Annotated in this window: 53 protein-coding genes and 2 pseudogenes (1 of these 55 running past the window's edge); 29 read left to right on the forward strand and 26 right to left on the reverse strand. The window is 62.4% G+C overall.

Going from position 1 to position 57671, the window contains the following annotated elements:
- The first annotated feature begins 186 nt into the window (after positions 1-186).
- Both HWY30_RS12610 and HWY30_RS12615 read left to right on the forward strand, forming a co-directional pair.
- Positions 187-1179: an IS5 family transposase gene (locus tag HWY30_RS12610; RefSeq protein ID WP_090807749.1), complete on the forward strand. Its 993-nt coding sequence runs from the start codon at positions 187-189 to the stop codon at positions 1177-1179.
- A gap of 162 nt (positions 1180-1341) precedes the next feature.
- On the forward strand, positions 1342-2982 hold the full coding sequence (locus tag HWY30_RS12615) for an MFS transporter (protein WP_090807747.1): 1641 nt from the start codon (positions 1342-1344) through the stop codon (positions 2980-2982).
- A gap of 10 nt (positions 2983-2992) precedes the next feature.
- Here the strand turns inward: HWY30_RS12615 and HWY30_RS12620 are convergent, their stop codons facing one another.
- Complete coding sequence (locus HWY30_RS12620; protein WP_090810281.1) at positions 2993-3385, reverse strand: hypothetical protein; 393 nt, start codon at positions 3383-3385, stop codon at positions 2993-2995.
- A gap of 93 nt (positions 3386-3478) precedes the next feature.
- Complete coding sequence (locus HWY30_RS12625) at positions 3479-4474, reverse strand: aldo/keto reductase (protein ID WP_176078891.1); 996 nt, start codon at positions 4472-4474, stop codon at positions 3479-3481.
- Positions 4475-4707: 233 nt separating this feature from the next.
- On the opposite strand from HWY30_RS12625, the gene HWY30_RS12630 reads away from it, so the two are divergent.
- The 9 genes from HWY30_RS12630 to HWY30_RS12670 all read left to right on the forward strand — a co-directional run bounded on the left by HWY30_RS12630 (position 4708) and on the right by HWY30_RS12670 (position 13002).
- Positions 4708-5340, forward strand: a complete 633-nt coding sequence (locus HWY30_RS12630; RefSeq protein WP_090807743.1) for a cysteine hydrolase family protein — start codon at positions 4708-4710, stop codon at positions 5338-5340.
- Between the two features lie 213 nt (positions 5341-5553).
- Entirely contained in the window at positions 5554-6066 is a 513-nt protein-coding gene (locus HWY30_RS12635; RefSeq protein ID WP_425199374.1) for a hypothetical protein, read from the forward strand.
- 181 nt (positions 6067-6247) lie between these two features.
- On the forward strand, positions 6248-7093 hold the full coding sequence (locus tag HWY30_RS12640; protein ID WP_090807739.1) for an AraC family transcriptional regulator: 846 nt from the start codon (positions 6248-6250) through the stop codon (positions 7091-7093).
- Positions 7094-7137: 44 nt separating this feature from the next.
- Positions 7138-7545, forward strand: a complete 408-nt coding sequence (locus tag HWY30_RS12645; protein WP_090807737.1) for a DUF2000 domain-containing protein — start codon at positions 7138-7140, stop codon at positions 7543-7545.
- A gap of 203 nt (positions 7546-7748) precedes the next feature.
- Entirely contained in the window at positions 7749-7991 is a 243-nt protein-coding gene (locus HWY30_RS12650; protein ID WP_143037222.1) for a hypothetical protein, read from the forward strand.
- A gap of 101 nt (positions 7992-8092) precedes the next feature.
- Positions 8093-9484, forward strand: a complete 1392-nt coding sequence (locus HWY30_RS12655; protein ID WP_090807735.1) for a class I SAM-dependent methyltransferase — start codon at positions 8093-8095, stop codon at positions 9482-9484.
- A 22-nt stretch (positions 9485-9506) separates the two neighbouring features.
- The gene (locus HWY30_RS12660; RefSeq protein ID WP_090807732.1) at positions 9507-10862 is read left to right on the forward strand and encodes a sensor histidine kinase; all 1356 of its coding nucleotides are present in this window, start codon (positions 9507-9509) and stop codon (positions 10860-10862) included.
- A gap of 8 nt (positions 10863-10870) precedes the next feature.
- Entirely contained in the window at positions 10871-11995 is a 1125-nt protein-coding gene (locus HWY30_RS12665; protein ID WP_090807730.1) for a hybrid sensor histidine kinase/response regulator, read from the forward strand.
- On the forward strand, positions 11995-13002 hold the full coding sequence (locus HWY30_RS12670) for a response regulator (protein ID WP_090807728.1): 1008 nt from the start codon (positions 11995-11997) through the stop codon (positions 13000-13002). Before HWY30_RS12665 ends, HWY30_RS12670 begins: the two co-directional genes overlap by 1 nt.
- Positions 13003-13190: 188 nt before the next feature.
- Here the strand turns inward: HWY30_RS12670 and HWY30_RS12675 are convergent, their stop codons facing one another.
- Positions 13191-14081, reverse strand: coding sequence for a 2OG-Fe(II) oxygenase (locus tag HWY30_RS12675; protein WP_090807726.1), 891 nt, complete (start codon positions 14079-14081; stop codon positions 13191-13193).
- A 441-nt stretch (positions 14082-14522) separates the two neighbouring features.
- On the opposite strand from HWY30_RS12675, the gene HWY30_RS12680 reads away from it, so the two are divergent.
- Genes HWY30_RS12680 through HWY30_RS12705 form a run of 6 tightly spaced genes read left to right on the forward strand, consistent with a single transcriptional unit; the run spans position 14523 to position 25100 of the window.
- Complete coding sequence (locus HWY30_RS12680; RefSeq protein ID WP_090807724.1) at positions 14523-15770, forward strand: efflux RND transporter periplasmic adaptor subunit; 1248 nt, start codon at positions 14523-14525, stop codon at positions 15768-15770.
- A gap of 15 nt (positions 15771-15785) precedes the next feature.
- A complete protein-coding gene (locus tag HWY30_RS12685; RefSeq protein ID WP_090807722.1) occupies positions 15786-18941 on the forward strand; it encodes an efflux RND transporter permease subunit in 3156 nt (1051 codons plus the stop codon).
- Positions 18938-22252, forward strand: coding sequence for an efflux RND transporter permease subunit (locus HWY30_RS12690; protein WP_090807720.1), 3315 nt, complete (start codon positions 18938-18940; stop codon positions 22250-22252). The genes HWY30_RS12685 and HWY30_RS12690 overlap by 4 nt, the downstream gene beginning before the upstream one ends.
- Complete coding sequence (locus HWY30_RS12695; RefSeq protein WP_090807718.1) at positions 22249-23883, forward strand: efflux transporter outer membrane subunit; 1635 nt, start codon at positions 22249-22251, stop codon at positions 23881-23883. The genes HWY30_RS12690 and HWY30_RS12695 overlap by 4 nt, the downstream gene beginning before the upstream one ends.
- Positions 23884-23892: 9 nt before the next feature.
- Complete coding sequence (locus tag HWY30_RS12700) at positions 23893-24519, forward strand: chromate transporter (protein WP_090807716.1); 627 nt, start codon at positions 23893-23895, stop codon at positions 24517-24519.
- Between the two features lie 44 nt (positions 24520-24563).
- Complete coding sequence (locus tag HWY30_RS12705) at positions 24564-25100, forward strand: chromate transporter (protein ID WP_090807714.1); 537 nt, start codon at positions 24564-24566, stop codon at positions 25098-25100.
- 89 nt (positions 25101-25189) lie between these two features.
- On the opposite strand, the gene HWY30_RS12710 is transcribed toward HWY30_RS12705, so the two are convergent.
- The 7 genes from HWY30_RS12710 to HWY30_RS12740 form a co-directional block, all read right to left on the reverse strand.
- Positions 25190-25669: a cyclic nucleotide-binding domain-containing protein gene (locus HWY30_RS12710; protein WP_244144892.1), complete on the reverse strand. Its 480-nt coding sequence runs from the start codon at positions 25667-25669 to the stop codon at positions 25190-25192.
- 222 nt (positions 25670-25891) lie between these two features.
- Positions 25892-26701, reverse strand: a complete 810-nt coding sequence (locus tag HWY30_RS12715) for a class I SAM-dependent methyltransferase (RefSeq protein ID WP_244144893.1) — start codon at positions 26699-26701, stop codon at positions 25892-25894.
- An 8-nt stretch (positions 26702-26709) separates the two neighbouring features.
- A complete protein-coding gene (locus tag HWY30_RS12720; protein WP_090807710.1) occupies positions 26710-27588 on the reverse strand; it encodes a DUF707 domain-containing protein in 879 nt (292 codons plus the stop codon).
- 147 nt (positions 27589-27735) lie between these two features.
- Positions 27736-28848 carry a UDP-galactopyranose mutase gene (glf, locus tag HWY30_RS12725; RefSeq protein WP_090807707.1) on the reverse strand — a complete coding sequence of 371 codons (1113 nt, stop codon included), beginning with the start codon at positions 28846-28848 and terminating at the stop codon, positions 27736-27738.
- On the reverse strand, positions 28838-30103 hold the full coding sequence (locus tag HWY30_RS12730; RefSeq protein WP_090807706.1) for a flippase: 1266 nt from the start codon (positions 30101-30103) through the stop codon (positions 28838-28840). Before HWY30_RS12730 ends, glf begins: the two co-directional genes overlap by 11 nt.
- Positions 30104-30673: 570 nt before the next feature.
- Positions 30674-31654 carry a glycosyltransferase family 2 protein gene (locus HWY30_RS12735; RefSeq protein WP_090807704.1) on the reverse strand — a complete coding sequence of 327 codons (981 nt, stop codon included), beginning with the start codon at positions 31652-31654 and terminating at the stop codon, positions 30674-30676.
- Positions 31655-31827: 173 nt separating this feature from the next.
- Positions 31828-32031, reverse strand: a complete 204-nt coding sequence (locus tag HWY30_RS12740) for a hypothetical protein (RefSeq protein ID WP_244144894.1) — start codon at positions 32029-32031, stop codon at positions 31828-31830.
- A gap of 1086 nt (positions 32032-33117) precedes the next feature.
- On the opposite strand from HWY30_RS12740, the gene ehuR reads away from it, so the two are divergent.
- From ehuR to HWY30_RS12775, 7 genes are all read left to right on the forward strand, one after another.
- On the forward strand, positions 33118-34515 hold the full coding sequence (ehuR, locus tag HWY30_RS12745) for a MocR-like ectoine utilization transcription factor EhuR (protein WP_090810280.1): 1398 nt from the start codon (positions 33118-33120) through the stop codon (positions 34513-34515).
- Between the two features lie 183 nt (positions 34516-34698).
- Complete coding sequence (gene eutB, locus HWY30_RS12750) at positions 34699-35730, forward strand: hydroxyectoine utilization dehydratase EutB (protein ID WP_090807702.1); 1032 nt, start codon at positions 34699-34701, stop codon at positions 35728-35730.
- The gene (locus HWY30_RS12755) at positions 35727-36731 is read left to right on the forward strand and encodes a cyclodeaminase (RefSeq protein ID WP_090807700.1); all 1005 of its coding nucleotides are present in this window, start codon (positions 35727-35729) and stop codon (positions 36729-36731) included. Before eutB ends, HWY30_RS12755 begins: the two co-directional genes overlap by 4 nt.
- 53 nt (positions 36732-36784) lie before the next feature.
- Complete coding sequence (gene doeB / locus HWY30_RS12760) at positions 36785-37834, forward strand: N(2)-acetyl-L-2,4-diaminobutanoate deacetylase DoeB (protein ID WP_090810278.1); 1050 nt, start codon at positions 36785-36787, stop codon at positions 37832-37834.
- Positions 37835-37841: 7 nt separating this feature from the next.
- Positions 37842-38333, forward strand: a complete 492-nt coding sequence (locus HWY30_RS12765) for an Lrp/AsnC family transcriptional regulator (protein ID WP_090807698.1) — start codon at positions 37842-37844, stop codon at positions 38331-38333.
- Positions 38334-38500: 167 nt separating this feature from the next.
- Positions 38501-40024, forward strand: a complete 1524-nt coding sequence (locus HWY30_RS12770) for an NAD-dependent succinate-semialdehyde dehydrogenase (RefSeq protein WP_090807696.1) — start codon at positions 38501-38503, stop codon at positions 40022-40024.
- Positions 40025-40068: 44 nt separating this feature from the next.
- On the forward strand, positions 40069-41466 hold the full coding sequence (locus HWY30_RS12775) for an aspartate aminotransferase family protein (RefSeq protein ID WP_090807694.1): 1398 nt from the start codon (positions 40069-40071) through the stop codon (positions 41464-41466).
- A 60-nt stretch (positions 41467-41526) separates the two neighbouring features.
- Here the strand turns inward: HWY30_RS12775 and HWY30_RS41595 are convergent.
- The 6 genes and pseudogenes from HWY30_RS41595 to doeA all read right to left on the reverse strand — a co-directional run bounded on the left by HWY30_RS41595 (position 41527) and on the right by doeA (position 45412).
- Positions 41527-41781 (reverse strand): annotated as a pseudogene (locus HWY30_RS41595) (hypothetical protein).
- Between the two features lie 21 nt (positions 41782-41802).
- Positions 41803-42084 carry a hypothetical protein gene (locus HWY30_RS12780; RefSeq protein WP_090807691.1) on the reverse strand — a complete coding sequence of 94 codons (282 nt, stop codon included), beginning with the start codon at positions 42082-42084 and terminating at the stop codon, positions 41803-41805.
- A complete protein-coding gene (locus HWY30_RS12785; RefSeq protein ID WP_090807689.1) occupies positions 42065-42583 on the reverse strand; it encodes a DUF2778 domain-containing protein in 519 nt (172 codons plus the stop codon). Before HWY30_RS12785 ends, HWY30_RS12780 begins: the two co-directional genes overlap by 20 nt.
- A 12-nt stretch (positions 42584-42595) precedes the next feature.
- Positions 42596-42838, reverse strand: a complete 243-nt coding sequence (tssD, locus tag HWY30_RS12790; protein ID WP_090807688.1) for a type VI secretion system tube protein TssD — start codon at positions 42836-42838, stop codon at positions 42596-42598.
- A gap of 196 nt (positions 42839-43034) precedes the next feature.
- The gene (locus HWY30_RS12795) at positions 43035-44126 is read right to left on the reverse strand and encodes an alcohol dehydrogenase family protein (protein ID WP_090810276.1); all 1092 of its coding nucleotides are present in this window, start codon (positions 44124-44126) and stop codon (positions 43035-43037) included.
- A 65-nt stretch (positions 44127-44191) separates the two neighbouring features.
- On the reverse strand, positions 44192-45412 hold the full coding sequence (gene doeA / locus HWY30_RS12800; protein ID WP_090807686.1) for an ectoine hydrolase DoeA: 1221 nt from the start codon (positions 45410-45412) through the stop codon (positions 44192-44194).
- A 262-nt stretch (positions 45413-45674) separates the two neighbouring features.
- Here doeA and HWY30_RS42470 point away from each other — a divergent pair, with 262 nt between their 5' ends.
- The 3 genes and pseudogenes from HWY30_RS42470 to HWY30_RS12810 all read left to right on the forward strand — a co-directional run bounded on the left by HWY30_RS42470 (position 45675) and on the right by HWY30_RS12810 (position 48015).
- A complete protein-coding gene (locus HWY30_RS42470; RefSeq protein WP_425199375.1) occupies positions 45675-46193 on the forward strand; it encodes an ATP-binding cassette domain-containing protein in 519 nt (172 codons plus the stop codon).
- Positions 46102-46287 (forward strand): annotated as a pseudogene (locus HWY30_RS42940) (ATP-binding cassette domain-containing protein); the annotation flags it as partial. The gene HWY30_RS42470 and the pseudogene HWY30_RS42940, both read left to right, overlap by 92 nt.
- Positions 46288-46665: 378 nt before the next feature.
- Positions 46666-48015: an MFS transporter gene (locus tag HWY30_RS12810; protein WP_090810274.1), complete on the forward strand. Its 1350-nt coding sequence runs from the start codon at positions 46666-46668 to the stop codon at positions 48013-48015.
- Between the two features lie 62 nt (positions 48016-48077).
- Here HWY30_RS12810 and HWY30_RS12815 read toward each other — a convergent pair whose 3' ends face one another.
- The 8 genes from HWY30_RS12815 to coxB form a co-directional block, all read right to left on the reverse strand.
- The gene (locus tag HWY30_RS12815) at positions 48078-48467 is read right to left on the reverse strand and encodes a YunG family protein (RefSeq protein ID WP_090807683.1); all 390 of its coding nucleotides are present in this window, start codon (positions 48465-48467) and stop codon (positions 48078-48080) included.
- 265 nt (positions 48468-48732) lie between these two features.
- Positions 48733-48888 (reverse strand): hypothetical protein, encoded by a 156-nt coding sequence (locus tag HWY30_RS12820; RefSeq protein ID WP_167368682.1) that lies wholly within the window; start codon positions 48886-48888, stop codon positions 48733-48735.
- Positions 48889-48974: 86 nt separating this feature from the next.
- Positions 48975-49673 carry a hypothetical protein gene (locus tag HWY30_RS12825; RefSeq protein WP_090810272.1) on the reverse strand — a complete coding sequence of 233 codons (699 nt, stop codon included), beginning with the start codon at positions 49671-49673 and terminating at the stop codon, positions 48975-48977.
- 20 nt (positions 49674-49693) lie between these two features.
- Complete coding sequence (locus HWY30_RS12830; RefSeq protein WP_090807679.1) at positions 49694-50464, reverse strand: tetratricopeptide repeat protein; 771 nt, start codon at positions 50462-50464, stop codon at positions 49694-49696.
- A 177-nt stretch (positions 50465-50641) separates the two neighbouring features.
- Complete coding sequence (locus HWY30_RS12835) at positions 50642-51967, reverse strand: ferredoxin reductase family protein (protein WP_090807677.1); 1326 nt, start codon at positions 51965-51967, stop codon at positions 50642-50644.
- A 51-nt stretch (positions 51968-52018) separates the two neighbouring features.
- A complete protein-coding gene (locus HWY30_RS12840) occupies positions 52019-52354 on the reverse strand; it encodes a hypothetical protein (protein WP_090807675.1) in 336 nt (111 codons plus the stop codon).
- Positions 52351-54888 carry a cytochrome c oxidase subunit I gene (ctaD, locus tag HWY30_RS12845; protein WP_090807674.1) on the reverse strand — a complete coding sequence of 846 codons (2538 nt, stop codon included), beginning with the start codon at positions 54886-54888 and terminating at the stop codon, positions 52351-52353. The genes HWY30_RS12840 and ctaD overlap by 4 nt, the downstream gene beginning before the upstream one ends.
- Positions 54885-55571, reverse strand: a complete 687-nt coding sequence (coxB, locus tag HWY30_RS12850) for a cytochrome c oxidase subunit II (RefSeq protein WP_090807672.1) — start codon at positions 55569-55571, stop codon at positions 54885-54887. Before coxB ends, ctaD begins: the two co-directional genes overlap by 4 nt.
- A 51-nt stretch (positions 55572-55622) precedes the next feature.
- On the opposite strand from coxB, the gene HWY30_RS12855 reads away from it, so the two are divergent.
- A complete protein-coding gene (locus HWY30_RS12855; RefSeq protein ID WP_090807669.1) occupies positions 55623-56135 on the forward strand; it encodes a DUF2231 domain-containing protein in 513 nt (170 codons plus the stop codon).
- On the opposite strand, the gene HWY30_RS12860 is transcribed toward HWY30_RS12855, so the two are convergent.
- Both HWY30_RS12860 and HWY30_RS12865 read right to left on the reverse strand, forming a co-directional pair.
- Positions 56099-56611, reverse strand: coding sequence for a CopD family protein (locus HWY30_RS12860; RefSeq protein WP_090807666.1), 513 nt, complete (start codon positions 56609-56611; stop codon positions 56099-56101). The two genes, HWY30_RS12855 and HWY30_RS12860, sit on opposite strands and share 37 nt — an antisense overlap.
- Positions 56608-57333, reverse strand: coding sequence for a cytochrome c oxidase assembly protein (locus tag HWY30_RS12865; RefSeq protein WP_244144895.1), 726 nt, complete (start codon positions 57331-57333; stop codon positions 56608-56610). The genes HWY30_RS12860 and HWY30_RS12865 overlap by 4 nt, the downstream gene beginning before the upstream one ends.
- A gap of 319 nt (positions 57334-57652) precedes the next feature.
- On the opposite strand from HWY30_RS12865, the gene HWY30_RS12870 reads away from it, so the two are divergent.
- A protein-coding gene (locus HWY30_RS12870) for a hypothetical protein (RefSeq protein WP_167368725.1) crosses the window boundary here: on the forward strand, positions 57653-57671 show its beginning. It continues 140 nt past the right edge of the window; only the first 19 of its 159 coding nucleotides appear in the window; it begins with the start codon at positions 57653-57655; the stop codon falls past the right edge of the window.

The following is a 57671-nucleotide window of genomic DNA, read 5'->3' on the forward strand; positions in this document are numbered from 1 at the left end:
CATCGTATCAATCCCTGGATCAGCCCCCTCCCTTTCTCTTCAAGCACTTACCCGCGTCTTCTCCTCCATGTAGGCTTAAGTAAGTGCCATTCGCTCTAAGGAAACACTGATTTATCAGGCTCGGCCGTCATCGCTGACGTGTTCGAGTACGTTATAGAAGGAAGCTCACGGAACGGACCAATAGTGATGAAGCGGCAGATCAGCTTTGCAGAAGCGGAGAGTGCGGGCAAGAAACGGGTGACCAGGCGCCAGCGCTTCCTGACAGAGATGGAGAGGGTCGTACCGTGGCCGCGGTTGCTGTCGGCGATCGAGCCGTATTACCCGAAGGGTGAGCGTGGCCGTCCGCCGATTGGTCTGGAGCGCATGCTTCGAATCTACTTTCTGCAGCAGTGGTACGGCCTGTCGGACGAAGGTCTGGAAGACGCGCTGTACGATAGCATTGCGATGCGCGCCTTCGCCGGCATCGATCTGGCCGTCGAGAACGCGCCGGATGCGACCACGCTGTTGAAGTTCCGCCGCCTGCTGGTCGAGCACGATCTGACGCGAAAGTTGTTCGACGAGATCGGCATCTCGCTGTGTGAGCGCGGACTGATGATGAAGGAAGGCACGTTGGTCGACGCGACGATCATCGAAGCGCCGCCGTCGACCAAGAACGCGGAGAAGAGCCGAGACCCGGAGATGCATCAGACGAAGAAGGGCAACGAGTGGCACTTCGGGATGAAAGCCCACATCGGAGTCGACGCCGATTCGGGTCTGGTGCATAGCGTGGTCGGCACGTCCGCCAACGTGTCGGATGTCTCGCAAGCCCACGCGCTGCTGCACGGGCACGAAGAGGAAGCGTTCGGCGACGCGGGCTACATCGGCGTAGACAAACGCGACGAAATGAAGGGCAAGTCGGTGAAGTGGCGCGTGGCGGCCAAGCGCGGAAAGATCAAGGCGATGCAGGATGGTCCGCTGAAGGATCTGGTGATCGCGGTCGAGCGGACCAAGGCGCAAATTCGTGCTCGGGTCGAGCATCCGTTTCATATCGTCAAGAATCTGTTCCGTCATCGCAAGGTGCGCTACAAGGGGCTGGCCAAGAACACGGCGCAACTGTTCAGCCTGTTCGCCTTGGCGAACCTGGTAATCGCCCGAAACCGGTTGCGGTCAGTTCACGGGAGTAGTCCGTCATGTGCATGAAAAATGCGAGGAGGGGGCCCCGAATCCGGGCAAACTCCGCCTCGCTTGCGACCGAATTCCTTCGACATTCTGATAATTGCAAGCTGACTCGTCGGCAACGCCGGCGACGAGCTTATTGATCAGTGTTTCCCTAAGTCTTCATCGACCAGCACGGGAGCGAACGTGGCCGACCCTGATCATCCTGGTAGCAAGCCGAGGACGGCGCACATCATCGCCGCGCAGGCGAGCCCGTGCGACGAGCTCGTCATCCGCACGCAGCCCGTCACGACCGGCCGCCCGTGCCAGCGCAAGCGCCTCGCGCTGGCCGCGACGATCGGTGGTTCGAGCATGGCGTTCATCGATGGCTCCGTCGTCAACGTCGCGCTGCCGGCCATTCAGAGCGAACTCGGCGCGAGCGTCGCGGCGATGCAGTGGGTCGTCAACGCGTATCTGCTGTTTCTCGGCTCCCTCGTGCTGGTCGGCGGATCGATGGGCGACAAGCTCGGCCGGCGCACGGTGTTCATCGCGGGCGTCGCGCTTTTCACGCTGGCGTCGGCCGCTTGCGGGTTTGCACCGAATACGTTTGCGCTGGTCGCCGCGCGCGCGGTTCAAGGCATCGGCGCGTCACTGCTGGTACCCAGCAGTCTCGCGATCATCGGCGCGGTGTTCGACGACGCAGCGCGCGGACGGGCAATCGGCACCTGGGCGGGCGTCGGCGCGATCACGTCGGCCGTGGGGCCGGTGGCGGGCGGCTGGCTCGTCGACGCGTGGTCGTGGCGCGCGATCTTCTTCCTGAACGTCCCGCTCGCGGCGCTGACGATCGCGCTCGCCATATCGGCGGTGCCCAACAGCCACGGGGCCGATGCACCTGGACAGCTCGACTGGCCCGGCGCACTGAGCGCAGCCACGGGCCTCGCCGCGCTGACGTTCGGCCTGACCGAAGCATCGGCGCGTGGCTTCGCGCATCCGCTCGTATTCTGTGCGATTGGCGCCGGCGTGCTGATGCTCGCCGCATTCGTGACCATTGAGGCGCGCAGCCCCAACCCGATGATGCCGCTCGACCTGTTTCGCTCGCGCGACTTCGCCGGCGCCAACCTCGTCACACTGCTGCTTTACTTCGGCCTTGGCGGCACGTTCTTTTTCCTGCCGTTCACGTTGATCCGCGCGCATGGCTACACCGCGACCGAAGCGGGAGCGGCGCTGTTGCCGGTGCCTTTTATCATCGGTTTGCTATCGCGCTTCACTGGCGGTCTGACTAGCCGCTTCGGGTCGCGCACGCTGCTGACCGTTGGCCCGGGCGTCGCCGGCGTCGGGTTCACGTTGCTGGGGCTGCCGTTCGTGCGCGGCAGCTATTGGGCTGAATTCTTCCCTGCGCTCGTCGTGCTCGGGCTCGGCATGACGATCACCGTCGCGCCGCTTACCACGACCGTGATGGGCGCGGTGCCGAGCGACCGCACAGGCGTGGCGTCCGGCATCAATAACGCCGTTGCGCGCGTGGCGGGCCTGCTGGCGATTGCGGTGCTCGGCATCGTATTCGTGTGGTCGCACCACGCGGTGCTATCGGCGCGCCTCGACGAACTGCATGTGCCGCAAGATACGCGCCAGATCGGGCAATTGCTGGCGCCGCTCGAGCAAGCGGGAGGGGCGGCGGGCGACTCGCATACGCCGCGCGAGACATCTGTGGCGCGCGCGCAAGCCGATGCGATGACCGACGCGCTGCGGGCCGTCGCGCTCGTCTGCGCCGCGTGTGCGTTCGCCGGAGCGGGGCTTGCGGTGGCCACCATCCAGCCGCTGAAACGGCCGGCGGTGGCGCGCCCGGAGTGAGATACGAAACTCAGTGGTGAACAGGCCGCGCCGGGGACCCCGTCGGCCGGATCACCGCGGCCGCTCGCGCCTCGATTCTTGCCGCCGACGAAGTCGGCTGATGTGGCGCGCTGTCGTACCCGTTCATTTGTTCATCGACGACGAAATCCGCGACTCTCATCGCGTCCATCGAGTTGCCGTCCACGTCGTTCCACTCGCGAATCGCGCGATTGACCTTGGTTAGTGCGGTGACAGCAAGCAGTATGGCGTCGGTCTCGGTGATCTTGCCTTCGAGATCATCTACGAGGTAGTCCGCAACACGTAGAGCCGCGCCGATCAGATTACTGTCGTCGCTCAAGTCCGTCAGTACCGCATGAACCACTGCGAGGCAAGCATCTTTGCGTGCAAGTGCGATGTCTGTCATGAGGTTCTCCATAGTCCAGGTGCAAACACAATTTATTCCGGGTGCTCCCTGCATGTCGAATGCGCCCACCGCGAAGCCGCCACCGCGTTGCCTTTACCAGCGCTGATGGACGTGCGGCGCGATATGGCGCTGATAGACATCCCGGACCCGTTGCATTACCTCGTCGGACAGCGGCGCGAGGCTCGCGGCCGAGGCGTTCGACGCCGCCTGGGCCGCGTTTTTACTGCCCGGGATGATGACGGAGACGGCATCCTCCATCAGGATCCAGCGCAGAGCGAGCTGCGCCATGGAGGCGTTCGCGGGTACCAGGCCGCGCAGTTCATCGACCGCTTGCAACGCGACGTCGTAGGGCACGCCGGAGAACGTTTCGCCGACGTCGAACGCCTCGCCATGCCGATTGAATGCACGATGGTCGTCTGATGCAAAAGTCGAATCGGCGGACATCTTGCCCGTGAGCATGCCGCTGGCCAGAGGCACTCGCGCGATGACCGCAACGTCTTTCTTTTGCGCTTGCCTGAAGAACAGATTGGATGGACGCTGACGGAACATGTTGTAGATGATCTGCACCGAAACCACGTTCGGATATTCGATCGCCTTCAGCGCTTCTTCCACCTTTTCGACCGACACGCCGTAGTAGCGGATCTTGCCGGCGACGACGAAGTCGTCCATTGCGTCGAACACCTCGGGACGGTAGTAAACCTCCGTCGGCGGGCAATGCAGCTGGACCAGGTCGAGCGTGTCGACGCCGAGATTCGAGCGACTCCGGTCGATGAAAGCTTCGAGCTCGCGCTTGTTCAGATAGCCGCCGGTCACATGCGGGTCGAGTCGGCGCCCGAGCTTGGTGGCGACAATCGGACGTTCGCCGCCTCGTTGCCGCAGCACGTCGCGGATGATCCGTTCGGAGCGACCATCGCCGTAGACATCGGCCGTATCGATGAACGTGACACCGTTGTCGAGCGCGGCATTTAGCGCGGCCTTGGCGTCATCTTCCGCAACACTGCCCCACGAGCCGCCGATCGCCCATGCCCCAAAACCGATTTCCGACACATTCCAACCGGTACGACCAAATTTTCTCGTCGAAAGCGTCATTTCGATGCTCATCCTCTGTTTTGTTGCGAAGTTGCGTCGCAGGGGGTTCATGACCCTTGCGGGAGCGCCGGCGGCCTTTGTAGATAGTGTAGCAAGCGGGCAGGGCCGTTGAAGTAGGGTATGCGTCCGGGCGGAATCGATGATCACCCGCGCGATGCGATGAAGTATGATTTCCACGGCATCGAAGCGGCCGCTCCGACAACAGGACGTGAAACCCGGATGAAGGAGGCGTAATGACAACCAACGCAGGTTCTGACGGCACCGCGAACGACGGGCTCGGCGTCACGCGCACGAGTGCACGGATTCCGGCCATCGCACCATCGCGAACCGCGCTTGTCGTCATGCACTACCAGACCGACATTCTCGGACTCTTTCCGTCGGTCGCGCCCGCCTTGCTCGCCAATACGCGCAGCTTATGCGACGCGGCCCGGGCCAAAGGCGTCAGCGTCTATTTCGCCAACCTCAGGTTCAGTCCGGGCTATCCGGAAGTCAGCCCGTTGAACAGGAACGGGCAGGGAATCAAAAGTCTTGGCCTCTTCCTCGCAGACCGGATCGCGCCAGAGTTGGGCCAGCAGGCCAACGAACCGCTCGTCATCGCGCATCGTGCGAGCGTGTTCTTCGGCACCGATCTGGAGGCGAAGCTTTCGGAGCAAGGTATCGATTCGCTGATCATGGTCGGCATCGCGTCGACCGGCGTCGTGCTCTCCTCGGTCGCGTACGCCAGCGACGCGGACTTCCGCCTATATACGGTGAAGGATTGCTGTTACGACCCGGATCAGGTGGTCCACGAGCATCTGTTTTCTACCGCGTTCGATTCACGCACAACGGTGCTGTCACTGGCGGACGCGTTACTGCTGCTCGCGTAGACCAATATCGCCAGCTCGATTACGTCTTTCCCCGGCGTTCCGTTGGTTTCGCTACGAACAAACCCCGCTATCGCACCAGCGCTTTCGGGCCGCCCGGCGTGACCGCGTAACCGTCGGTGCATGCCGTATTCGGCGATCACGATGAGTTACTCGCCACATCGGCATATGATTTGCTGGCTGATACTGGAAGAGAAACCAACCGGATGACAAAACGTGGCGTCGAAAACAACGGGCATCGCCCCGCTCCAGATGTTCGAAAGCGTCGTCATCCGGTTATACGACGGCGGCGTCCTGTCGCCGGCCGTGCTCGAACGTGTGATCGGCGCCTTCGCGCAAGCGGATGTCGACTGGCATGACACGGTGGAGGGCCGCTCCGTCGACGGTCGTTCACTGCACGAAATCGTCGCGCTGACGATGCTGCCGGGACAACCTGTCCGATCGGCATCGGCATCGTTCATGACCGTGATCGAACACATCGCGGGCGTCGCGCCGGATACGGACGAGAAAGCAGCGCAGCCAAAAACCGCGCGACGCAAAAAAACCGCGCCGCCCGTGGATGAAACGGACGCGGAGTCGGAGTCCGAATCGCAAGAACTGCTTGCGCAATTGTCGGGCGACGGACGATCCAGCAAGCGCCGCCGCGCGACCGAACAGGATCGGCCGGCGGGTTCGCGCGGCTATAACCCGTTCGTCAACGCACGGCCTCCGCGTTCGAAGAAGCCGTGACGCTGGTTGCCTTCGTCGACAGGAACGGTCGTTGGCATCGTCGTTCTGGTCGGCGACGAGCGGGGTGAGTTGCGCTGACATCGTGAGGACGTTTCGCCGACGGGGGCGTTGGCGCAACCCGATTCCCCCTGCCGTACACTATCCGCTGGCCGCATCGCCCGCTGCCCGCCAGCTCCAACCCATGCCCACTCCACTCAGTCCCGCCAACTGGCTAATCGCCCGCCGCGATGCCGAAACCGGCATCGAGAGCCTGCGCGCGCATTTCGGCGGCCACGCCTACGATCCGCACGATCACGACGACATGTTGATCGGCTATACCGAGCAGGGCGTGCAACGCTTCCAGTGTCATCGGTCGTTGCACACGAGCGTGCCGGGCCGCGCGATCCTGATCGAGCCCGGCGCGCTGCACGACGGTCACGCGCCAGAGGCGGCCGGCTTCACCTACGCGATGCTGTATCTGCCGCAAGCCTGGGTCGAGCGCGCGGCGCGGCGGCTCGATCTGCCGGGACTGGCCGGCGTCGAGGCGGCGTTCGGCCATACGCTGGTCGACGACCGTGCGCTCATCGATGCGATCGGTCAGGCCTTCGCCGCGATCTACGGCAACGAGGGCCGGCTCGCGCGCGACCAGACGCTCGATCGTCTGCTGCTGCAACTCGGCGCCCAGCTGCGCGATGCGCCGCTGACCGGCGACCCCGCCGCGTCACCTGCGATCACGCGGGTGCGCGATCTGTTGCACGAACACATGGACGGAAATCTCGGGCTCGACGAACTCGCCGAAGTTGCCGGCATCGACCGGTTCAGGTTGACACGTCTGTTTCAGCGCGCGTTCGGCACCTCGCCGCACGCGTATCTGGTGCGCTTGCGCCTGCGCGCCGCGCGGCGCCTGCTCGCGACCGGCCGCGCGCCCGCGCAGGTCGCCGCCGAAGTCGGCTTCGCGGATCAGAGCCATCTCGGCCGCTGGTTTCGTCGGGCGTACCGCATGACGCCGGCGGCGTACCGGCAGATGTGCACAAACGTTCCAGACTGATCGCGCGGCATCGTCGATCATGAGCGGCTCAACGAGGAGTCGTCATGTTCGATACCAAAGTGGCGCTGATCGTGCGCAGCGATCTCGCGGTCTGGCAGAAGCTCAATGTGGTCGCGTTTCTCGCGACCGGTGTCGCGGCCGCGGCGCCCGATGCGCTGGGCGAACCCTACGAGGATGCCGCCGGGCACCGCTACGGCCGCATGCTCGGCCAGCCGATGATGGTGTTCGCCGCCGACCGGTTCGGTCTGCAGGGCGCGCATCGGCAGGCGCTGTCGCGCGAGCTCGGAATCGTGCCGTATGTGCACGCGATGTTTTCGACGGGGCATGACGCGGCGAATCGCGCAGTCTTTCGCGCCGAGGACGCGGCGAATCTCGATCTCGTCGGTCTCGCACTGCACGGACCGAAGAAAGCCGTCGATAAGGCCGTGAAAGGTTTGGCCTTGCACGAATGAGTCAACGAGTGCGCGAGCCGCTCGATTGTCGACGGTACTCGCGCCGAACTCTAAAAGAAAAACGTTTGCCGCGCCGGACGCGAATTGCGTTAAAAAAGGCTTATTCGGAGAATGCACGGGGCATATCCAAAGGGCATGGATCAGAAAGGTACAAGTAACGCACCCGCTCAATAGCGGATCGTGCCGCCATCGTGGCAATGCGATTGCAAGTCATTGTCGAGAAACGAATTGTCGGCGATTGCACCCGCGCGCTCGCCAACTCGTTTCAAATGGTTCTTTGCAAAAACGGCTTTCTACAGCACGGACATGCTCGCAAGAAATCCTTGCATATACGTTTCATCCTGAATTTGACTTCAGTCAGAATTGAACGTGTTGATGTTACACTGCAACCCGCTGGAGCCATTCTGGCAAAGGGCTTTGGTGTTTCCAGCTCAACTGTGGTTTGAAACGCGTCCACGACTTGTCGCCGGTGTCGTGCGTGCGGCAGCCATTCACTGGACTTCTCCAACACCCTGCTGCGTTCCCGGATTCCTCAGGTACTAATACCGTGTACTCTCAAACGCAAATCGACCCGGTGATCAGCTTCCGCAACTCGCAGCGCGAGCACGTGCGTGGGACGATCATTAACCTCCAGAGAAAGTCTTTGGTCATGGAGGTCTATAACCCCTATTCCATCGTGCAGGTCAGCGAGGTGTTAAGCGAGCTGAGCGTGCGCATGGGCACCAAGAATGCCTATCTCGGCAAGGCGGTGGTGGTGAGTCTGGTGAACACCGGTCTGACCGCGGTGGTTTCGCTGGCACTCATCGACGAATGGCGCGAGCTTAGCGTTCTGCCCAATGAAGCGAAATCGGTCGGCCGGGAAGCAGAACTCTTTATTAGCGACTGGGACGCGCGCTTCAATATCCGGCGCGACTATCAGATCGTCGTGAACGAGATGCGCGCATTCCTGTCGGAAGTGTCGCGCTGGGTCGAGCAGGTCGACCTGACCGAGAGCTTGCCGAAGACCGAAGAAGGCAGGCTGCGCGAGGACCTGTTCTACGAGCTCGCCACGCCGATCATGCTCAAGATCAAGTTCTTCCTCGACCGCCTGGAGGAAGAGGCCGAGCGCGTCGACGCCGAGACCGCACCCGTGCATCGCACGTATGCGCAAGCGGCACTGCATCCGTTGCTGCTGCGCGCGCCATTCGTCTACCGCACGTTCACCAAGCCGCTCGGCTATGCCGGCGACTACGAGATGGTCAACCAGATCCTCAGCGATCCGCAGCAGGGACCGACCACATACTTCCAGATCGTCAATACCGCGTTCCTGCACGCGGCGGTCGCGACTGCGCACCGCAACCGCATCACGCTGCTGATCGACTTTCTGACGCGTCAGGCCGAAGCGGCGCGCGCTGCCGGCAGGCCGTTGCGCATCCTCAACGTCGGTTGCGGGCCCGCTTTCGAGATCCAGCGCTTCGTGCGCGAATATCCGCATCCGGAGCTGCTGTCGTTCGAGCTGGTCGACTTCAGCGAGGAAACGCTGGCGTTTACGAAGGACGCGATCGAAAGCTCGGCGAATGCCGCGGGCCATAAAGCCTCGGTGCAAATGGTGCATCAGTCGGTGCACGATCTGCTCAAGCGTAAAATTTCAACGGACCCCTCCGCGCGCGAATTCGACGCGGTGTACTGCGCGGGTCTGTTCGACTATCTGTCGGACAAGGTCTGCGCGCGTCTCCTGAGTTACTTCGCCGCTCGCACGCGAGCTGGCGGCCAGTTGCTGGTCACCAACGTCCATTCGGCGAATCCGGAGAAGTACGGGATGGAGCATCTGCTCGAGTGGTATCTGATTTATCGGAACGAAAGCGGCATGAGCTCGCTGCTTCCCGCCAACTCCACTGACCAGAAGCTCTACGTCGACGAGACCGGGGTGAATGTGTTCGCGGAAGCCACGATCCTCTGAAACCGTGTCGACATCCCTTTTCATGACTACCAGTCCCCTGCAGAGCGGCTATCAAACCGAGCTGGCCGACTTTCGCGTCACGTTCAGCCGGGGCGGCGCGTGCACAGCGATTGCGCTCGTGCTGCTCGGCGTGGGGCTGGATTACGCGCAGTATCCGCAGTATCAGACGTCGTTCGCGCTCGCGCGCCTGCTCGTGTCGTTGATGATCGGCGGTATCATCGCCTTGCTCGACACCAGCATGGGGCGGCGGCTTACTCCATGGCTGACGCTGTCCTGGCTGCTGCTGCCGCAGGCGATGATTTCATGGATGATCTGGCGCACCGATGGTGTTCTGTCGCCCTATTACATGGGCCTGAATCTGGCCATCTTCGCGTCCGGCATTGCGTTGCCATTCGGTCTGTGGCAAAACCTCGTGTTCGGCGTGCTGTCCTGCTTTCTGTATCTGCTGGCCTGCCTGTTGCCTCCGCATGACGGCGTGCCGCTCGGCACGATGACCGTCAATGTTCTGCTCCTTCTGTTCGCCGCTGCCGCAAGTGCGGTCTACACGTTTTTCAACGAACGTGTGCGCTTCATGCTGTTTCGCCTGAAGGCCGAGGTGTCCGAGAAAAACGCGGAGGTCTCCGCGAAGAACGCCGAACTCGAAGTGATCAATCGGCAGTTGCTCGACATCAAGGGCCAACTGCTGCAGCAGGAAAAAATGGCGGCGATCGGTACGCTCGCGGCCGGCCTGCTGCATGAAGTGAACAACCCGGTGAACTTCTGTCTGATGGCGATCGAGGTTGCGCTGGAAGAGCCGATCTCGAAGAAGGAGCCGACGCTGCAGGAATGTCTGGTCGATGCGCGGCAGGGCATGCAGCGGATCCAGCACATCGTGTCGGACCTGAAGACGTTCGCGTATCGCAAGCCCGGCGCCGAGGCGGAGCTGGGCACGCCGTTCCTGTTCGAAAAGGCGCTCGATTCGGCGATCCGGCTCGTCGGGCATGAATTGCGCGGCGTCACCGTCACGCGCGAGCTGCCCGCGGATACGCTGGTGCAGGGCGACGAGGCGGCCATCATCGGCGTGCTGATCAACCTGCTGTCGAATGCGGTGCTGGCGATGCGCAAGGCGGGCACGCCCGCGCCGGCGATTCACGTCAACGTCAGATGGACCGAAGACCGCCTGCATGTGACGGTAAAAGACAACGGGCCGGGCATCGCGCCGGAGCATCTCGCGCGCGTGTTCGAGCCATTTTTTACCACCCGCGAAGTGGGACAAGGCCTGGGCCTTGGGCTGTCGATCAGCTATGCGGTGATCGAGCGTCATGGCGGCCTGCTGTTTGCTGAGAGCGAGCAGGGAAGTTGGGCTTCATTCAGTTTCGATCTGTCGCCCGCACCCTGAGAAATACCATGAATGACATCCGACAGACACAGCCCACTCTTCTCTACGTCGATGACGAAGAGTTGGCCTGCAAATATTTCGCGCGCACCGTAGGTGCCGATTACGAGGTCCTGCTCGCGACGAGCAGCGACGAGGCGATCGCTATCCTCGAGCAGGACAACGCCCGCATCGCGGTGCTGGTCACGGACTTCCGCATGCCGGGGCGTGACGGTGGCGACCTGCTGCGCCAGGTGGCGCTGGAATATCCGCACATCGTGCGGATTCTGGTCACTGCTTATGCAGACGTCGAGATGTTATTGCAGACGGTCAACACCGGCGAGGTGTTCCGCATCCTCGAAAAGCCGCTGAAGCCGGCGGCAGTGCGCGATACGCTGCAACTGGCGTTTGATCGTTACCACGAACGCACGATGCAGAATCAGCGCCTGATCGCCATCGACGAAACCCTGGCGTTCATCGCGCACGAACTGAACACGCCGCTCGCGGCGATCGCGCTGAACGCGCACAGCATCGAAGATCGCATCGACGCGGAGCGCGATGCGGAAGGCGAAATTCTCGGCGCCGCGAAATCGATGCGCGAGAGCGCGCAGTACTGCATGGCGGTGGTGTCGTCCTTCTGGCGCTCGGTGCACAATGGGCGGCGCCGGCAACTGGAGGGCGACGAGGCGCGCATCGAGAGTACCGCGCATGGGCTGATCTCGGCGTTGCTCGATACGTATCCGTTTACGACCGCGCAGCGCTCGTGGGTGCAGGTCGACGTCGACAGCGACTTTGCCGTGCTCACGCAACCGAATTGCGTGGCGCTCGTGCTGTCGTCGCTGTTGTCCAACGCGTTGCGCGCGCTCGCGGATGTGCCGTCGCCGTCGGTGCGCTTTACCGTGACAACGGAACCCCACCCGAGCATCGGCATCTGCGACAACGGGCCGGGAATTCCGCCCGAGATCAAAGACCGCCTGTTGACGGACCCAATTACAACGCACGCGAAATCCGGGGGGAACGGCTTGGGCCTGATTCTATGCAACCGTGTCATGCAGTCCTGTGGCGGCGGACTCAGGATCGAGTCCACGTCGTGGGGAGGCACCACCGTAGTGCTGGATTTCCCCCATATCAAAGGTCAAACGCACAGGAGTTGTTGATGAACGAAGCAAAAGCCACAGAGGAGTTGGCGCCGGCGATCATCTTCGTCGATGACGAAGCTACTGCCGTAAAGTACTTCCAGCGTGCCATCGGAAGCCTGGCGCCGGTCCTGACTGGCGGCTCGGTGGAAGAGGGCAAGGCGCTGCTCGACGAGCACGGCGACAGGGTGGGGGTGCTGGTCTCCGACCAGCGTATGCCGGGCGAGTTCGGCAACGAGCTGCTGCGCTATGCGAGCGAGCGCTTTCCGCATGTCGTGCGGATTCTGACCACCGCGTATTCGGAAATCGATCAGACCGTCGCGGCCGTCAACCTCGGTCATATCCATCGCTACATCAAGAAGCCTTGGGACATCACGGCGCTGCGCATGGAGCTGAAGCAGGCGCTCGAGCTGGCCGAGCTGCGCAAGGAGCGCGATACGCTGGTGCGCGAGAAGCTGGGCGTGCTCCAAAAGCAGGTGGTCGCCACTCGCATCGGTCTGGTGCGTTCGCTGTCGGCCACGCTGATCGGGCCCGAGCGCTTTCAGCCGGTCGAGACGTATCTCGCCGCAGCGGTACTCGCCGACGTGCCGAACTCCGAGCCGGACTGGCTGCTGCAGGACTACTCCGATCTGATCGCGGCCGAGAGTGCCCGCAGCGGCGCGTTCGGTCATACGGTGGCCGCGCACCTCGCCACGCTGCGTAGCCGTCACGGCAGCGCGAGCGTGACTGCGAGCGACGCACTGACGGCGCTGGCCGGGGCATTTTTCGAGGCAGGCATCAATGTGCGCCGCGAAGGCGATGGTCTCGTGTGCGACCAGCCGGCCACACTCGCGGAGTTTCTCGCGGAGCCGGGCAACAACGCGGTGTCGAGCGGGCACGCGGTATGGCTGGCGAGCCTTCTGTGGCTCGACGGCAATGACGTTGCACTGCAGCCGGCCAGTGAAGGCGATGCGATCGCGTTCCGGCCGGCGCAGCGCGGTAGCGAGTTCGCCGCCGATCGCCTTGCCACGTGGATCGAGCAGTTCTGATTACCATGCTTCGAGGGCGCGGCGTCTGACGCGCCACTACTCGCACTGGCTTCGCGCTGCAACCCGCCTCGGCTAGCAGCGCGAAGTTGACAACGGCTCGCGCGAGTCGTTCGAATGTTTTTCCACGCGCGCGGACAGACAGCACGCTCTTTTTATCTCGACAAGCGTTGCCTGTCAGGCCTGACTTCTCAAGCCTGAACGCGCGGCGCGAAGCGCCGCGTCCGAATCCACTTGGTCGCCACCCACTTGTCGCCCGTGCGCAGCGGCGTGCTCGCGTGCAGCGAGCTCGGATCGCACAGCCCGTAGCGGTTGCCGTATTCGAAGTAGAGCGCGTGCCCGCGCTGCGGTGCGACCGACCAGCCAAGCTGCGGAAACACCGTCTCACCGCCGCCTTCGACATCTTTCAGATACATCAGCAGCGTGCCCATGCGCTGGCCGCTGCGCGCGATCGACTCACGATTCGCTTCGTTGCTCGTCATCAGATAGTCGACGTGCGGCGTCGACTCCGCGCCTTCCTCATAGTGCAGCATTTGCAGGCCTTCGCCGTTCTCGACCGGGGTTGCCGTGAGTTCCGCGATGCGCGCCTCGATGCGCGCGATCAACGGCGTCTCGCCCAAACGGAAAAACATCCCGTGACTGTTGCGATGACCGGCGATCACATCGCGGCCGGTCACTGGATCGACGACGGCCGACCGGTCGAGCCGCGGCTGTGCGAGCGCGATCAACTGCTCGCATTCATCGGCACTCAGGAAATTGGCGATGTGCACGGCGGCCGGTCGTTGCAGCCGCGACAGCACGCGCACCTTGCGCTCGCCGAGTTGGATCAGCGGAGCGTCGGGCACGCGCAGCGGCTCGGGCTGGTAGCTGAGCGGCGCGCTGCCGACTTCGAGCTTGTCGCCGGGCAGCGCCATACCGTACAGGAACGCCGATGCGACCGCATCGACCATCGCCGACGCGAGCTCGGCCGCGTTGTCGCGGCTCACCAGTTCGTTGACGATCGCTTGGGGCGCGACGCCGCGCGAAAGGTTGGCGGCGATCCAGTCGCGGACTTCGGCTGGGAAATTGACGGTGATGGACATCGGGGCGAGGTTGTGGGGTGTCGTGACAGTCGCGGCGCGCGCGACGCTGGCTCGCGATGATAGCGGACGATCGTGACGATTCTGGACGCACGGCCCGGTTGTCAGTTGGCTGTCGTCTGTTACCGCATATTGCGATGTCCCGCCGCTCCCATAACTCTGCCCATGCGGGTATCCGCCCCCACGTGCCGCCCGATCGATGCCCCGGACTCTTCCAGCGGCCAACATGTTGCGCCCCTGTAACTCAAGGCCGGCGCAAGCCGGTTACATTCACGCATGCCCGTATTCAAGCCCTCGCCCCATTTCCTTACGTCTTCATAACAAGACGTCCGGAGGCGTTCGACTGATGACAACGCGCGTGAACCATGGCACTTTTGCGCAGTCCCGTCAGCGGACGAGCTTCCAACCGAGTATCGACACCAATATCCGTTCCCGGAGATCAACATGAGCGAAACCGTGTCCCCGCCGCCAAAGCGCTCCCGACGCGGGCTCATCATCTTCGCGGTTGTCGTGCTCATGCTGGTCGCGCTCGTCGTGGTTCATCTGATGACTCGCAAGAAGCCGGTGCGCGAGAACGCGGCGATCGTCGTCACCGTCGCGCAGGCGACGCTCGGTTCGATGCCGGTCACGCTGAGCGAGCTCGGCACCGTCACGCCGATCGCAACCGTGACCGTGCTGCCGCAGCTGAGCGGCTATCTGACCGAAGTCGGCTATCACGAAGGCCAGGAGGTGCAAAAAGGCCAGTTCCTCGCGCAGATCGATCCGCGCCAGTATCAGATCAGCAAGCAGCAGGCGGAAGCGACGCTCGCGAAAGACCGCGCGTCGCTCGCGCAGGCGCGCGCCGATCTCGAGCGCTATACGCAGTTGAACGAACGCAAGTCGATCGCGCAGCAAACCTTCGCGGATCAGCAATTCCTCGTGCAGCAGGACGAAGCGGCGGTGAAGGTCGACCTCGCCAACATCGCCCAATTCGATCTCGACCTCGCCTATTGCCGCATCACCGCGCCGATCGCGGGCAAGGTCGGCTTGCGGCTCGTCGATCCGGGCAACTATGTGACCGCGTCGTCGTCGACCGGCATCGTCGTCATCACGACCGTGAAGCCGACCACGGTGCAGTTCACGGTGCCGCAGGATTCGCTCGCGTCGATCGTGCAGCGTCTCGCCACCGGCGCGAAGCTGCCGGTCAGCGCGTATTCGAGCGATAACTCGCGCGAGATTGCGACCGGCACGCTGTACGCGGTCAGCAACCAGATGGCGACCGCGACCGGCACCGTCACCTTGCGCGCGACCTTCGCGAACGACGACGAAACGCTGTTCCCGAACGAGTTCGTCAACGTGAAGCTGCTCGTCGACACGATGCAGAACGCGGTGCTCGTGCCGACCGCCGCGGTACAGTCCGGCGCGCCGGGCGATTTCGTCTATCTGGTCAATCCGGACAGCACGGTGTCCGTGCACAAGGTCAAGCTCGGACCGAGCGACGGCAAGAACACGGTGATCGTGTCGGGACTCGCGGCCGGCAACCCGGTCGTGACGGACGGCATGGATCGTCTGAACGACGGCGCGAAGATCCAGCCGGCGCATCCGAAGTCCGCCGCCGGCCCGAAAGCGCCCGCCGCCGCGTCCGAAGCCGCGCCGGCGTCGAGCGCGTCGGCATCGCCTGCGCCGGCCGCGTCCGAAGCCGCCTCGTCGTAACGGACCCCCGCACCGATGAACATTTCCCGCCTGTTCATTCTTCGCCCGGTCGCGACGCTGCTGCTGATGATCGCGCTCGTGCTCGTCGGTCTGATCGCGATGCGCGTGCTGCCGGTGTCGTCGCTGCCGAACGTCGACTATCCGACGATTCAGGTGCAGACCTTTTATCCGGGCGCGAGCCCGACTGTGATGGCGACCACCGTGACCGCGCCGCTCGAGGTGCAGCTCGGCGAGATTCCGGGCCTGCAGCAGATGACCTCGTACAGTTCGGACGGGGCGTCGGTGATCACGCTGCAGTTCGATCTGTCGCTGAACCTCGACATCGCCGAGCAGAACGTGCAGCAGGCGATCAACGCGGCGAACAGCTATCTGCCGTCTGGCTTGCCGGCGCCGCCGACCTACGCAAAGGTCAATCCCGCCGACCAGCCCATTCTGACGCTCGCGGTCACCTCGAAGTCGATGTCGCTGACGCAACTGGAGGACGTCGCGAACAACCGCCTCGGCACGAAGATCTCGGAAGTGGCGGGCGTCGGCGTCGTGACGACGAGCGGCGGCAACGTGCCCGCGATCCGCGTCGAAGCCGACCCGCACAAGCTCGCCGCCTACGGTCTGAACATCGACGATCTGCGCACGCTGCTGAGCTATGTGAACGTGAGCCAGCCGAAGGGCAATTTCGACGGCCCCGATCTCGACTACACGATCAACGGCAATGATCAGATCACCGATCCGAAGGACTACCTCGACACCGTAATCGCCTACCAGAACGGCTCGCCCGTATTCATGCGCGACGTCGCGCGCGTAAGCCAGGCCGCCCAGGACGTCGAGCGCGGCGCCTGGTACAACGGCTCGCCCGCGATCGTGCTGAACGTGCAGCGCCAGCCGGGCGCGAACGTGATCCAGACGGTCAACCAGATCATGAAGGAGCTGCCGCAGCTCGAATCGACGCTGCCGGCCGGCATGAAAGTGACCGTGGTGTCGGACAGCACCGGCGTGATCCGCGCGTCGGTCGCGGACGCCGCGTTCGAACTGATTCTCGCGATCGTGCTGGTCGTCGCGGTGATCTTCGTGTTCCTGCGCAACGTGCCCGCCACGCTGATTCCGAGCATCTCGGTGCCGGTCTCGCTGATCGGCACGCTCGCGGTGATGTACCAGCTCAACTACTCGATCGACAACCTGTCGCTGATGGCGTTGATCATCGCGACCGGCTTCGTGGTCGACGACTCGATCGTGATGATCGAGAACATCGTGCGCTATCTGGAAGAGGGCATGTCGCCGCTCGAAGCCGCCCTCGAAGGCGCGGGGCAGATCGGCTTCACGATTCTGTCGCTGACTATTTCGCTGATCGCGGTGCTGATTCCGCTGTTGTTCATGGGCGGCGTGATCGGGCGGCTGTTCAGCGAGTTCGCGGTGACGCTCGCGGTCACGATCGTGATTTCGGCGGTCGTGTCGCTGACGGTGGTGCCGATGCTGTGCGCGCGGATGCTGCGCGCGCAGGCCGAGCGCCATCCGAGCCGCTTCGAGCGCATCAGCGAGGGCCTGTTCGACAAGACGCTCGCCGCCTACGAGCGCGGCCTGCGCTGGGTGCTCGATCATCAGACGCTGACGCTGATGGTCGCGATCGCCACCGTGGTGCTGACCGGCATCCTGTATGTGGTGATTCCGAAGGGACTGTTTCCGGTGCAGGACGTCGGCGTGATCCAGGGCATCAGCGTAGCCGACAACTCGGTGTCGTACGCGGCGATGGTGCAGCGCCAGAGCGCGCTCGCCGAGGCGGTCCTGAAAGACCCGGACGTGGTCTCGCTGACGTCGTACGTGGGCATCGACGGCACCAATGCGACGCTGAACAACGGTCGCTTCCTGATCAATCTGCGCGAGCGCGACCAGCGCTCGGACACCGCCCAGGAAATCGCGCGCCGGCTCGCGCAGGAAGTCGCGCACGTGCCCGGCGTGAAGCTGTTCATGCAGCCCGCGCAGGACCTGACGCTCGACACGACCGTGTCGCCGAACCAGTACAGCTTCGTGTTGCGCGGACCGAGCCAGCAGGCGTTCCAGAAGTACGTGCCGGAACTCGTCGCGCGCCTGAAGCAGATTCCGTCGCTGTCGGACGTGCAGAGCGATCTCAATAGCGACGGCCTCAGCGTGAACGTCGAAGTGAACCGGCAACTGGCCGCGCGCTTCGGCATCACGCCCGCGACGATCGACAACGCGTTGTACGACGCGCTCGGCCAGCGCATCGTGTCGACGATCTTCGAGCAGTCGGCCCAGTACCGCGTGATTCTGGTCGCGAAGCCGGAAACGATGCCGACCGTGCAGTCGATCGGCAATCTGTATCTGCCGAGCCAGACCAGCAGCACGGGTCAGGTGCCGCTTTCCGGCATCGCGAAGATCCAGATCGCGAAGGCGCCGCTCGTGATCAGCCATCTCGCGCAGTTTCCGTCGGTGACGGTGTCGTTCAATCTCGCGAAGGGCGCATCGTTGAGCACCGCGGTCAAGGAGATTCACCAGGCCGAGCAGTCGATCGACCTGCCGCCGTCGATCACCTCGTCGCTGCAAGGCGCGACCGCGGCGTTCGAGGATTCGCTCTCCAGCGAGGTCTATCTGCTGATCGCGGCGCTCGTTGCCGTGTATATCGTGCTCGGCGTGCTGTACGAGAGCTTCATCCATCCGGTCACGATCCTGTCGACGCTGCCGTCGGCCGGTATCGGCGCGCTGCTCTCGCTGATGCTCGCGGGTATGGATCTCGACGTGATCGGCATCATCGGCATCGTGCTCTTGATCGGCATCGTCAAGAAGAACGCGATCATGATGGTCGACTTCGCGCTCGATGCCGAACGCAATCATGGCAAGGCGCCGCGCGATGCGATCTTCGAGGCGTCGCTGCTGCGTTTCCGGCCGATCCTGATGACGACGTTCGCCGCGATGCTCGGCGCACTGCCGATGCTGCTCGGCACCGGCACCGGTTCGGAACTGCGCCGGCCGCTCGGTCTCGCGATCATCGGCGGCCTGACGCTGAGCCAGGTGCTGACGCTGTTCACGACGCCGGTGATCTATCTGTTCTTCGACCGTATGGCGACGCGCGTGAACCGCTGGCGCGCCGAGCGCGCTAAGCGCAACGGCGGCGACGAGCCGGGCGGGCGTCCGCCGGAAGGCGGCGCGGAGGGCACGCGGTGAACATCCCGGCGATCTTCATCCGGCGGCCGGTCGCGACGACGCTGCTTGCGATCGCGATCCTGATCTCCGGCACGCTCGCGTATTTCCGCATGCCGGTCGCGCCGCTGCCGAACATCGCGTTTCCGGTGATCGTCGTGCAGGCCAACATGGCCGGCGCGAGCCCGAATATCATGGCGTCGACGGTGGCCGAGCCGCTCGAGCGGCGGCTCGCAACCATCGCCGACGTCGCGGAGCTGACCTCGATCAGCTATGTCGGCTCGTCGTTGATCATCGTCGAGTTCGGCCTGAAGCGCGACATCAACGGCGCCGCGCGCGACGTCGAGGCGGCGATCCAGGCCGCGCGCGCCGATCTGCCCACCACGCTGCGCAGCAATCCGAGCTACCGCCAGTACAACCCGGCCGAGGCGCCGATCATGGTGCTGTCGCTGACCTCGGACACGCTGACCAAAGCGCAGCTCTACGACTCCGCCGATTCGGTGATCCAGCAGCAGCTGTCGCAGGTGCAGGGCGTCGGCCAGATCACGCTCGGCGGCGGCGCGTTGCCGAGCGTGCGCGTCGAGTTGCAGCCGGGCAAGCTCAATAGCTACGGGATCGGCATGGAAGACGTGCGCGCGGCGATCAGTGCGGCCAATGCCGACAGCGCGAAGGGGCATATCGACGTCGGCGATCAGCGCTACGTGGTCACCTCGAACGATCAGATCACGCACGCGGCGCCGTATCGCGATCTGGTGGTCGCGTATCGCGACGGCGCGCCGGTGCAGTTGCGCGACGTCGCCCAGGTGCGCGACTCGAACGAAAACATCCGCAACGCGGGGCTCTTCAACGGCAAGTCGGCGATTCTCGTGATCGTCTATCCGATGCCGGGCAGCAACGTGGTCAGCACCGTGCAGCAGATACGCAACGTGCTGCCCGCGATCGAAGCGACGTTGCCGAGCAACGTGCACGTCGATGTCGCGATCGATCGTTCGCAGTCGGTCACCTCGTCGGTCAGCGATACCGAGCGCACGCTGTTCATCGCGGTGCTGCTGGTGGTCGGCGTCGTGTTCATCTTCCTGCAGTCGCCGCGCGCGACGCTGGTGCCGGCGGTCGCGTTGCCGCTGTCGATCGTCGGTACCTTCGGGCCGATGTATCTGCTCGGCTATAGCATCGACAATCTGTCGCTGATGGCGCTGACCATCGGCACCGGCTTCGTCGTCGACGACGCGGTCGTCGTGCTCGAAAACGTCGTGCGATACATCGAGCAGGGGTTGAGTCCGAAAGAGGCCGCGCTGAAGGGTGCGGGCGAAGTCGGCTTCACGGTGATCTCGATGAGCCTGTCGCTGATCGCGGTGTTTCTGCCGATCATCCTGTTTCCGGGCATCGTCGGACTGATGTTCCATGAGTTCGCGATCACGCTGTCGATCGCGATCCTGATTTCGCTGGTGATCTCGTTGACGGTCACGCCCGCGATGTGCGCGTACGTGCTGAGCCGCGACAACGCCGGTCATTCGAAAGCGCGTTGGGCGCGGTGGATCGAGCGGCAGTTCGATCGCTTCAAGCACGTCTACGCACGCACGCTGATGGCCGTGCTCGATCATTCGCTGCTGGTGATCCTGCTGCTGTTCGCGCTGCTGGTCGGCAACGTGTTCATGCTGAAGCTGGTGCCGGCCACCTTCTTCCCCGAGCAGGACACCGGCATCGTGATCGGGCAGATCATCGCCGACCAGAGCATTTCGTTCACGGCGATGCAGAAGAAGCTCGCGCAGTTGCAGTCGATCGTGCAAAGGGATCCGGCGGTGCAGTCCGTCGCGGGCTTTACCGGCGGGCGCGCGCTCAATACCGCCAATGTGTTCATCGAGCTGAAGCCGCTGTCGCAGCGGCACGCAACGGCCACCCAGGTCGTCAACCGGCTGCGGCCGAAGCTCGACGAAGTGTCGGGCGCGCGGCTCTTTCTGCAGGCGCAGCAGGATTTGCGCATCGGCGGGCGGCAATCGGCGGCCGAGTACCAGTACACGCTGACGAGCGACGATTCCGCCGCGCTGTTTGCGTGGACGCCGAAGCTCGTCGCCGCGTTGTCGAAGCAGCGCGGGCGGCTGCTCGACGTGAACTCCGACTTGCAGCAGAACGGCCTGCAGAGCTACCTGACGATCAATCGCGCGACCGCCGCGCGCTACGGCTTTGCGGCGAATCAGATCGACAACGTGCTGTACGACGCGTTCGGCCAGCGCACCGTGTCGACGATCTACAACCCGCTGAACCAGTACTTCGTCGTGATGGAGGTCGCGCCTGAGTACTGGCAGTATCCAGAGACGCTGAACCGGATCTATCTGAGCACGTCCGCCGGCAATCCGACCGGCACGGCCGCGACACAGATGCCGCACGGCACGGTATCGGCAACGACTACCGCGACCACGACCGGCACGTCGTCGAACACGAACTCGCGCAACTCGGACGCGCAGTCGAACGCGACCAACAACAGCATCGCCAACAGCAAGGGCGGCAGTTCGACCGGTAGCGCGGACAGCACGGCTGCCGAAACGATGGTGCCGCTGTCGGTGCTGACCTCGTATAGGAACAGCCATACGTCGACGCAGGTGAACCACCAGAGCGGGCTCGTCGCCGCGACGATCTCGTTCAACCTGCCGGCCGGCGGGTCGCTGAGCCAGGCGGGCGCGGCGATCAACGAAACGATCCGCGAGATCGGCATGCCCGCGAGCATCCACGGCTCGTTCGCGGGCGCGGCGGCGGCCTATTCGCAGTCGATGGGCGTGGTGCCGCTGCTGATTCTCGCGGCGCTCGGCGTCGTCTACATCGTGCTCGGCGTGCTGTACGAGAGCTCGATCCACCCGCTGACGATTCTGTCGACGCTGCCATCCGCGGGCATCGGCGCGACGCTCGCGCTGCTGATCTTCGGCACGCCGTTTTCGGTGATCGCGATGATCGGCATCATCCTGCTGATCGGTATCGTCAAGAAGAACGGCATCATGATGGTCGACGTCGCGATCCAGTTGCAGCGCCAGCAACAGATGCCCGCGCGCGACGCAATCCACGCGGCCGCGCTGATCCGGCTGCGGCCGATCATGATGACGACATTCGCGGCCGTGCTCGGCGCGGTGCCGCTCGCGGTCGGCATGGGCCAGGGCGGCTCGCTGCGCCAGCCGCTCGGTATCACGGTGATGGGCGGGCTGATCCTGAGCCAGATGTTTACGCTCTATACGACGCCGGTGATTTATCTGTATCTCGACCGTCTGCGTGCACGGCTGGTCAGATGGTCCGCGGGGCTGCGCTGGAACCGCGACGCGAAGCCGGGACAAGCAGATACGAAGGCATGACGATGAAGATTTCGACTGAACGAATGACAGGATCTCGCGCCGGGTTGCCGAGCATCGCGACGCTCGCCGTCGCGATGCTGGCGCTGTTCAACGCCGGCTGCATGGTCGGCCCGGACTATCACCGGCCGCAGGTCAGCGTGCCCGCCACGTACTCGGAACTGCCGGGCTGGACCCAGGCCGAGCCGAACGCGACCGGCCCGAAGGGCACATGGTGGAGCGCGTTCAACGATCCGTTGATCGACGAACTCGAACCGCTCGTCGCGGTGTCGAACCAGACCGTGCGCGTGGACTACGCGAACTACCAGCAAGCGCTTGCCGAAGTGCGCGCCGCGCACGCGGCCCTGTTTCCGACCATCGGCGCTACCGGTTCGGCGACGCGCGAACGCGCGAGCAGCGGTTCGGTCAGTGCATCGGGAAGCTTCGTCAACGGTACGGCGACGCGCATCGTCAATTCGGGCTCGCTGGAAGGCAACGTGAGCTGGGCGCCGGATCTGTGGGGCCAGGTGCGCCGCACCGTCGAGGAAAACGCCGCGAGCGCGCAGTCGAGCGAAGCGACGCTCGCGAATGCGACGCTCTCCGAGCAGGTCGCGCTCGCGACCGCGATCATCGAGCTGCGCACCAGCGACGCGAACATCGACCTGCTGCAGCAAACGGTCGTCGCGTATCAGCACTATCTCGACGTCGTCACCGAGCAGGATCGCGCGGGCACGATTGCGCCGAGCGACGTGATCACCGCGCGCAGCCAGTTGAATACCGCGAAGTCCGATCTGATCGCGCTCGGCGTCGCGCGCGCGCAGAACGCGCATGCGATCGCGGTGCTGATCGGCAAGAACCCGGAAGAACTGTCGATCACGCATAGCACCGCGATGCCGGCGCTGCCGTCGGCGCCGGTCGGCCTGCCGTCGACGCTGCTCGAACGCCGCCCCGACATCGCCGCCGCCGAGCGCAAGATGGCCGCGCAGAATGCGGCGATCGGCGTCGAGGTGGCCGCGTATTACCCGGACATCTCGCTGTCGGCCGTGGCCGGATTCACACAGTCGCCGCTGTCCGGTCTGCTGAAGGCCGCGAACTACGTGTGGTCGCTCGGCGGCAGCGCGACCGAGACGCTGTTCGACGGCGGCCTGCGCAGCGCGGATGTCGACGCGGCGAAGGCGGCCTACGACGCGGCCGTTGCCAACTATCGCGGCACGGTGCTGGGCGCGTTCCAGAACGTCGAGGACGATCTGTCCGGCCTGCGCATTCTCGCCGAGCAGGCGCTCGTGCTCGAAACGGCGGTGCGCGACGCGGACCGTGGCGCGGAGATCGCGTTCAACGAATACCAGGCGGGCACCGTCGATTACACGACGGTCGCGATTGCGCAAGCGACGCAATTGACGACGCGGCAGACCGCGCTGAACGTGCAGGAATCGCGCTTGCTGCACGCGGCGTCGTTGTTTGGCGATCTGGGCGGCGGGTGGTCGACCGATGAGCTGCATGATCCGCGGCATCCGGCGGAGGCTTCTTCGGCTGCCACGGCACCTTCTTCGGCTTCCTCGCCTTCGGCTGCGTCTGCTTCATCGGCGACGTCATCGGCGACGTCTGCGGCTATCGTGCCGGGCGCGCGGCAAGTGCGGCACGATCAAAACGACTAAGGACGAGCATTGGCCAAAGGCATCCACGGGCAAGACGTCAGCGACCCGGTATCGACACCCGAAGACGACGCGCCACACCACGCACCACCGCCGCGCGAAGTGACCTCGCTCGGCCTCTTTCTGATCTTCGCCCGCATCGGTCTGACGAGTTTCGGCGGCGGACTGAGCGGCTGGTTCATGCGCGAGTTCGTGCACGACCGCCACTGGATGAGCGAAGACGAATTTCTCAACGGCCTCGCGTTGTCGCAGGCGCTGCCCGGTGTCAACGTGAAGAATCTGGCGATCTGGATCGGCTACCGGCTGCTCGGCTGGCGCGGCGCTGTTGCGGGATTCTGCGGCATCATTTTTCCGGCGGCCGTCGTGATCATTCTGCTCGGCGCGTTCTTCTCGGCGATCGCATCGTTTCCGCTCACGCATATCGCGCTCGCTGGCGCCGCGGCCGGCGCGATCGGGCTGTCGCTGTCGATGGCGATCACCGCCGCACGCCGGCTGCCGCGCCGCGTGTTTCCGTATCTGGTGCTGCTCGCGACGTTCGCGGCCGCCGCGGTGTTTCGCGTGTCGCTGGTGTGGACCGTGCTGATCGCCGGCGCGTTGAGCGTCGGCTATGAATATGTGCGCGAGGCGCGCCAGCCCTGATCGGCTTTTATCGCCGCTAGTCAAACTCCACAAAAGCTTCTGCCGTGCTCAGAATTCTTATCGCCCTGTTTTCGGTGTTCGCGCCGCTGTCGATCGTCACCGTCGGTGGCGGGCAAGGGATCATCCCCGAATTGCAGCGCCAGGTCGTCGACGTGCATCACTGGATGACCCATGCGCAATTTCTCAGCGACTTCGCGATCGCGCGGCTCGCGCCCGGTCCTGGCTCGCTGCTCGCGACGCTGATTGGCTATCAGGTCGGCGGACTCGGTGGCGCGCTCGTCGCGACCGTCGCGCTATTTGGGCCGACTGCGTTTCTGATGTATGGCGTCGTGCACGTATGGAACCGGCACGAAGGCGCGCGCTGGCTGAATGCGTTGCAGGCCGGGTTGCGGCCGGTGGCTGCCGGGTTGATTCTCGCGGCCGTCTATGTACTGCTCAAGGAGCTCGAAGGCGGGTGGATTGCGTGGCTCACCGCGGCCATCGCGACCGTGCTCGTGATGACGACGCGTATCAATGCGTTGGTGCTGATCGCGGGCGGCGCGGTTGTGTTTGTGGTGGCGCATTTTGCGGGGTTGTTATAGGGCGCGGGGCGGGCCGGTCTTATCGTGGCGGTACGTCGTCGGTACGCAGAGTGAGTAAGGTACGGAAGCGGCCACGACGCGCAAACCGCTTACAACGCCGCACGCAGTGCCTCGTCGACGACGGCAAGTCGAGCCGCGATGATCTTGACGAGAAACCGATGAGACTGTTGCGCGGCCGCCGGATCCTGTTGTTCGAGTCCCATGAGAGGGGTTGTCGACAAGCGGCGAACCCGCGTCGGCGTCTCGGCGATCACGTCCGCACTGCGCTGTTGCAGCGTGTAGACCGCCATTTCACCGACAACGGTCCCCGGGCCGAACGAGCGCAGCCGGACCGAGCGTCCATCGTCGAGCGCAAACGAGACCTCGACACGTCCGCGCTCGATGAAATACAACGCGTCAGCCTGCTCACCGCGAAGAAAGAGCACCTGTCCCGCGAGCAGGTCATGCACTTCCAGGCATGCCAGCAGCGTGCTCAACGCGCTGGCCGTGAAGTGCGCGAGCATCGCGTGAAAGTCGTAGCCGTGTCCTGTCGCACGCGAGTTCGCCGTGAGCAACTGGTCTTCGACCATTCCAGACCCGCGTCGAGCGAGTCGAACTCATGAATCCGGAGATTGAGGGTCCCGGTCTTTGCTCAAGATTGGGATACCTTTACGCGTTGGCCCCGCTGCTGTCGCTATCTCAGGTGACAAAGTAGTCTCCACCACTCATTTGATAGGTTCTACAAGCCGCGCTTCGAACTCGCCAGACTAAAAAAACGGTTCAACTCGATGAAGCGGTTGTTCGTCTGGTGGTCATGCCGGTGCTTTTATCACAACGGCCGCCTGCTCGTGCTTTGCGTTGTACCCAATATATTCATATTTGAGATGATGCGTCTCCAGAAACTCATGAAACGCCTTTATTTCCCCCTCCTTCCACCCTGGGTAATTAAAGTATTCATCGAAGACGATTACGCATCCCGGCTTTATTTTTTCCCCAAGATTGTCGAAGATGGTCTTCGTGGATGAATAGAGGTCACAATCTATATGCAGGAAAGCGACCGCTTTTGATTGGCTTTTGACAAAATCGGGCAGCGTTTTATCAAACCATCCTTTGATTAGCACGACATTTTTTGAAACTTTTGGCAGTCTGTCGACCTTAAAGAATCCCTGGCCATATCCATCTCTCCAACGCTCGGGGAGTCCCTCAAAAGAGTCAAAACCATAGACTTCGGTATTGACGTGACTCGCAATATGGTTGATTGATCTTCCGCTAAACACTCCGAATTCGCAAATCAAACCGTCACCTTTCACCAAAGATAGCCCTTTGGAGAGCAATTCATTTGACGATGTCACTGAATCTACTCCAGGCATGTTTCTTTCAACGTAATCAATTGTTTCTTCAAGAGCTTTTCTTTGAAGTCCGGCTTGAATGTCCTGATCTCTGTGTGCCCAGGAAGAGTTTATTTCGGATCTTATGATATATCTGAGCGACCTGCTTACGTATCGCAGCGGCATTTTTAAAATATCATACATTTTGCTGACTCCATCGATAATCGCGACAGGTGTGCTGCTTCGGTAAAAGTCTATGCGCCGCGGCAGCGATACGGAATTCAAATCAATCACCCGCGTTATCACTTTGAAGGGCTCGAACGTCTATCCGGAGCCCGATAGTATGGCTGCGTTTTGCGCTTGGTATAGTGCAGCCACGGAAGGTACTCTTTCAACAGCCCCAAATAAGCGATGACATTTTTCCGTCGCGCAGGATGGCTACCTTTTACTGCGTGGATGAACAACATGGGATTGCCGAGTCGACCGCTCGCATATGTCTTGCCTACGTCGCGTGTTCTGCCCTGCCGGACTTTTATCGAGGCGCGCATCCCGTATTGCCCGAGCGTCTGATTCAGTTCAGACCATGCCATGCTGTGGTCAGCCGAACCGACCGGGCGCGTATGGAACACGGCAAAACGGTCAATAATGCCAACCTTCCCCAGTGAAGCGACCTGTTTGGGCCACAGGTAATCCAGACCCCAGCCTGTTTGGGTCCTTCCAAAGCTGTCTTTTATCGCATGCAAGGCATTCGACGAGAAACATGGCACCATCACCTCCACAAAATTGGTTTCGCGAAATTCGAACGCCCTGTTTTGCAACGTCGTTGAGTGACTGAAGTAGCTTCTCTCGTCGAGAGACGGTTGCGCGAGCGCGAAATTCTCTCGTTCTACGTACTCGAAGAACTCGTTCAGCGTTTGAACATCCGTCAGAATATCGTCGTCCGGGAGCCAGATGTAGCGATATTGCAGGATCAATTGGGGGTTTTGCAACATGAAGTCGTGAAGACCTTCCCACTTTGTTCCTTTGAATCGATGTATGGTTTTAGCAAAGACGTCCGCATAATTTTCGTTGTTCCCATAGTAACTCAGCATCAAATCAAAGCTCGGAGTCTTTCCGCCGCTGAACCATTGCGGATGCAAAGAGCGGTCTCCACACCTCAGCACGACCAGGTACTTTTTCATCTCTCAATCTCCCTATGCGTAGAGAGCAGATTACGGGACACAGAAAGACAGTCACCGCGACCAATTGCATTTGACCGACGTCGATCGCGCGAAACCATGAAACAGCTACTACGGCGCGCCCGATGCGCAGGCGAAGGCAGGTGCCAGCTAGAACTCCCTTATTCCCGCTCCCTGGATGAGTCCTTCTGCAGCCTTGAGCGCCGCACCAACGACCTGGTCCATGTTGTAATAGCGATACTGCGCCAGCCTGCCCACAAAAGTGATATCGGCAACTGTCTCCGCAAGCGCGCTATAGCGCATGAACAATGCCTCGTTTTCCTTGCGTGGAATCGGGTAGTACGGCTCGCCTTCGGCTCGCGGATACTCCTTTACAATCGAAGTCCCCTGATGCTGTTGTCCTGTGAGGTGCTTGAACTCCGTAATCCTTGTATATTCGTGATCGTTCGGATAGTTGATGGTACCTGTCGGCTGAAAGCGCTCCACGTCGCTCAGATGCTGGTGTTGAAAGTGCAGGCTGCGGTACGGAAGCTTGCCGAAGCGATAGCCGAAATACGCGTCGATCCGTCCTGTGTACACAAGGTGGCCGCATTCGATACTCGCTTTCACCTCGTTATAGTCGGTCGACAGTCGTACGTCGATATCTGGACTGCCAAGCATCTTTTCGAACATCGCGGTGTAGCCTTGCGCCGGCATAAATTGAAAAGTATCGGTGAAGTACCGGTCGTCGTCGTTCGAACGGGTTGGGATTCGCGCAGCGACGCCCGCAGACAGTTCAGACAGATCGAGTCCCCATTGCTTGCGCGTGTAGCCACGGAAAAACTTGTCGCATAGATCGCGGCCAACGCTGCTGAGCACCGCGTCCTCGCTGGTGGAGATGGTTTCTCGCGCTTCACGTACCGACTCCAGGAACGCCACGGTGGCCTGCTCGTTCAGATCGAGGCCGTATAACGTGTTGATCGTCGTGCGATTGATCGGTATTGGATAGAGATCCCCTTCTATACAAGCCTTTACGCGATGCTCGTAGAAGCGCCAATCGGTAAAACCCGACAAGTATTCGAATATTCGCTTGCTGTTCGTATGAAAGATATGCGGACCATACGGATGGATCAGCACGCCGTTCTCATCCTCACGGTCATATGCGTTGCCGCCTATATGATTCCGCTTGTCTATGACGAGCACGCGCTTCCCGCTTGCCGCCAGGCGTTCGGCACAGACTGCGCCAGCAAAGCCGGCGCCTACGATAAGGAAGTCATATTTCATCTCTGTGCATCCTCGTCTGGAAAGCAGGAACTTTGCATTTGATCAGGTAGAGAGCCATTGAGGTCGTGACAAGAAATTCGGTGGCGAGGGCAGACATTGCCGCGCCCTGAGCGCCGTAAAGCGATACAAGCGGAAAGAGAAGGGCAAGATTGAAAAAGCCGGAGGCGATCAGTATCTCGCTGACTTTCTTTTTCATGCCGAGCGGCAGCATCACCTGAACGCCGAGTACATTGCTCAGACAGATGAGCAGCGGCATCAGGGCCATCCACTTCAGAACGACGACGGCCGGTTCATACCCGGGGCCCATGGCGACACGAACGATCAACTCGGCGCCGGCCCAGAGCGCGACCGAAGCAAGCAACATGGTCGAGCCCAGCAAGTAGAACATCTTGCGCACCAGCGCAAACGCCTTTGCCGAGTCTTCGGAAAAGAGTGCCGTCACACGCGGGTATATTGCGTTGGAGAGCGGTCCGAGCGGCGCTTGCGCGACGTTCCGAATCTTGTCGGCTACGCCAAAGTAGCCGACAGCGGCGTTTCCGGCAAGAAATCCAAGCACCACGCTATTGGTGGTTGTGTACAAACTGATCGCTGCCGTGGAAATGAACGTGTGCCAGCCTTCACGAAGCGCCTCGATGATGTCCGCCTTGCTCGGCATCATCGCGATAATCATGCGGTTTTTTGCGATCAGGATCGATGCGACGAGTCCGGCAGCAACCATGCTCGTCGAACTGATAAGCGAGGCGATCCACGTGTCGGCCGGCGAGTGGACCAGGAAGAACGTTAGCGGAAGCAGTAGCAACCGCGCGCTCAGGATCGAGATCGTAGTAAACATCATCCGCTCCAGGCCCTGGAAAAGCCACTGTGGAAACAGGACCGTTCCAATAACAAGCGGATAGGTGGCCAGCAAAACCGGCAGCAATTCGCGCAGTCTTGCTACGAAGAATGCCGCTAACAGCAGGATGGCGAGGCAGACCACAGCGATAAGCGCCTTTGCGCCTTGCGTTGCCCAAAAGATCTTCGATACCGCGTACCGATCATTTTGGACCCGTGCGACGTAGGCCGTCGATGACCAGTTAAAACCGTACTCGGTCAGCAGCACGAGATAGCCAACTATGGCTTGAGCGAAGACGTATTCTCCAAAGTGTCCCGGGCGCAGAACGCGCAAGAGGTAGGGAAATGTTGCAAGCGGCAGCAGCATGTTGGCTGCTTGCAGAATTGTCAGCGCAACGATGTTCTGTCGGAGTGGATTCGCCATGAGTTAGCCCGTTTTCAATACATCGATGCAGGACCGCCTGGAGACATGTCTTTCATGCCACCTGGCGAGTCCGCGTAAGTAGTCCATCATATATGTCATACGTGCATAGTCGCCGCCATGAACAAGCGCAGGGCGCACTCAATTCGATCCACAGCAGTCATTGGCGCGACGCGACCTCACTGTCATTAATAAGCACTTAAAATAGATTTCAAATTCCTGATGGCCTTCGTATCACTCAGTTCGGCAGCAGTTGTTGCGCCCGCTGTGGCTTCGTGCCCTCAATGCACAGCACGACCGAGCGCGCAATCGATGTCCCGGCGCTTGCCGCACTGCCTTCGTTACGCGCTCGCCCCAAATACGGGCGAACTCTGTCCGAAAAAGCGTTGACGTATGCAAATGCCGTGCCTTTGAGACGGCCAAACGAATAGCATTTTTTGCGACGATCAACTGCAAGTTTCCAGTTTTCTCTGTGTGCATATTTAAAAAAACAGGTTCGTTCGATTCGGTCACGCGATCTCGTGCACTTCGCACGCGCTCAGCGTTATGTGCCAGATGGCCGATTCTGCCGGGTCAGTGGTGATTGAAGCGTCTCACAAAGCAATAGAAGATCCATGGATGGATCTTGAGCATGGTCATGACGACGGACAACTTCGGCCGCCCGTCGGCATATATGCCGAGCAGGTGCTTCACGCGCAGTTTCTTCGAAACGCTGTATAGAATCGGGCTCGCGAGTTGGTAGCTCGGCGCGGTGGTGGCCGCTTGAAACGCGATCGTGCGGTATCCGAAGACGTATTTGAGCCGGAAGAAGAGACGCTTGTAGTCGGGAATCGGGAGGGACGCGGTCTGTTCTTCAACACGGTCCATGATGACAAAAAGATCGACGACGTGCGGGTTGAAGCGTCTCGAGATTGCCGATTCGCGGAACATGTATGAGTAAAGCTTGTCCGGAATGAGCCGCACGATTTTCGCGGTGGCGAGCGTCTGCACCGACACGCAAAGGTCCTCGTAGATGAGACCACACGGATGGTCGGCTGCGACGAAGATCGAACGGCGCACGAGTTTGTTCCAGCAAAAAGCTTGCAGCTTCAGTTCCATAATTTTCTGGACGGCTTCCACGCCGGTGATGATGCAGTCGCCGGAGTCGATGCGATCGTTGACGGCGCCATCGGGGCTGACGTGTTCGGCGGCGAAAATGACGACATCGGCGTCGTGCTGGTCGGCTTCGCGCAGCACGGTGCGAATGAGATCGCGATGGACGTGGTCGTCGCTGTCAACGCAGAGCACGTACTCGCCCCGCGCTTCCGATGCGGCGATTTTTCGCGTTTCAGCGAGCCCTTTATTGTCGGTGTTTCTGATCAACTTCCACGGAATGCGATCCTGTTGTGCGAGAAGGCGGGTGGCGATTTCACCTGAGCGATCGGGGCTGCTGTCGTCGACGGCGATGATTTCGAAATCGGTGCAGGATTGTGACAGCAGGGAGTCGAGACAGTGCTCGATATAGTCCTCGACCTTGTAGATCGGCAGCAGAACGCTGATTCTTGGTGCGGACATGGAAATGGACATGGACATGCTCATGGAAATTGGAGTTTCATAGGGCAAAACGATGCCGTCATCCTAATGTCAGTTTGCTCTGACGAATCGGCTCGGTGATCTCCAACTGGACCGGTCGTTGGGTCTTCTGCTGCATGACCATTGCCCGGGAGCCGAGGTAGTTACGCCCAACCTCAATCTTCGTCACTATCGTTGTCGTGAAGGCCGTAACGACGTTTGTCCCGGCAATCCCAGCGGTGATGACCGGGGAGCCCGGTGATCTTGCGGATCCTGAAACCATCGGCGACATACAGGGCTCCGTCACGCCCGAACACGAGCCCCGTTGGATTCGACAGCATGGCCTGAACGGCGAAACCGCCGTCACCGGAATAGCCCATCGCACCGGTCCCAGCGATAGTCCCAACGATGCCGGTCAGACAGCCTGAAACAGCCACGCACGAATGGGACATTTCATCACACACCTCTGGACCTATCCTGATGCAAGTAGTCGACGGGACGATCGGTCAACCCACATTGCGGGCGATCAGCCGGAAGGCAGAGTTGGAATATAGTCCTTGTCGCGAAGTCATTCAGAGCATTGACCTGAAGCGCTGAAGATCTGTCGCGTTTATTTGAGGTATGCGTCATCCAGTTCAATAAGCCCTTCGGACCGAAAAATGCCCACGACGTCTGTCAGATTCGTGGCTGGTGGGCCAATTTGACTTCGCGAGCGGTATCTCGGACACCTCAGGGGGCTGTGACCGAGCGACGTGAGTACAGGCTCTCTCTCATCAATTCATCGGGATCGCATGTCAAGCGGAGAAGCCCTATGGGGCCGTGACGAAGCTCCAAAGCGCAGCGCATTCTGTATCGCTAAACGTGTATTGCGGCATCGCCTTTTTCAGGACGATTCCGATCGGACCAACGCCGACATTCAAGGCTCGGCAGAACGAACTCAACATCTCCCGGCGCGTCCACGCGGTCCTGTCACCACCCTTGCAGTGCCGTCCTGAGGTATCGAAACGCCAGGCATTGCAACGGACCCATGGTTGACGCCGATCGGAACAAAATGCCGTTGCGGGCACTCGACAAGAAAAAGAGTGCAGCTTTTCATTCCGAGTGCGACACGACTCGCTGGCCTTCTCATCGCAACCTCGCGTCTTGCCCATACCTGAACGATAGTGAGGCTTTCTTTCATATTGGCTTCGAAGTTGGAGCATGGCGAATATTCGCGAATGGCAAATGCTCAGAAAATGTGAGCAGGCGTGTTGCGAACGCTGTCTCGACGGTAAGCATGTCAGACGAGATCGACTCCGCTCAACACGGGACGCGGGGAATGACTTCGAAGCACTCCTCTCAGCGGAATTTTCCGAGAATTGCTCTAGGACAATATTTTTCCGCCTCGTTTTGGCCTCACTATGGAGATCGAGCAAGACGACGCGACTCCATATGGAGCCAGCGCCCGCCACAACGGAGGAGCAGCGGTGATCGAGCAGTGGCGCGAGGCCGTGCGCGCGGTGCACGGCGTGGAATCGAAATACAAGCGACTGGTCAAGGCGATTGCCGGCGACATCGAGAACACGTCGCTGCCGCCGGGCGCGCGCCTGCCGCCGCAGCGCGACGTCGCCGCCGAACTCGCGATCAGCGTGCAGACCGTGACCAACGCGTACAAGGAACTGGAGCGGCAAGGCCTGATCCGCTGCGAGGTCGGGCGCGGCAGCTTCGTCGCGGCGCGCGTCACCGAAACGATGTCGAGCTACATGCTCGATACGGCCGAGCGTTCGGTGGTCGACTTTTCGATCGCGCGCATCATTCACACGTCCGAGCATGACGCGATGTGGCGCAAGGTCTGCGCGACGCTGTCGACGCTCGACGATCAGCCGTGGATTCGCGCGTTCCGGCCGATCGCGGGCTTCGAGCATCATCGTCAGGCGGGTATTGCATGGCTCGCGTCGCTCGGCATGCCGGCTTCGGCCGATACGCTGCTCGTCACGAACGGCGCCGCCCACGGCATTTTTCTCGCGCTCGCTTCGCTGGTGGGGCCGGGCGACACCGTGCTGTGCGAAAGCCTGACGGATCACGGCGTGATAGGTTCGGCCAACGTGCTCGGCTTCACGCTGAAGGGCCTCGAGATCGACGAGTACGGCATTCACCCCGAGCATTTCGAGGAGATGTGCGACAGCGAGCGCATCTCGGCGCTCGTCTGCACACCGACGCTGAACAATCCGACCGTCGCGTTGATGCCCGATTCGCGGCGTCGTGCGATTGCGAAAATCGCCGAACGCTATGGCGTATACGTGATCGAGGACGACGTGTACGGGCCGTTGCCGGCCAAACATTCCACGCCCATTTCGAGCCTGATTCCGGATCTTTCGTTCTACTGCACGAGTTTTACGAAGTCGGTGATGGCCGGCTTGCGCATCGGTTATATGACGACGCCGCGCCGGCTTGCGCTGCGCGCCGAGAGCGTACTGCGCGTGAGCAGTTGGATGGCGACGCCGCCGATGGCCGAGGTCGCCGCGCGCTGGGTTGTCGACGGCACGGCCGCGCGGCTCGTCGAAATTCAGCGCGAGCGGCTCGGGCGGCGTCAGTCGCAATTGCAGCAGACGCTCGGTAAATATGTCCTGGGCGCGCATCCGCAGGCGCTGTCGGCGTGGCTGCGGGTGCCCGATCACTGGCGCACCGATCGGCTGGTGCGCGAACTGCGCAACCGCGACATCGCAGTCACGTCGCCCGATCCGTTTCTCGTGCGCGACGCCGACCGGCCCAACGCGGTGCGGGTTTGCGTCGGCGCCGAGGTCAGCGAAGACACCTATAAAGCCGCGCTCGAAACGATGCGCGACGTGTTCGAGCAGTACCCGCAGGTGCACGATTTCACCTGATCGCGCCGGTGCGCGAATTGCGTAACGCGCTGACCGAAATGAACTAGGACAATAAAAATCCTTTTTTAGAACACTAGACTGGGCTGCATGGAAAGCGATGCGGTCGCGAGTCACTGCGTTTATCTGCGATAGCCGTGCCCGCATCGAATAGCGAATCGACCTCTTTGATGCAGGGCCTGGTGCATGTCCGTTCCATCGTCAACCAATCTTTCGTTAGCCGACATTTACCGCGCGCGCAGCCGTATCGACGGTCGCGTATGCCGAACGCCGCTCGTCGAATCGCCGAGCCTGTCGGCGCACGCGGGCACGCCGGTCTATCTGAAACTCGAAACCGTGCAGCCGACCGGCAGCTTCAAGCTGCGCGGCGCGACCAATGCGCTCGCGCAGTTGGCCGAGCAGGGCTGCACTCGCGTGGTGACCGCATCGACCGGTAATCATGGCCGCGCGCTCGCGCATGCGGCGCGCGCGCTCGGTATGGACGCGACCGTGTGTCTGTCGCGCCTCGTGCCCGCCAACAAGGTCGACGCGGTACGGGCGCTCGGCGCGCACGTGCGCATTACCGGCCAAAGTCAGGACGAGGCCGAGCACGAAGCATTGCGGCTCGCGCGCGAAGAAGGCTATGCGTACGTGCCGCCATTCGACGATCCGCGCGTGATCGCCGGACAGGGCACGATCGGGCTCGAAATCGTCGAGGCCTTGCCCGATGTCGCGGACATCGTCGTGCCGCTGTCGGGCGGCGGGCTGTTTGCCGGCATCGCGCTCGCGGCGAAAAGCACCAATCCCACGATTGGCTTGACCGGCGTCACGATGGCGCGCGGCGCCGCGATGCATGCGAGTCTCGCGGTCGGACGGCCGGTGCTGGTCGAGGAAGTCGACACGCTCGCCGATTCGCTCGGCGGTGGCATCGGACTCGAAAACCGCTATACGTATGCGCTGACGCGCGATCTGATCGACGAGACGGTGCTGCTCGACGAGGCGTCGATTGCGCGCGGCATCGCGCATGCGTATCGGCAGGAACGGCTCGTCGTCGAAGGCGCGGCGGCGGTGGGGATTGCCGCGGTGCTCGATCACGCGCTGCCCACTGAACGCATCGCGCGCGGGCCGCTCGTGCTCGTCGTGACGGGCGCGAACATCGATATGAATCTGCATCGGCGGATCATCGGCAACGAATCCTCGCAAGCCGCGCCGTCACCGAACTCACACACCCCATCATGACCTCGATCACGCTCCTTGGCGAAGCCGAGCTTCGCAAACTCGTGCCGCTCGATCTCGCGGCCATCGATCAGATCGAAGCCGCCTTTGTCGCGCTCGCGACCGAGGCGGTCGCGATGCCGCCGATCCTGCGGCTCGATCTGCCCGCGCATAACGGCGAAGTCGACGTGAAGACCGCGTGGCTGCCGCGCCTCGACAGCTTCGCGATCAAGGTCAGTCCAGGCTTCTTCGACAACCCGTCGCTCGGTCTGCCGAGCCTGAATGGTCTGATGCTGGTGTTGTCGGCGAAGACCGGGCTGACCGAAGCGGTGCTGCTCGACAACGGCTATCTGACCGCGATACGCACGGCGGCCGCCGGCGCGGTCGCGGCGCGCTGGCTCGCGAAAGCGCACACGCCGCAGGTCGCAGTGATCGGCGCGGGCGAGCAGGCGCGTCTGCAACTGCGGGCCTTGATGCTGGTGCGCTGCGTCGAACGCGTATGCGTCTGGGCGCGCGACGCGGCGAGCGCGCTGCGTTTCTCCGCGGAAGTGAACGACACGCTCGGCGTGCGATGCGATGTCGCGGCCAGCGTTCATGACGCGCTCGCCGAAGCGGACGTCGCGATTACCACCACGCCGAGCCGCACGCCGCTGATCGAAGCCGCCGATCTGCATCCGGGCCTGCACATCACCGCGATGGGCTCGGACGCCGAGCACAAGAACGAAATCGCGCCGGCCGCGCTGGCGGCGGCGCGCTACGTATGCGACCGCGCGCAGCAAACGCGCGTGCTCGGCGAACTGCATCACGCGCTCGCCGTGGGCACGATGCGTGACGATGCGGCGATCGTCGAATTGGGCCAGGTGATCGCGAAACAGGCCGCGGGCCGCACGAGCGACGCCGACGTGACGATCTGCGATCTGACCGGAACCGGCGCGCAGGACACCGCTATCGCCGCGCTCGCATTGCAGCGCGCGCGTGCCGCAAAGGCGGGAACCACATTTGGCAACGACGCGCCGCTTAAATGACGCGCGATGAACGGCAATACGCCGCCCAAGCGGCTCACGAAGGAGTAGCACAGATGCGGGCATCCCCGATTCAACCGACGGTCGATTTCAACGCCGACGGCGAACAGCATGGTTTCCTGAAGCTGCCTCATTCGCACGACGTCTCGGCATGGGGCGCGGAGATGATCCCCATCACCGTGATCCGCAACGGCGAGGGACCGACCGCGCTGCTAACGGGCGGCAATCACGGTGACGAATACGAAGGGCCGATTGCGCTGTCGAAGCTCGCCGCCACGTTGAAGGCGAGTGACGTACGCGGGCGCGTGATCATCGTGCCGTTCATGAATTTTCCGGCGTTTCGCGCGGGCACGCGCACGTCGCCGATCGATCACGGCAATCTGAATCGCAGCTTTCCGGGCAAGCCGGACGGCACCGTGACCGAGAAGATCGCCGATTATTTTCAGCGCTATCTGCTGCCGCTCGCCGACTATGTGCTCGATCTGCACGCGGGTGGCCGCACGCTCGACTTCGTGCCGTTCGCCGCGATTCACGTGCTGCCCGACGCGACGCAGCAGGCGCGCTGCGAGGCAGCGATGCGCGCATTCGGCGCGCCGTACTCGATGCGGATGCTCGAACTCGATAGCGTCGGCCTTTACGACACGGCCGTCGAGGAAGCGGGCAAGGTGTTCGTGTCGACCGAACTCGGGGGTGGCGGCACGGCGACCGTGCAGAGCGTGGCGATTACGGAGCGTGGTGTGCGCGGCTTTCTGCAGCATGCGGGAATCATCAGGCGAGATGAAGCAATGGGTCACTCGAGCGCGAGCACGAGCACGAGCGCTCCGCGCACGACGACGCTGCTCGATATGCCCGACGGCACCTGCTACACGACGAGCGAGCACGACGGCCTGCTCGAATTGTGCAAGGACCTCGGCGACATGGTCGACGGCGGCGAGGTGATCGCGCGGATTTACGACGCGAAGCGCACCGGCGCCGCGCCGATCGAGTATCGCGCGCGACGCGGCGGCATGCTGGCCGCGCGGCATTTTCCGGGGCTCGTGCGGATTGGCGACACGGTTGCGGTGGTCGCCGACGTGCTCGAACGGGGCATACCGGTAACGGTCTGAACGCGCGATGAAATTCGACCGCTACGATCTCGCGATTTTGCGCATTCTCGCGCGCGATGGACGCATCACGAAGTCGCGCCTCGCCGAAGAAATCAATCTGTCGATTTCGCCGGCATGGGAGCGCGTGAAGCGCCTCGAAGAAGAGGGCGTGATTCGCGGGTATCGCGCGGATATCGATTGGGTGCGCGCGTTCAAAGGCAGCCGCGTGGTGGTCGAGGTCACGCTCGCGCGTCATACCGCGCCGGACATGCGGCGCTTCGAGGAGCGCATCGCGGCCGCGCCCGAAGTCGTGCAATGCCTCGCGACGGGTGGCGGTGTCGACTATGTGATGCAGGTGCTGTCGCGCGATATCGACCACTATCAGCGCTTCATCGATACGCTGCTGACCGACGACTTGGGCATCGAAAAGTACTTCACCTATATCGTCACAAAGGTGGTGAAAAGCGGGGCCGAAGGCTTGCCCGAATGGGCGGAACAATCGATTGGCGAGAACGGCTGAGTGGCGCGCTACTTGCGGTCGACGTACGACGAAAAGCCCCACCCGAAAAAACGATAACCATGCGGGCGAATTGCAGAAAAAACGTAGCCTTCGAGAAGCGACAACAAAAAAAACCGCAGTGCCGCCGGACCTACAGTGATAGCAGACATCGCACAGAGGAGGTCGTCATGTTGCTGGGTCATCCGGTCTTATTCAAATCGCTGTGCTACGTGGATGGACGCTGGGTTCATAGCGCGAGCGCCGCGAGCGTCGCGGTGCAGAATCCCGCGAATCAGGAAGTGCTCGGCCATGTGCCGATGCTCGACGCGGCGCAGATCACCGCCGCGGTCGATGCCGCGCAGCGCGCGTTCGACGCGTGGCGCTGGGTGCCGGTCGCCAAACGTTCGGCGCTGCTGTTGCGCTGGCATGAGCTGATTCTGCGTCATCAGCAGGATCTCGCCGCGATTCTGTCGCTCGAACAGGGCAAGCCGCTTGCTGAAGCGCGCGGCGAAATTGCGTATGGCGCGAGCTTCGTCGAATGGTTCGCGCATGAGGTGCGGCGCCTGAATGGGCGCACGATTCCGACCCATATCGATGGCGCTCATCTGGGCACGATCATCGAGCCGGTCGGCGTGGCCGCGCTGATCACGCCGTGGAATTTCCCGTGCGCGATGCTCACCCGCAAGGCCGCCGCCGCGCTCGCCGCCGGTTGCACGGTGGTCGCGAAGCCCGCGCACGAGACGCCGTTCTCCGCGCTCGCGCTCGCGCAACTCGCCGAAGAAGCGGGCTTTCCGGCCGGCGTGTTCAACGTCGTGCTCGGCGAGCCGCAAATGGCGATGGAAACGCTGGTTTCAGATAGCCGCGTGCGCTCGGTCAGCTTCACCGGCTCGACGCGTGTCGGCGCCCTAGTGATGCAAACGGCCGCGCGGGCAGGCATCAAGAAGACCGCGCTCGAACTGGGCGGCAACGCGCCTTTCATCGTGACCGAAGATGCGGACCTCGAGCAGGCCGTGCGCGTCGCGCTCGCGGCGAAGTTCCAGACCTCGGGCCAGGACTGCTGCGCGGCAAACCGGATCTTCGTCGCGCGTTCGTTGTATGAAGCGTTCGTCGCGCGATATAGCGATGCCGTGAAGGCGTTGAAAGTGGGCGGCGCATTCGACCCGAACGTGGACGTCGGCCCGCTGATGCACCAGGCCGCGTTCAATACGACCGTGCAGCGCGTCGCCGACGCGCGTGAGAAGGGTGCGCGTGTCACGGTAGGCGGCGCGGCGCACGAGCGCGGCGGCTGGTTCTTCGAGCCGACCGTGGTCGCCGATGCGGCGCCCGGCATGCGCATTTACGACGAAGAAAATTTCGCGCCGATCTCGGCGGTCACGCCGTTCGATTCGCTCGACGAAGTGGTCGAACGCGCGAACGACACCGAGTACGGACTCGCCGCCTACGTGTGCGCGAAAGATCTGAACACCGTGTTTCAACTGATCCGCCGACTCGACTTCGCGATGGTGTCCATCAACGGCGCGAAGTTCACCGGCGCACCGATTCCGTTCGGCGGCATCAAGTCGTCGGGGCTTGGACGCGAAGGCGGCGTCGAAGGCTTCGAGCCGTTTGTCGAGACACGTTATTTCTGCCTTGGCCAGCTTGGCTTGCCGGTCAGCGACAGCGCCCCCGCTCGTGCCGCTGCACATGCGATGGCGACGGACGCAATGGCCTGAACCTACCGATTCATTCATCCAGACATCACACGAAGGAGCGACCCATGACTCAATTCGATCAACTGCTGAGCGCCGATCGCGCGCACTTCATGCATCCGTCGACGCACGCGCACGATCACGCGAGCGGCGCGCTGCCGGGCCGGATCGTGACCGGCGCGAAAGGTATCCGCATCGAGGACCATCAAGGCAAGACTTTTATCGATGCATTTGCCGGCCTTTATTGCGTGAACATCGGCTACGGCCGCACCGAAGTGGCCGAAGCGATTTACGAGCAGGCGAAGAAGCTCGCGTATTACCACACGTATGTCGGCCACTCGACCGATACGATCATCGATCTGTCGTCGCGCATCATCGACTGGTCGCCGCAGGGCATGAAGAAGGTGTACTACGGCATGTCCGGTTCGGACGCGAACGAAACGCAGATCAAGCTCGTCTGGTACTACAACAATGTGAAGGGCCGCCCGAACAAGAAGAAGATCATTTCGCGCGAGCGCGGCTATCACGGCTCGGGCATCGTCACCGGCAGTCTCACGGGATTGCCGAGCTTCCACCAGTTCTTCGATCTGCCGATCGAGCGCGTCAAGCATACCGTGTGTCCGCACTGGTATCGTCGCGCGCCGGCCGGTATGAATGAAACGCAGTTCGTCGCGTACTGCGTCGACGAACTCGAAAAACTGATCGCGCGCGAAGGCGCCGATACGATCGCGGCCTTCATCGGCGAACCGGTGATGGGCACGGGCGGCATCGTACCGCCGCCGGCCGGTTACTGGCCCGCGATCCAGCAGGTGCTGAAGAAGCACGACATCCTGTTGATCTGCGACGAAGTGGTGTGCGGTTTCGGCCGGCTCGGCTCGAAGATGGGTGCGCAGCACTACGGCATTCAACCCGATCTGATCACTGTCGCGAAGGGTTTGACGAGTGCTTACGCGCCGCTGTCCGGCGTGATCGTCAGCGAAGGCGTATGGGACGTGATCGATAAGGCATCGCAGGAATCGGGTGCGTTGGGGCATGGCTGGACCTATTCGGGCCATCCGATCTGCGCGGCGGCGGCGCTCGCCAACCTCGAGATTCTCGAACGCGAGAACCTGATGCAGAATGCGGCACAAACCGGCGCTTATCTGCTGGAGCAATTGCATGCGGCGTTCGACTCGCATCCGCTCGTCGGCGAAGTGCGCGGCGTGGGCATGCTGGCCGCGCTGGAGTTCATGGCCGACAAGGATGTCCGCACGCCGTTCGATGCGGCGCTGAAGGTCGGGCCGCGTGTGTCCGCTGCCGCGATGCAGCGCGGACTGATCGCGCGGGCGATGCCGCACGGCGACATTCTCGGCTTTGCGCCGCCGCTGGTGACGTCGCGCGGCGACGTGGACGAGATCGTGAAGCTGACGCGCGAGGCGGTGGATGAGGTGGCGTCGCAGGTGTTTACGCCGGCTGCTTCGCTTTGATCAAGTGAGGTGAACGAGAGCCTCGGCCGCTGCGATGCGGTTCATGGTCGGGGCTTTCATTTACTTCGTGCGGTAGTGGCGCCATAGCTTCATGATGGCCACATAGGCAAGCGCTGCCACGATCAATTCAATAGTCATCCACACCACGAAATACAAATCCTCGGGATCGCGAATACCGAGCCAATCCGAAACACATCACCATGCATGCGCTTCGCCTTCTGTCCACTCATTGGATAGTGGGATATAACGAGCTGATATAAAAAACAACCCGATGAACAGCGCGACCTTGAATAGTCTACGGACAAGTGTTGCCATACGTGATGACCTCGATGACTGTCATTCGTTATCTCTCACTGTGCGCCTTGTTCGTCGATAGTGCCGCCATAGCTTCATGATCGCCACGTAAGCTAGAGTCGCCGCGATAAGATTCATCGCGACCGTCACCGCGAAAAATAGGTCATCGGGATCGCGGATACCAAGCCGGTTGGCGACATGTAGCCATGCAAGCTCCTGGCTTCTGGGCATCGGTATGGGGTACGTGTGAACGTAAGGCAGGAAAAGACGGAACAGGCCGCAAAACAGCACGACCTTGAAAAGTCTACGGACAAGTGTTGCCATACGTGATGACCTCAATAGTTCCGTATGCCCGCAGGCCCGAACTGCGCGCGGGGATGGTGACAGTATGCAGAAGCGCGTTGCGGATTCTCATGAAATCGCTATAGCTCGGCAGTGTGATGCAGCCAAGTGAAATACCGCGGCCGCCTGCCGGATGCAACCGGAACTGCCCGCGCTTAATTCCATTAACCCAGGTTATGTCGTCAACGCTGCCATCATCCCGGTACAACGCGAACCACTCTTCGTGATGGGACGGACGGCCGACAATTGTATTCAGGCTGTCTTTGGCCTGCGCGTAAAGCCGAGAGCCGATGCCGCCCGTGGGCCGGTCTACGATCCAGTATTTTCCGGCAGGTATCGGGCCGTTATTCGGCACCGCCGTGCATCCGCCCCGATTCAGGTATTGGTCATTACCAGAAAAGGCGTTGAATGTTCCAATCCCGAAAATGGTCAGCGGTGACAGAGGTTCGTTATTCACTAAAAACTTTCCCATATAAGCCATTTTTCAAGCCCCTTATTCGCGCTCATTCCACGAGTCTGTGTATTTGATGTTGCCATCAAGGTAATGCCACGTGATACGGTCATACATCATGGAGACCGACTCAACGTGATTGAGTGCGGACGCCTGCGCCAGCTTGGTATTGGCCATGCCGGGGCTGATGCCGCACACTTTCCCGCCTTCGAGCGTCATCACAAAATAGACTTCTTCTTTTCCTGCATCGTTGATGCGATACCACTTGATCTCCGCAGACGTCAGGCGTTTGCCCCTTCGCTACGCTGCCCCTAATGATGGACGACCGGACAGTGATTCAAGGCAAAGAAAAATGTAAATTGACAACAATTAACGATCGTTAGGCGCGAAAAAAAGCCCGCCTTGAAGGGCGGGCTCGCAGCGTGCCTGGTTCGCCGTCGAGGATTAATTGCAGCGGCCGGCGGCTTTATTGCATCGAGCGTCAGCGTGCGACCAAGTCGCCATAATGCCGATCCGGAATCACGACGATATTGCCAACAAAGCGCTTTTCCATGAACCGCGTCTGCGCATCATGAAACTTTGACAGCGGATAAGTCGCCGCGAGAACCGGCCGGATCGTACCGTTCTGAATATAGTCGAGCACGCGTTTGAACGCGCCACGCGTGCCCTGCGACGATCCATTCAACTGCAACTGCTTCAGATACATCGTGCGCAGATCGATCTGCACGACCGGACCTGCGATCGCGCCCGCGGTCGTATATCGCCCCTCGGGCCGCAGTACGTTCAGCAGCTTGCCGAACAGCGCCCCGCCGACAAGATCGGCGACTACATCGACGGCCCGCCCCTCGGTCATCCGTTCGACGTCCCCGACGAAATCGCCGCTGTCGCGCAGCATCACCCCTTGCGCGCCGAGCGCTATCACGGCCTCTTCCTTACCCTTGCTGACCACCGCATACGGAATCGCGCCGCGCGCGCGGCACAGCTGGATGATGGCCGAGCCGACGCCGCCGGACGCGCCGGTAATCAGCACCGTTTCGCCGTGCTTGACGGCCGCGCGTTCGATCATTTGCTCGCCGGTGTGATAAGCGCACCAGAACGTGGCAAGTTCGGCGTCGGAATAGCTGGAGTCGACCCGATGCGCGTTTTCCGCGGGCACGGCCGTGTATTCGGCGTAGCCGCCGTCGCGGCCGTGGCCGATGTAGTCGATATCGGCGAGGCTGTCGTCGTCGCGGTTGTAGATCGACGCGTCGACGATCACGCGCTCGCCGATACGCGCGTCGCTGACGCCGCGACCCACCGCGACCACGCGTCCGACGATATCCGCGCCCTGAATGCGCGGAAACGTCAGCGTCGAGCGGCCGCGTCGCCACGTCGACACCGCTTGCGGATCGTCCTCGGTGCCGTAGGCGCCCTGGCGGACCCACACGTCGGTATTGTTGAGACCGCATGCGGTGACGTCGATCAGTACCTCGCCAGCCGCGCACGAGGGCACCGGCACGTCGTCGCGATAGACCAGTTTGTCGAGGCCACCGTGCGCGGTCAGCACGACGGCCTTCATCGTTTTCGGAAGCATGTTTCCCCTTTCGTTGATACGGGCGTCGTGCTTCGCGAGTTCACGCGGGCACGACGCCCGCGCAATCACGGTTTGACGAACAGCTTGCGTGGCGTCCTGCAAAAGGTCTCGACGCCGGTCCGCGTAATCAAAATGCTCTCGGTGATTTCGAGGCCCCAGTCGTCGAGCCACAGGCCCGGCATGAAGTGAAACGTCATGCCGGGTTCGAGGACCGTCTTGTCCCCAGGACGCAGGCTCATCGTGCGCTCGCCCCAGTCCGGCGGATAGCTTGCGCCGATCGGATAGCCGCAGCGGCTGTTCTTCTCGATGCCGTATTTATGCAGCACCGCGAAAAACGCATTGGCGATGTCCTCGCAGGTATTGCCCGGTTTCGCCGCGGCGAGCCCTGCCTCGATCCCTTCGACCACCGCACGCTCGCCCTCGATGAAATGCTTCGGCGGCTTGCCGAGGTACACGGTGCGCGACTGCGGGCAGTGATAACGCTTGAAGCAGCCGGCAATTTCGAAGAACGTGCCGGCGTCCTTCGCGAACGGCGTGTCGTCCCAGGTCAAATGCGGGGCGGCCGCGTCGGCGCCGGTCGGCAGCAGCGGCACGATCGCCGGATAGTCGCCGCCATAACCGTCGATGCCGGTAATGCCTGCCGAGTAGATCTCCGCGACGAGGTCGTTCTTGCGCATACCCGGTTCGATTCGCTCGACGATGTGCGCGTGCATCTTCTCGACGATGCGTGCGGCCACGCGCATGTACTCGATCTCGCGCGCGGATTTGACCGCGCGTTGCCAATTGACTAGGCCGGTTGCGTCCTGCCATTTCGCGTCCGGCAAATGCGCGACGAGCGAGCGATAAGCGGCGGCGCTGAAATAGTAGTTGTCCATTTCGACGCCGATCTTCGCGTTGGCCCAGCCGCGTGCGGCGATCACGTCGCGCGCGAGGTAGTCCATCGGATGATGCGCGGTGGATTGCACGTAATGATCCGGATAGCCGACGATCTGATCGTGCTGCATGAAGACGGTGCGCTTGGCACCGTTCGCGTCCTGACCGCGGCCGAACCAGACCGGCTCGCCATCCAGCGCGAGCAGCACGCACTGATGCACGTAAAACGACCAGCCGTCGTAGCCGGTTAGCCAGGCCATATTGGTCGGGTCCGACACGATCAATAGTTCGATGCCGGCCGCCTGCATGGCCTTGCGCGTTTTCGCGAGACGCGCGGCGTATTCGTCGCGTTCGAACGGCAGGCGCACGACGGGCGCCTCAATTCGCGATTCGTGTAGCGTCGTATCTGACATCTTCCCCTCTCTCTGAGCGTGACGTCGTTGCGGAAAGTGGCGCCCGGTGCAAGTGAACGGGGCGTCCACGGGTATCTCTCGCCGCAGTCTAATGCCGCGAAAAAACGCCGCTGAATGTGCTAGTTCAATGTTCGCGACGTTATCGACGGACGCTGCGTGTTTGTTGCAGTACACGCTGCGCCGCCCTTGCCCGCGTGTAGAAAAGAATTGTTCTAGAGCAATCTGGATCGCAAATATGGCTGCGTATTCTGGTTCGCACTACATGTACGACGAACGGGATCGAATCGATATGAACACCGCGCGAGTTACCGATCTGTTGAGCGCTTCAGGCATCGCCCCGGCAAGTCTTTTCTCCGAAGAGCGCGCGGTCGCCTCCGCAAGCACACCGGCGCGCCGAGACGAAAGCCCGGCGAGCAAGCCATTGATCCGGCTCGACCGGATCACGAAACGATATGGCGCGCTGACCGTTCTCGACGAACTGTCGCTCGACGTGATGCCCGGCGAGAAGCTCGCGCTGATCGGTCCGTCGGGATCGGGCAAGACGACGATCCTGCGCATCCTGATGACGCTGGAAACGATCGACGGCGGCCATATCGAAGTGGACGGCGAACAGCTGTTCCACATGCCGCGGCTGCCAGATGGTGCCCGCGAACGAACGGCATCTGCAGAAGATGCGCGAGAAGATCGGCATGGTGTTTCAGCACTTCAATCTGTTTCCGCACAAGAGCGTGCTCGACAACGTGACGCTCGCGCCGATGCTGACGAAGGGCGAGAGCCGTGAGTCGGCGCAGAGGCGCGCGCTCGAACTGCTCGACATGGTCGGCATGGCCGATAAGGCGAAGAGCCGTCCCGCGCAACTGTCGGGCGGGCAGAAACAGCGCGTGGCGATCGCGCGGGCGCTCGCGCTCGCACCGCGGATCATGCTGTTCGACGAGGTGGAGCAGCAACCTCGCGACCGCGTGGATGTGTTTGCGCCTTTGCGGCGAGAACGAGGCGAGGCCACCGCAGGGTCGTTTGATGACGCTGCCGTTGCTGATGCGCTGAGAGCACTGCGCGACGCCAATCATGTTGTTTTTCCCGAACGCGCGCGACGCGTCGCCGACGCACGCGTACGGATTACCGCATCCGTTGCGGGCTTTATGGAAAACCCCGATGCCTGCATCGTCCTAGAACATCGTTGCAGGCGCGGGTCGTCGGTATCGTGGATTCGGGCGACGTTGCCTGTGTCGCATAGAAACATCCCAGGAGAAGACATGCACTACGTACATTCATGGACCGCGCAGAGCGCGCAACCGCAGGCGCGCAGCTTGCTGCGACGCGCAATCGCGGCGTCGGCACTCGGAAACGCGACCGAGTGGTTCGACTACGGTATTTACGCCTACGGCCTGAGCTATATTTCGGCCGCGTTGTTTCCCGGCAGCACCGCGCAGGCCACGTTGTTCGCGCTCGCGACGTTCGCCATTTCGTTTCTGGTGCGTCCGCTTGGCGGCCTGTTCTGGGGGCCGCTGGGCGATCGCCTCGGCCGCAAGCACGTACTCGCGTTGACGATCATCCTGATGTCGGTCGCAACGCTGCTGGTCGGACTCGTGCCGACATACGCGAGCATCGGCTGGTGGGCACCGGTTATCCTCGTCGTTCTGCGGATGATCCAGGGCTTTTCGACGGGCGGCGAATATGGCGGCGCGGCGACTTTCATGGCCGAATACGCGCCGGACAATAAGCGCGGCTTTTGTGGCAGCTTCCTCGAATTCGCGACGCTGTCGGGCTTCTCGCTCGGCGCGTTTCTGATGCTCGGGTGCTCCGTCGTGCTCGGCAACACGGCAATGCATGCGTGGGGATGGCGTCTGCCGTTTCTGATTGCAGCGCCGCTCGGCCTGATCGGTTTCTATCTGCGCTCCAGGCTCGAAGACACGCCGGTCTTTCGCGAGCTCGAACAAACGATGCACAAGGAGCAGCATAGCTGCGTCACGCTGAAGGCATTGCTGCGCAATTATTGGAAACCGCTGATTCAGCTCGGCGGACTCGTGGTTGCTTTGAATGTCGTCAACTACGTGCTGCTCGCCTATATGCCGACTTTCATGCAGAAGCAGCTTGGCATGAGCGACAACATGTCCCTGCTCGTGCCGCTGATCGGCATGCTCGCGATGATGGTGTTTCTGCCGTTTGCGGGAACGTTCTCGGATCGCGTGGGACGCAAGAACGTCTGGTGGTTTTCGCTGATTGGCCTGTTCGTCGCGGCGATTCCAATGTTCCTGCTGATGAAGCTCGGCGTGGCGGGCGCGTTCATCGGCTTTGCGGTGCTCGGGCTGTTGTACGTGCCGCAACTGGCCAGCATCTCGGCGATGTTCCCCGCGATGTTTCCCACCCAGGTCCGTTACGCGGGGATGGCGATTGCGTATAACGTGTCGACGTCGATTTTCGGCGGCACGGCGCCGATGGCGAACGAATGGCTGGTCGCGCATACGGGCAATGCGCTGGTGCCTGCTTATTACATGATGGCCGCGTGCGTGGTGGGGGCGATTGCGTTGATCTACGTGCCTGAAACGCGCGGGTGTTCGTTGCGCGGGCAAGGCATTCCGGGGAAGCAGGAAGTGATTGGTTGAAGTGACATGGCGTGGCCAACCGCGTATCGATGCAGTTCGGCCACGCGTGTTTGATTGAGCGTTTATTTCAGCTGGCTTTGCGCGAGCCTCGACTTCAGCAGTTCGTATTTCTCCCGCGACGTATCAGCGAACGCCGCCTCACGACTCGAACGCGTATCGTCGAATGGAATCGGCTCGGCAAACTGGCTGACCGTCAGATCCCATCTGCTGCCGTCGATCAGGTTGTAGAAGTGCGTGCCCCCCGACGTACGCGTCGTCAGAATCTCGCCACCGAAATAGTCCTGCATGATCAGAGACGTAACGCTGCAATGATTCTGCGCGGGATTCGTCGACGACCACGCGTGCGTGGGGCTCGACGTATCGCCGGCCCATACGCGTGCAAGGACGCGGTATAGATCGATGGGCGCCGCAAAGGTCTTCGATACGGCAGGCGTCTGTGCTTCCTGTGTCATGGCGGCAATCCTTCGTTCGATGAGCGGATAAGGTCGTGGAAAACAAAAAGCCCCGTCGTTGCCGGCGGGGCTTTCTGGCGCATGTCGCTGCGAATGATGTCTAGCGGCGTATGCGTATGCGAGTCCCCACAGGCAGTCCCACGCGGGCATGCGCATGATGATGCTTTGCAGTCGGGCGGTACGTGAGGGCTTGCATAGTGAGCGAGTGTGCCTTCGATTGCGCGACGCGTCAACGAATCATCGATAACTGCGTCGCGCTGACCGCTTACGACTTCGCGCCGCTCAGGATCGCGAGGCTCGGGCAGTAGTGCGTCGCGCTCAGATACGCGGCCTGCTGCGAGCGCACGCCTGCGCTGCTCGAGGTCGGCGGATCGATGAATACCTGCGCGTTGTTCGATCCCGCCGGTGCCGTCAGCGTCATCGTTACTGGGGATAGAAATGAACGTGGCGTGCGTCGAATCAGGCGTTCGACCGCGGATGGCTTGCGCCGATGTGCTTCAACGCAATTCAACTGCCGGACAGAACCGTGTCCTCGACTTCGTAGCGCTCATTGCCAACTGAAATCAGATTGATGCCGGCATGCTTGCGCGTCAGCGTGTCGCCGGGCATCGGCCGATCGCTCGCGGACGCGGCCGTGCCGACTACCCGGCCGTTGACGCCGAAGAAAATCGCCCGCGTCGTGCCGTCGGGCCAGTAGACCACGACCGTAGTCGATCGATCGCTGTGATGCACGACGCCGAACTTGCACATCGTTTTGGTCTGTCCGTTGCCGCGCTCGCACGGCAACGTGCCGCTCGCGCTGATAGGCGATTCCTTCACGGGCCCGTGGCCGTTCTGCGAGCCGGCCTGAGCGCTTTCAGTCGAAATCGAAATCAGCGTCACACCTTCCGCTTCGCCGACCACGCGCGCGTGCCGCTGATGCCCGACGATCGCGCGCACGGCGGCGCTGTCGCGCGAGCCCGGACAGCCGACCAGCATCGCCATATGGTCGAGATAGTTCACGGTCGCGGCCGACTCGCCGAGCCGCCGGCATGCATCGCCCGAGTGCGGATAGCCATCGCCGAGCACGACGAACGACGCGGGCCATTCGAACGGCTTCTCCATGCCAGCGGCCTGCGCGGAAGTCGAAGCGCCACCGGCACCGAATGCAATCGCCGCAAGCGCGGCGCACAGCGCCGAAGCAAAAGACCGGGTCGTGCGTCGCATCGAAGTTCTCCTCGGCTTGCTCACGTTCGAGCCGCGCCGGCCGCCAACGCGGCCTGCGCCCGTTGCAGCCACTCGCGATTGTGCTCGCGCGCGTGGCGCGGCCAATGTTTGGCGTCATGCACGATTTCGGCATAGAGCGCGCCGGCGCGGCGGCGGTCCGCATCTTCCGGTTGCGCGGCGAGCCAGTCGGCGAACAGGCAGCGCGGCGCGACGTCGGTCGCACAGGTCAGCGCCTGTTCGAATGCCGCGCGTGCGCCCGGCGCATTCCGCGCGGCCAGCGTGCGCGCGTTCAGCAGCGCCGGCTCGCCCTGGTTGCGTGCCCGCGGATTGACCGAGAACAGATCCGCCAACGTCGCATCCGCGGCCGTGTAGTCGCCGAGCGCGAACTGCGAGCGCGCGAGACCGAGCAGCAGCGCGGGATCGTTTGCAAATGGGCCGTTCGCCGCGGTCTGGAAATGTTCGAGCGCTTCGCGCGGATTGCCGGCCGCGAGCAAGGCCTCGCCGAGCCGCATCCGATGCTGCACGGTCGGCGCGCGGTCGAAAGCGGCGCGCGCTTCACGCAGCGCGCGATTCGGATCGACGAATTGGGTGATCGCCTGCGTGGCCACGCGCGCGCCGCGCGAGTGGCGCAGACCCGGCAGATAGATTGCGAAGAAGTACACGACACTGCCGAGCAGCGGAAAAGCAAACAGAATGAATAGCCAGTAGATGCCCTGGTTATTGCGCATCGCGTGGACGGCGAAAAAGATCGCGATGAAAACGTGAAGACCAATTCCAAAAAAGTAGGGCATATCGATTCAACCTTCGAGCATGAGGAAAAAGCGCGCCGCGAGCCCGTCTTTGGCGTAACCGGGCCCTAATGCAGCGAACCGACCCGCAGATACGCGAATAGAAGCGACAACGCCACGACGATCACGCCGGTGGCAACGACGAGACGGTTGGCCAACAGTCGGCGCATCGCAAGTCTCCTAGACGAAACTGTAGCGTTCGGAATGGTAGCGGATGCGCGGCACTTTCATTTCGCCGAGCGCCGTTTCGATCGCATCCATCATGGAGTCCGGGCCGCAGATGAAATACTCGTGATCGGCGAACTCGGGCGGGAGATGTCGCCGGAACATCGCGGCGTCGATGCGCCCGACTTCCCCGCTCCAGCCTTCGGGCGGGTCCGACAGCACATAGACGATGCGCAGATCGAGCCGCGCTTTCAGCGCATCGAGCTCCTCGCGGAATGTCAGCGAGTCCCAGGTCTTGCCGCTGTACAGTAGCACGAGCGGACGTTGGTCGCCGCGATCGGCGAGCGAGCGGATCATGCTCATCATCGGCGTGATGCCGATACCGCCCGCGATCAGTACGTGCATGTCGGTCGGATGCCCGATCGTGAACGCGCCATACGGTCCGTCCAGATACACGCGCCGACCTGTTTCGATCGTCTTCACCTGGCTCGTGAAATCGCCGAGATTGCGGATCGTCATTTCGACGCGGCCGTTCGCGGCCTCGGCGCTCGACGAGAACGAAAAGGGGTGTCCGGTGATCCTGAACGGGCTGCCCCACACGTTGAGCCAGCCGAACTGACCGGGCTTGAAGCGAAAGCCAGCGTGGCCGTCGGGCTGCATCACGAGCGTCGTCGTGTCGCCGCGTTCGGCGCGCACTTCCGCGATCCGGTATGGACGTCTGATCATGAAGAGCGGCTTGAACAGACGCACGTACAGCAGCAGCGCTACCCAGAATGCTGTCATGCAGATCCACAGCGTGCGCTTAAACGGATCGGTCAGATAGAAGCCCCAGCCGATCATATGCAGCACGCCGCCGAAGATCGCGACGAGCGCGAGCCCGATATGCGACAAATGCCACAGCTCGTAACGAATCTTCAATTGTTTGCGCCATAGCGCTGTGATCACCAGCACGATCACCGAGCCGATCGACAGGAACGCGAACCACGCGCCCCACGGTACCTCGAGCAGCGAGCCGGGCATCGCGACCTTGTCCGAGCGGATCGCGAACAGGATCAGCGGATGCGCGACGACCAGGCTGACCGCGAGCAGCGACACACGTCGATGGAAATGATAGATAACGTCCTCGCCCCACGGCTCGGTCACGTGACGAAAGCGCGCGGTGAGGCCGAATTGCAGGCCCATCATCGCGAGTCCGGAATAGCCGAGCGCCACCGAGAATTCGGTGCCGAAGTTGCGCGCGGGCGGGAGCGTGCCGGTCAGCAGCGCAAACAGCGGCGCGAGAATGAACAGTAGATAGATGACCGACCAGACGGCCTTGCGCACGAGATCTCGAGACTGCATCGGTGCTTCTCCATGCCGGGTGCGGCGGTCCCGCTCGCGCTCAGTCCGCGTTCAAACGCAGGTGGTGAGCAGCAGCGCGGGCCCGAACGTGATCACGGTCGCGACCAGCGCCGCGATCAGGGTCCAGACGACGACGGTATGCATGAACGAGCTGATGCGTTCGGGACCAGGGTCGCGGGTCGCGGCGCGATAGCGCCATAGCCAGCCGAGCGCGATCAGATGCAGCAGCAGAATGATCGCGAGACTCGCGCGCAGCGGGCCGGTGGGCCACGCGAACGCGCAGCCGATCGCGTGCAGCGCATACAGGATCACGAACGCGAGACACCAGATCGCGAAGCCGACGGCGAGCCACCACAACCGCCGCGGCGAAAGCGGACGCGCATTCATGGTCTGGCTCCCAGCACGGCGACGAGGCTCGGCAGCGCGAGCACGAGTCCAAGCGCGATGATGCCCGTCGCCAGCGTGTAATCGACCCACAGGCGGGTGAGACGCAGATCGGTCAGGCGTCGCGCGGAAACGAAGCCCGCGCCGACGCGCAGCACGTTGCTGACGAGGAACAACAACCCGACGCCCGCGTGAACTGCGATGTACGTGAGCAGCGCCGCGGCCGTCGCGCCGAGCGCATGCTCGCGCGGATTCGGTGTCACGCCGTTGATCAGCATCACGCAGGCGATGAGCGCGACGATCAGCGCGATCGCGCTCAGCCCGATCGTGCCGTGCGGTTTGCGCTCGGCGGCGGCCGCGCGCAACGAGCCACGCGTGGCGGCTGCGGCCACCGCGAGCGCGACGGCCGCGACGAGCGCGAGCCCGCGGTTCGGATGCGGCGTCACGGCTGCCGGCCAGTTCGGCGCGGCAATCCACAGGTAGAACGTGCCGAAGATCAGCGAGGTGAACAGCGTGCTGTTCGCGATCAGCGCGCAGATCATCGAAAGCCATGACGGCGAACCGACGACCTCGGTATGCGGCGGCACGCTGACGCCTCGGCCGACCGGCAGCGCGCCGTAATCGCGCGCGTGCCCCGCGCTCTGGCCCGCGTAGATGAAGAGGCCAAACGTCACGAATGCGAACGCGACCGACAGCAGATAGAACTTGAACAGCATCGCGAGCACCGCGGCGGCGGTCATGAGCGCGGTGACGAGCGGCAGATACGTCGAGTTCGGCAGCACGATCAGCTGTTCGGGCTCGCCCGATGTCATATGCACGCCTAGCGTCTCCTGCCAGCCGTTGCGCGTGAAACCGAGGTAACCCTCGCCGCGCGCCAGAGAGGTCGCTAGCTGGCCCGGGGGCACCTTTTCGGTTTCGGCGTCCATGTGCGGGATCGATGCGAATGCGTACGGCGCGGGCGGAATCGGCATCGCCCATTCGAGCGTGGTCGATTGCCACGGGTTACGTCGCACGCGTTGGCCGAAACGCAATTGCACGACGATGTCGATCACGACGAGCGCGAAGCCGATCGTCATCACGAAGCTGCCCACCGACGACAGCAGATTGAGCCAGTTCCAGCCTTCGTCGCCGCTATAGGTGAAGACGCGCCGCGGCATGCCTAGCAGGCCGGTCAGGTGCATCAGGAAGAACGTCATGTTGAAGCCGATGAACACGAGCCAGAACGCCGGCACCGAAAGGTTATGCACGGCGGTGCGCCCGGTCAGCAGCGGCAACCAGTAATAGAACGCCGCGAGCATCGGAAACGCGAGCGCGCCGGCCACCACGTAGTGCAGGTGCGCGACGACGAAGTAGGTGTCGTGCGCCTGCCAGTCGAACGGCACGATCGCGAGCATCACGCCGGTCAGCCCGCCGCACGTGAACACGAAGAAGAAGCCGAAGATGTACAGCATCGGCACGTCCCAGCGCGGGCGGCCGTGCGACAGCGTGGCGAGCCACGCGAAGAACTGGATCGCGGTGGGCACCGCGACGATCGCCGAGCCCGCCGAGAAGAACGCGAGCGCCAGATGTGGAATGCCCACCGTAAACATGTGGTGCACCCAGATACCGAAGCTCAGGAACGCGAGCGCGATGATCGCGACGACGATCGTGCGATAGCCGACTAGCTTGCGGCGCGCGAACACGGGGATCATCGTCGAGAGCACGCCGGCCATCGGCAGGAAGATGATGTACACGTCCGGGTGGCCGAACAGCCAGAACAGATGCTGCCACAGCAGCGGATCGCCGCCGCGCGTCGGATCGAAGAACGGCAGGTTGAACGCGCGCTCCACCTCGAGCAGGATCGAGCCGAGAATCAGCGGCGGAAACGCGACGATCATCATCATCGCGGTGACGAGGATGTACCACGCGAAGATCGGCATGCGATCGATCGACATGCCCGGCGCGCGTATCTTGAGGATCGAGACGGTGAGTTCCACCGCGAGCGAAAGCGCTGAAATCTCGACGAACGTGATGCCAAGCAGCCACACGTCGGCGTTCAGTCCGGGCGTGTACACGTTCGAGCTGAGCGGCGTGTACATGAACCAGCCGCCGTCCGGCGCGGAGTGCAGGATCAGCGACACGGTCAGGATCGTGCCGCCGAACAGATAGCACCAGTAGCCGTAAGCGGTCAGCCGTGGAAACGCGAGGTCGCGCGCGCCGAGAAACTTCGGCACCAGGTAGACCGCGAAGCTTTCCACCATCGGGATCGCAAACAGGAACAGCATCATCGATCCATGCATCGTGAAGACCTGGTTATAGGTCTCCACGTCCATGAAGGCCGCATGCGGCGTCGCGAGCTGCACGCGCGTGAGCATGCCGAGAATCCCCGCGATCGCGAAGAACACGAACGACGTGATCATGATGCGCAAGCCGAGGACGGTATGGTTGACCGAGGTAAGTCTCTGCACGCCTGGCCCGGTGGCCCAGATCGCGGCAAGCTGGCGATGCAGCCGCAGCGCGGTGATGCCCTGTGATGGCGGCTCGACGGGCACACTCATTTCTTCACCTCCCCGTTGGCGGCGGCGTTTTTGACAGCAGCCGGAAAATCTTCCGGACGATCGACGATCACGGTGAAGTGCATCCCCGCGTGACCGATGCCGCAAAACTGGTTGCATTGGCCGGCGTACTGGCCGGGCTGATCGGCCTGGATACGCAGCAGGTTGTGGTGGCCAGGGACCGCGTCGATCTTGCCCGCGAAGCGCGGAATCCAGAATGCGTGCACGACGTCCATGCTGGTCACGACGATGTCGACCGGCGTGCCCGCGGGCAGATGCAGCACGTTCTCGGTTTCGACGTTGCCGAGCTCCGGATAGCGGAAGGTCCAGCGCCATTGCTGCGCGATCGCCTCGATGCGCGCGGGCGCATGCGCGCGCAGCGGCAGCAGCAATTCGCCCGCGTACAGCGCGTAGCAGATCAACGGGATCAGGATCACTGCCGGCAGCACGAGACCGCCGAGCACGATCCAGCGCGCGGGCGACACGTGCGAGCCCCAGCCGGGCCGGAAGACCGTCATCAAAAACAGTACGAGCACCATCGCGAACAGGATCGCGGCGCCCGCCAGCATCACCCACCACAGCCCGGCGATCGATGCGGCGGCCGGACCCGATGGCTCGAGCGTCGAGAGCGGCCCGGTGCAGCCGGACAACGCGGCGAGCGATCCGGCTTGGACGGCCAGGCGCAAGCAGCTATGATGGTTTGCACCACCAGGCACCCGATGCGAGGACACACCATCATGGCAAACAAAGGCAATGCTGGAAACGAGACGCGAAGCGAAGTGATGCTCGAGCTGTTGCGGCTCGACAAGGGGTCGGTGGTGGCGCTCGTCGGTCATCCGATTCACGTGATGATGGTGCATTTCCCGATCGCGTTCGTCGTCGCGACGTTGGGCGTCGACGTAATCTACTGGTGGACGGGCGACCCGTTCTGGATTCGCGCCGGCTTGTGGGCCGCCGGCTTCGCGTTCTGGAGCGGGGTGGCTGCGAGCGTGGTCGGTACCGCCGAGCTGCTGCTGGTGCGCGGTATCCGCCTGAAGGAAGCGAGCTGGTCGCATGCGGTCGCCGCGATGACGCTCGTCGCGCTCGCGGGTGCGAACTGGGGCGTGCGCCTTCATTACCCCGATGAGATCCTGCCGCATGGGCTCGTGCTGTCGGCGCTCAGCTCGGTGATGACGGGCTTCGCAGGCTGGCATGGGGGCAAGCTCGTGTTCGATCATGGCGTCGGAATTCTCGTTTCGCCGAAGGAGTGATGCAGCCAGCGGCCAAGTCCACCGGGCTCGAACAGATGCGGAGCCAGCAGGTTCGAGTCGATGTGAGGCTTGGCCAGCACGATCCAGATGATCGCGGCGATCACGATCAGATAAGCGATGGTCAGCGCGATCGCCGAGGCACGGCTGAACCTGCCGTCGGGCAGATACAGATCGTGTAGTACGAGGCCGGCCAGCACATGCAGCATCGCCATGATGCCGACGAATACCATCTTCGCGGTGAACCATTCGACGAAGGTGGCCTGCAGAAAAATCAGCACGGTGCCGCTCGCAATCGCGACGAAAGCGGCGGGCGAGGTCAACTCCACGAACACGAGACGCGTGATGCGGTGCAGCCGGTCGAGTTCGGTGCCCGCCACGAGCCCGCGGCGCTGCCAGAACAGATACGGCAGCACGATCAAACCGCCCGACCAGACGGCGATCGCGGCCAGATGAATGAACTTCAGCAGGGTCGTCACAGCGCGGGCTCTCTGACGCGCAGGCTTGACCAGACGAGCGAAAGTCCTGCCGCGAGATAAGGGATCATCGCCAGTACCCACATCAACAGTCCGGCGAGTTGCTGGTCGGCGAGCGGGGTGAGCCCCCACGCGGCGGTGGTCGCGAAGTGCGCGACGTAGAGCGGCACCGGCGCGAACACGATCAACGCGCCGAGCAATCCCATATGGCCGATCGTCGCGACGAGCGCCATCAGCGCGGGGCCGGTCGGCAGCGACGGCGAGAAGATGCTGCGCCACATGAGCCATGCGCTGCCAAGCAAAGTAATCTGCATCAGCCAGTAGCCGGGTACCGTCGCGAGTCCCCACGCATAAGGCCCAGGCGCATGCCACAGCCAGATGATCACCGCATGAGCGGCGACCACCGGCACGAGCGGCGGATGCGCGAGGCGCGGCAGCGGAAACGCGAGGGCGAGCAATGGAGCTACTGCAGCGATCAAAATGACGTGATGAGTGACGCGTGCGGAGAACAATGCCGAGGACAACGCGCAGAGCGGCGACACGAACACGAGGGCCATCAATGCGACGGCGCCCCATCCCGCCCGTGCATTCGCCGAGCGGTTGCTGGCCACGAGCCATGCGAGCGCCGCGAGCGCGACGAGCAATGGCGGATCCGTATTCCAGCGCAGCCACAAGCTTTCAGGGACAGCCGCGGGACCACAGTAGGCGACAGGAAAATATGGCATGGGCGATGTCTTCAACGAGTCCAGGTGCTTCTTAGTACACGCAAGCAAACGCGTGACAGATAACGCCTTCGAATTGTCGGGACGGCTCACGATCCAACTGATCGCTCACGTACTCTAGCGCAAATAAACTGTTTAGGGACGGCTATCTGAATCCTGTAAGTTTTTGCGTGACAGAATGTTTGCAATTTGTCACTCGAGGCTTTTGCCGGCTGGATAAAAGCCGGTGTAATGGCGGCGGTAAGATTGCAATGGTGCGGCGCAATACTTCAGGCTGACCTGCCCGGCGTACTATGATGAAATCATGTGACGGAGGCCCGCCATGTTTCATGATCCCATCC

The organism is Paraburkholderia tuberum STM678 (assembly GCF_902833905.1).
Taxonomy (GTDB): Bacteria; Pseudomonadota; Gammaproteobacteria; order Burkholderiales; family Burkholderiaceae; genus Paraburkholderia; species Paraburkholderia tuberum.

Excerpts from the sequence above, each read along its gene's own strand:
- HWY30_RS12730 (WP_090807706.1), bottom strand. The coding sequence starts at position 30,103 with ATGGCGAATCCACTCCGACAGAACATCGTTGCGCTGACAATTCTGCAA.
- HWY30_RS12625 (WP_176078891.1), bottom strand. The coding sequence starts at position 4,474 with ATGACGCTTTCGACGAGAAAATTTGGTCGTACCGGTTGGAATGTGTCG.
- HWY30_RS12755 (WP_090807700.1), top strand. The coding sequence starts at position 35,727 with ATGACCTCGATCACGCTCCTTGGCGAAGCCGAGCTTCGCAAACTCGTG.
- HWY30_RS12645 (WP_090807737.1), top strand. The coding sequence starts at position 7,138 with ATGTTCGATACCAAAGTGGCGCTGATCGTGCGCAGCGATCTCGCGGTC.
- HWY30_RS12810 (WP_090810274.1), top strand. The coding sequence starts at position 46,666 with ATGCACTACGTACATTCATGGACCGCGCAGAGCGCGCAACCGCAGGCG.
- HWY30_RS12855 (WP_090807669.1), top strand. The coding sequence starts at position 55,623 with ATGGCAAACAAAGGCAATGCTGGAAACGAGACGCGAAGCGAAGTGATG.
- HWY30_RS12825 (WP_090810272.1), bottom strand. The coding sequence starts at position 49,673 with ATGCGACGCACGACCCGGTCTTTTGCTTCGGCGCTGTGCGCCGCGCTT.
- HWY30_RS12780 (WP_090807691.1), bottom strand. The coding sequence starts at position 42,084 with ATGGCAACACTTGTCCGTAGACTTTTCAAGGTCGTGCTGTTTTGCGGC.
- HWY30_RS12865 (WP_244144895.1), bottom strand. The coding sequence starts at position 57,333 with ATGCCATATTTTCCTGTCGCCTACTGTGGTCCCGCGGCTGTCCCTGAA.
- HWY30_RS12735 (WP_090807704.1), bottom strand. The coding sequence starts at position 31,654 with ATGTCCGCACCAAGAATCAGCGTTCTGCTGCCGATCTACAAGGTCGAG.
- HWY30_RS12660 (WP_090807732.1), top strand. The coding sequence starts at position 9,507 with ATGACTACCAGTCCCCTGCAGAGCGGCTATCAAACCGAGCTGGCCGAC.
- HWY30_RS12685 (WP_090807722.1), top strand. The coding sequence starts at position 15,786 with ATGAACATTTCCCGCCTGTTCATTCTTCGCCCGGTCGCGACGCTGCTG.
- HWY30_RS12710 (WP_244144892.1), bottom strand. The coding sequence starts at position 25,669 with ATGGTCGAAGACCAGTTGCTCACGGCGAACTCGCGTGCGACAGGACAC.
- HWY30_RS12785 (WP_090807689.1), bottom strand. The coding sequence starts at position 42,583 with ATGGCTTATATGGGAAAGTTTTTAGTGAATAACGAACCTCTGTCACCG.
- HWY30_RS12695 (WP_090807718.1), top strand. The coding sequence starts at position 22,249 with ATGACGATGAAGATTTCGACTGAACGAATGACAGGATCTCGCGCCGGG.
- eutB (WP_090807702.1), top strand. The coding sequence starts at position 34,699 with ATGTCCGTTCCATCGTCAACCAATCTTTCGTTAGCCGACATTTACCGC.
- HWY30_RS12820 (WP_167368682.1), bottom strand. The coding sequence starts at position 48,888 with ATGACGCTGACGGCACCGGCGGGATCGAACAACGCGCAGGTATTCATC.
- HWY30_RS12610 (WP_090807749.1), top strand. The coding sequence starts at position 187 with ATGAAGCGGCAGATCAGCTTTGCAGAAGCGGAGAGTGCGGGCAAGAAA.
- HWY30_RS12770 (WP_090807696.1), top strand. The coding sequence starts at position 38,501 with ATGTTGCTGGGTCATCCGGTCTTATTCAAATCGCTGTGCTACGTGGAT.
- HWY30_RS12840 (WP_090807675.1), bottom strand. The coding sequence starts at position 52,354 with ATGAATGCGCGTCCGCTTTCGCCGCGGCGGTTGTGGTGGCTCGCCGTC.
- HWY30_RS12675 (WP_090807726.1), bottom strand. The coding sequence starts at position 14,081 with ATGTCCATCACCGTCAATTTCCCAGCCGAAGTCCGCGACTGGATCGCC.
- HWY30_RS12720 (WP_090807710.1), bottom strand. The coding sequence starts at position 27,588 with ATGAAAAAGTACCTGGTCGTGCTGAGGTGTGGAGACCGCTCTTTGCAT.
- HWY30_RS12740 (WP_244144894.1), bottom strand. The coding sequence starts at position 32,031 with ATGGGCTATTCCGGTGACGGCGGTTTCGCCGTTCAGGCCATGCTGTCG.
- HWY30_RS12665 (WP_090807730.1), top strand. The coding sequence starts at position 10,871 with ATGAATGACATCCGACAGACACAGCCCACTCTTCTCTACGTCGATGAC.
- HWY30_RS12775 (WP_090807694.1), top strand. The coding sequence starts at position 40,069 with ATGACTCAATTCGATCAACTGCTGAGCGCCGATCGCGCGCACTTCATG.
- HWY30_RS12620 (WP_090810281.1), bottom strand. The coding sequence starts at position 3,385 with ATGACAGACATCGCACTTGCACGCAAAGATGCTTGCCTCGCAGTGGTT.
- HWY30_RS12680 (WP_090807724.1), top strand. The coding sequence starts at position 14,523 with ATGAGCGAAACCGTGTCCCCGCCGCCAAAGCGCTCCCGACGCGGGCTC.
- HWY30_RS12670 (WP_090807728.1), top strand. The coding sequence starts at position 11,995 with ATGAACGAAGCAAAAGCCACAGAGGAGTTGGCGCCGGCGATCATCTTC.
- HWY30_RS12630 (WP_090807743.1), top strand. The coding sequence starts at position 4,708 with ATGACAACCAACGCAGGTTCTGACGGCACCGCGAACGACGGGCTCGGC.
- HWY30_RS12815 (WP_090807683.1), bottom strand. The coding sequence starts at position 48,467 with ATGACACAGGAAGCACAGACGCCTGCCGTATCGAAGACCTTTGCGGCG.
- HWY30_RS12765 (WP_090807698.1), top strand. The coding sequence starts at position 37,842 with ATGAAATTCGACCGCTACGATCTCGCGATTTTGCGCATTCTCGCGCGC.
- glf (WP_090807707.1), bottom strand. The coding sequence starts at position 28,848 with ATGAAATATGACTTCCTTATCGTAGGCGCCGGCTTTGCTGGCGCAGTC.
- doeB (WP_090810278.1), top strand. The coding sequence starts at position 36,785 with ATGCGGGCATCCCCGATTCAACCGACGGTCGATTTCAACGCCGACGGC.
- HWY30_RS12835 (WP_090807677.1), bottom strand. The coding sequence starts at position 51,967 with ATGCAGTCTCGAGATCTCGTGCGCAAGGCCGTCTGGTCGGTCATCTAT.
- ctaD (WP_090807674.1), bottom strand. The coding sequence starts at position 54,888 with ATGAGTGTGCCCGTCGAGCCGCCATCACAGGGCATCACCGCGCTGCGG.
- doeA (WP_090807686.1), bottom strand. The coding sequence starts at position 45,412 with ATGTCAGATACGACGCTACACGAATCGCGAATTGAGGCGCCCGTCGTG.
- HWY30_RS42470 (WP_425199375.1), top strand. The coding sequence starts at position 45,675 with ATGTACGACGAACGGGATCGAATCGATATGAACACCGCGCGAGTTACC.
- HWY30_RS12795 (WP_090810276.1), bottom strand. The coding sequence starts at position 44,126 with ATGCTTCCGAAAACGATGAAGGCCGTCGTGCTGACCGCGCACGGTGGC.
- HWY30_RS12640 (WP_090807739.1), top strand. The coding sequence starts at position 6,248 with ATGCCCACTCCACTCAGTCCCGCCAACTGGCTAATCGCCCGCCGCGAT.
- HWY30_RS12830 (WP_090807679.1), bottom strand. The coding sequence starts at position 50,464 with ATGCCCTACTTTTTTGGAATTGGTCTTCACGTTTTCATCGCGATCTTT.